Origin of the sequence: Streptomyces nodosus, assembly GCF_008704995.1 — a bacterium.
Classification (GTDB): Bacteria; Actinomycetota; Actinomycetes; order Streptomycetales; family Streptomycetaceae; genus Streptomyces; species Streptomyces nodosus.
In genome coordinates this window covers 570,154-627,824 of sequence record NZ_CP023747.1, presented here as the reverse complement: position 1 = coordinate 627,824, position 57,671 = coordinate 570,154, and the positions used below count along the sequence as shown (strand labels likewise).

At 73.3% G+C, this 57,671-nt stretch carries 18 protein-coding genes and 5 pseudogenes (2 of these 23 only partly in view); 18 read left to right on the top strand and 5 right to left on the bottom strand.

The window, feature by feature from the left end; all coding sequences use genetic code 11:
* From CP978_RS36050 to CP978_RS02970, 9 genes and pseudogenes are all read left to right on the top strand, one after another.
* A pseudogene (locus CP978_RS36050) lies at positions 1-3,879 on the top strand (type I polyketide synthase) (its annotated part extends 369 nt beyond the left edge of the window); the annotation flags it as partial.
* A 46-nt stretch (positions 3,880-3,925) separates the two neighbouring features.
* Positions 3,926-13,498, top strand: coding sequence for a type I polyketide synthase (locus tag CP978_RS35460; RefSeq protein ID WP_052453972.1), 9,573 nt, complete (start codon positions 3,926-3,928; stop codon positions 13,496-13,498).
* Positions 13,499-13,515: 17 nt separating this feature from the next.
* Positions 13,516-18,663: pseudogene (locus tag CP978_RS36345) on the top strand (type I polyketide synthase); the annotation flags it as partial.
* A 15-nt stretch (positions 18,664-18,678) separates the two neighbouring features.
* Positions 18,679-23,886, top strand: a pseudogene (locus tag CP978_RS36340) (type I polyketide synthase); the annotation flags it as partial.
* 15 nt (positions 23,887-23,901) lie between these two features.
* Positions 23,902-30,587 (top strand): annotated as a pseudogene (locus CP978_RS36335) (type I polyketide synthase); the annotation flags it as partial.
* Between the two features lie 98 nt (positions 30,588-30,685).
* Positions 30,686-30,901, top strand: a pseudogene (locus tag CP978_RS36040) (beta-ketoacyl synthase N-terminal-like domain-containing protein); the annotation flags it as partial.
* Positions 30,902-30,957: 56 nt separating this feature from the next.
* Positions 30,958-41,046, top strand: a complete 10,089-nt coding sequence (locus CP978_RS02980) for a type I polyketide synthase (protein ID WP_150478132.1) — start codon at positions 30,958-30,960, stop codon at positions 41,044-41,046.
* Between the two features lie 704 nt (positions 41,047-41,750).
* Positions 41,751-42,614, top strand: a complete 864-nt coding sequence (locus CP978_RS02975) for a thioesterase II family protein (RefSeq protein WP_079161979.1) — start codon at positions 41,751-41,753, stop codon at positions 42,612-42,614.
* A gap of 393 nt (positions 42,615-43,007) precedes the next feature.
* Positions 43,008-45,677 carry an AAA family ATPase gene (locus CP978_RS02970; protein WP_052453971.1) on the top strand — a complete coding sequence of 890 codons (2,670 nt, stop codon included), beginning with the start codon at positions 43,008-43,010 and terminating at the stop codon, positions 45,675-45,677.
* A gap of 80 nt (positions 45,678-45,757) precedes the next feature.
* Here the strand turns inward: CP978_RS02970 and CP978_RS02965 are convergent, their stop codons facing one another.
* Positions 45,758-47,251: an amino acid permease gene (locus CP978_RS02965; protein ID WP_079161977.1), complete on the bottom strand. Its 1,494-nt coding sequence runs from the start codon at positions 47,249-47,251 to the stop codon at positions 45,758-45,760.
* 472 nt (positions 47,252-47,723) lie between these two features.
* Here CP978_RS02965 and CP978_RS02960 point away from each other — a divergent pair, with 472 nt between their 5' ends.
* The gene (locus CP978_RS02960) at positions 47,724-49,079 is read left to right on the top strand and encodes a beta-1,3-glucanase family protein (protein ID WP_043437268.1); all 1,356 of its coding nucleotides are present in this window, start codon (positions 47,724-47,726) and stop codon (positions 49,077-49,079) included.
* A gap of 118 nt (positions 49,080-49,197) precedes the next feature.
* Here the strand turns inward: CP978_RS02960 and CP978_RS02955 are convergent, their stop codons facing one another.
* Complete coding sequence (locus tag CP978_RS02955; protein ID WP_043437267.1) at positions 49,198-49,611, bottom strand: organic hydroperoxide resistance protein; 414 nt, start codon at positions 49,609-49,611, stop codon at positions 49,198-49,200.
* A gap of 104 nt (positions 49,612-49,715) precedes the next feature.
* Between CP978_RS02955 and CP978_RS02950 the strand changes: the two genes are divergently transcribed.
* The gene (locus CP978_RS02950; protein ID WP_043437265.1) at positions 49,716-50,207 is read left to right on the top strand and encodes a MarR family winged helix-turn-helix transcriptional regulator; all 492 of its coding nucleotides are present in this window, start codon (positions 49,716-49,718) and stop codon (positions 50,205-50,207) included.
* 21 nt (positions 50,208-50,228) lie between these two features.
* Here CP978_RS02950 and CP978_RS02945 read toward each other — a convergent pair whose 3' ends face one another.
* Positions 50,229-50,606, bottom strand: a complete 378-nt coding sequence (locus CP978_RS02945; RefSeq protein WP_043437263.1) for a VOC family protein — start codon at positions 50,604-50,606, stop codon at positions 50,229-50,231.
* 317 nt (positions 50,607-50,923) lie between these two features.
* On the bottom strand, positions 50,924-51,772 hold the full coding sequence (locus CP978_RS02940; protein ID WP_043437262.1) for a helix-turn-helix transcriptional regulator: 849 nt from the start codon (positions 51,770-51,772) through the stop codon (positions 50,924-50,926).
* Positions 51,773-51,874: 102 nt separating this feature from the next.
* Between CP978_RS02940 and CP978_RS02935 the strand changes: the two genes are divergently transcribed.
* The 3 genes from CP978_RS02935 (at position 51,875) to CP978_RS02925 (ending at position 54,085) form a co-directional block, all read left to right on the top strand.
* A complete protein-coding gene (locus tag CP978_RS02935) occupies positions 51,875-52,588 on the top strand; it encodes an SDR family NAD(P)-dependent oxidoreductase (protein WP_150478131.1) in 714 nt (237 codons plus the stop codon).
* 384 nt (positions 52,589-52,972) lie between these two features.
* Positions 52,973-53,557 (top strand): hypothetical protein, encoded by a 585-nt coding sequence (locus CP978_RS02930; protein ID WP_043437260.1) that lies wholly within the window; start codon positions 52,973-52,975, stop codon positions 53,555-53,557.
* Positions 53,558-53,707: 150 nt separating this feature from the next.
* Complete coding sequence (locus tag CP978_RS02925) at positions 53,708-54,085, top strand: VOC family protein (RefSeq protein WP_043437258.1); 378 nt, start codon at positions 53,708-53,710, stop codon at positions 54,083-54,085.
* Positions 54,086-54,128: 43 nt separating this feature from the next.
* On the opposite strand, the gene CP978_RS02920 is transcribed toward CP978_RS02925, so the two are convergent.
* Positions 54,129-55,070, bottom strand: coding sequence for a LysR family transcriptional regulator (locus CP978_RS02920; protein WP_043437257.1), 942 nt, complete (start codon positions 55,068-55,070; stop codon positions 54,129-54,131).
* A gap of 137 nt (positions 55,071-55,207) precedes the next feature.
* Between CP978_RS02920 and CP978_RS02915 the strand changes: the two genes are divergently transcribed.
* The 4 genes from CP978_RS02915 to CP978_RS02900 form a co-directional block, all read left to right on the top strand.
* Positions 55,208-56,482 carry an MFS transporter gene (locus CP978_RS02915; protein ID WP_052453969.1) on the top strand — a complete coding sequence of 425 codons (1,275 nt, stop codon included), beginning with the start codon at positions 55,208-55,210 and terminating at the stop codon, positions 56,480-56,482.
* A gap of 66 nt (positions 56,483-56,548) precedes the next feature.
* The gene (locus CP978_RS02910; protein ID WP_043437256.1) at positions 56,549-56,992 is read left to right on the top strand and encodes a MarR family winged helix-turn-helix transcriptional regulator; all 444 of its coding nucleotides are present in this window, start codon (positions 56,549-56,551) and stop codon (positions 56,990-56,992) included.
* A gap of 98 nt (positions 56,993-57,090) precedes the next feature.
* A complete protein-coding gene (locus tag CP978_RS02905) occupies positions 57,091-57,657 on the top strand; it encodes a cysteine hydrolase family protein (RefSeq protein WP_043437254.1) in 567 nt (188 codons plus the stop codon).
* Positions 57,654-57,671, top strand: the start of a protein-coding gene (locus CP978_RS02900) for a YbhB/YbcL family Raf kinase inhibitor-like protein (RefSeq protein ID WP_043437252.1). It continues 555 nt past the right edge of the window; the window shows 18 of its 573 coding nt (coding positions 1-18); its start codon is at positions 57,654-57,656; its stop codon lies beyond the right edge, outside the window. Before CP978_RS02905 ends, CP978_RS02900 begins: the two co-directional genes overlap by 4 nt.

The window sequence follows — 57,671 nt, the reverse complement described above, 5'->3', positions numbered from 1 at the left end:
ACCGGCGTCTTCGTCGGCACCAACGGCCAGGACTACGCGACCGTCACCAACGCCTCCCGCGAGGACCTCACCGGGCACGCCCTCACCGGTCTGTCGCCGAGCATCGCCTCCGGGAGGCTCGCCTACTTCCTCGGCCTCGAAGGGCCCGCCGTCACCCTCGACACGGCGTCCTCCTCGTCCCTGGTCGCCCTCCACTACGCGCTGCGCTCGCTCAGGTCGGGGGAGTGCACCACCGCGCTGGCCGGCGGCGTCACCGTGATGTCCACACCGGTCGGGTTCATCGCCTACACCCGGCAGGGCGGACTCGCCGCCGACGGCCGCTGCAAGGTCTTCTCCGACGACGCCGACGGCACCACCTGGGCGGAGGGCGCCGGCATGATCGTGCTGGAGCGCCTGTCCACCGCCCGCGCCGCCGGGCACCGGGTGCTCGCCGTGCTGCGCGGCTCCGCCGTCAACCAGGACGGCGCCTCCGACGGTCTCACCGCCCCCAGCGGACCGGCCCAGGAACGACTCGTCCGCGAGGCCCTCGCCGACGCCGGACTCGGACCCGCCGACATCGACCTCGTCGAGGCCCACGGCACCGGCACCCGGCTCGGCGACCCCATCGAGGCCCGGGCCCTGCTCGCCACCTACGGCCAGGACCGCGACGGCGGACAGCCGCTGCGCCTCGGCTCCCTGAAGTCCAACATCGGGCACGCCCAGGCAGCCGCCGGCATCGGCGGACTCATCAAGGCCGTCCAGGCGCTGCGCCACGGCCTGATGCCGGAGACCCTGAACCTCTCCACGCCCACCCGGCACGTCGACTGGTCGGCCGGCGCCGTCGAACTCCTCACCGAGGCCCTGCCCTGGCCCGGCACCGGCCGCCCGCGCCGGGCCGCCGTCTCCTCCTTCGGCATCAGTGGCACCAACGCGCATGTCATCGTGGAGGAAGCCCCGACGACCGACCCCGCCGCCGCGGTCCCCGCCGGGCCCGCCCACCGGGACGTGGCCTCGGCCGCCGACTCCGCCGCGCGGCCCGCTGCCCTCGCCGGGGAGCCCGCCGACACCTCTGCTCCCGCCGCTGTCGACGCCGGCCCGGCCGACCGCCCGGTCACCCCCGCCGCTCGGCTCGCCGCCCTCGTGCCCGCGGCCGACGCCGTCGCGTGGCCGGTGTCCGGGGCCTCCCCGGAGGCTCTCGACGCGCAGGTCGAGCGGCTCACCTCCTTCGTCCGGGACCACCCCGGCGCCGATCCGCTGGACATCGGTCACTCGCTGGCCACCGGGCGGGCGGCGTTGCGGCACCGTGCGGTGCTGGTGCCGTCCGGTGACGGTGTCGTGGAGATCGCCCGCGGTGAGGCCGCCCCCCGCACCACCGCCGTCCTCTTCTCCGGACAGGGCTCCCAGCGGCTCGGCATGGGCCGTGAACTCGCCGCCCGCTTCCCGGTCTTCGCGAAGGCCCTGGACACCGTCCTGGCCGCCCTCGACCCCCAACTCGAGCGTCCGGTGCGGTCCGTGATGTGGGGCGAGGACCCCGCCGAACTCGACCGCACCGGGTGGACCCAGCCCGCGCTGTTCGCCTTCGAGGTCGCCCTGTACCGGCTCGCCGAGTCCTTCGGGCTGCGCCCCGACGCCGTCGGCGGCCACTCCGTCGGCGAGATCGCCGCCGCGCACATCGCCGGAGTGCTCTCGCTGGAGGACGCCGCGCGTCTGGTCGCCGCCCGCGCCACCCTGATGCAGGCCCTGCCCGAGGGCGGCGCCATGTCCGCCGTCGAGGCCTCCGAGGACGAGGTGCTCCCGCTGCTCGACGGCGATGTCTCGCTCGCCGCCGTCAACGGCCCCACCGCGGTCGTCGTCTCCGGCGCCGAGGACGCCGTGGAGCGCGTCTCCGCCCACTTCGCTGCCCAAGGCCGCCGCACCAGCCGCCTCGCGGTCTCGCACGCCTTCCACTCGCCGCTGATGGAGCCGATGCTCGACGCCTTCCGGGACGTCGTCGCCGGACTCACCTTCCATGAGCCGACGCTGCCGGTGATGTCCAACCTCACCGGTGAACTTGCCGGTGCCGAGATCGCCACCCCCGAGTACTGGGTGCGGCATGTGCGCGGTACCGTCCGCTTCGCCGACGGCGTGACGGCCCTGCGGGAACACGGCACCGACCTGCTGGTCGAACTGGGCCCCGGCAGCGTCCTGACCGCCCTCGCCCGCACCGTCCTCGGCCCGGACACCCCGGGCGCCCCTGTCGACGTGGTGCCCACCCTCCGCAAGGACCAGCCCGAGGAGAGGGCTCTCACCGCCGCGCTCGGCCGGCTCCATGTCCTCGGCGCGACCGTCGACTGGTCCGCCCTCTACACCGGCACCGGAGCCCGCCGCACCGACCTGCCGACGTACGCCTTCCAGCACGCGCGGTACTGGCCCGCCCCGGGCCGGCCCGGCACCGGTACCGCGGGCGGCGGGCATCCGCTGCTCGGCCCGGCCGTGGAACTCGCCGACGGCGGCACGGTGTCGGGCGCCACACTGTCCGTCGCCACCCACCCCTGGCTCGCCGACCATGTCGTCGCCGGGCGCGTCCTGCTGCCCGCCGCCGTGCTCGTGGAACTCGCCGTACGCGCGGGTGACGACACCGGATGCGACGTCCTGCACGAACTCGCCCTCGTCGAGGCGCCGGTCCTGGAGGCCGGCGACACCCTGGACCTCCAGGTCCGGGTCGGCTCCGCCGACGAGGCCGGCCGGCGCACCCTCACCGTCCACTCCCGTCCCGGCAACTCCCCCGCCGAGCCCTGGACCCAGCGGGCCGGCGGCCTGCTCGGCACCGCGCCCCGCACCGCGGCGGCCCCCGACACCTCCTTCGCCGTCGCCTGGCCCCCGCCGGGCGCCGAACCCCTCGACCTCGGGGACCACTACGAGCGGCTCGTCGACGACGGCTTCGACCTCGGCCCCGCCTTCCGCGGTCTGCGCACCGCCTGGCGCCACGACGGCGCGTTCCTCGCCGAGGTCGAACTCCCGGCCGGCACCACCGACGACCCCGGCGCCTACGGAGTGCACCCCGCGCTCCTCGACGCCGCCCGGCACGCCGCCCTCACCACCACCGGCACACTCCCGGTCGCCTGGCACGGGGTGCGGCTGCACGCCGTCGGCGCCACCGCCCTGCGGGTGCGGATCCACTCCGCCGACGACGGTGCCCTGACCCTGACCGCCGCCGATGTCACCGGCGCCCCGGTGTTCACCGCCGAGGCCGTCGTCGTACGGCAGCTCACCGAGCAGGAGCGCACCGCCCCCCGGCCGCTCACACGCGCCTGGCACCAGGACACCGCGACCCCGCGCCGCACCCGGCCCGTCGCCGCGGCCCCCGGCGCCGCCGCCGAGCCGTCCGCCTCCTCGGCGCCGGACAGCTTCGCCGCCGAGGCCGCGGCCCTGGCCCCCGCCGAGCGTGAACGCCGGCTCATCGGCCTGGTACGGACCCAGGCGGCGGCGGTCCTCGGCCATCAGGGCCCGGACGCGGTCGGACCCCGCGCGGTCTTCAAGGAGCTGGGCTTCGACTCGCTGGCCGGCGTGGAACTCAGTGACCGCCTCACCGCGCTCACCGGACTGCGGCTGCCGGCCACCCTCGTCTTCAACTTCCCCACCCCCGAGCTCGCCGCCCGGCGTATCGGGGAACTCCTCGTCGTATCCGGCTCCTCACCGCAGGGATCGTGCGACGACGAACTCACCAGGTTCGAGGCCGTCGTGCAGACCCTGTCGGCCGACGACCCCGGACGCCAGGCCGTCGCCGACCGCCTGGACGCACTCGTCGCCTCGCTCCGGCGGAATTCCGCCCCGCAGGAGAACTTCTCCGACGAGGACATCGAATCGGTGTCGGTCGACAGACTGCTCGACATCATCGATGAAGAGTTCGAAATCTCCTAGCGGATCTACAGCTTTCGTTCGCGACCCGATGACGAGGACGGACCCGATGCCGGAACCCCAGCAGAACCAGCAGGAAAAAGTTGTCGACTACCTTCGCCGGGTCACCAACGATCTGCGACGCGCCCGCCGCCGGATAGGCGAGCTGGAATCCCGCGACAACGAGCCCGTCGCGATCGTCGGAATGAGCTGCCGGCTGCCCGGCGGAGTGAGTTCCCCGGAATCCCTGTGGGAACTCGTGGAATCCGGCGGGGACGCCATCTCCGGATTTCCCGCCGACCGCGGCTGGGACATCGAGGCGCTCACCGGAAAGGGCGAGGGAAGCAGCTCCACCCACGAGGGCGGATTCCTCTACGAGGCCACCGACTTCGATGCCGGGTTCTTCGGCATATCGCCCCGCGAGGCGACCGCCATGGACCCGCAGCAGCGCCTGCTGCTCGAAGTCTCCTGGGAGGCCCTGGAGCGGGCCGGCATCGCCCCCACCTCCCTGCGCTCCAGCGCGACCGGCGTCTTCGTGGGCTCCTACCACTGGGGCGCACCCTCCGCGGACACCGCGACCGAACTCCACGGCCACGCCCTGACCGGCACGGCCGCCAGCGTGCTGTCCGGCCGGCTCTCCTATGTCTACGGTCTCGAGGGCCCGGCCGTCACCGTCGACACCGCGTGCTCCTCCTCCCTCGTCGCCCTGCACATGGCGGCCCAGTCGCTGCGCAACGGGGAGTCCTCGCTCGCCCTCGTCGGCGGTGTCACCATCCTCGCCGAGCCCTCCGTCTTCGTGGAGTTCAGCGCCCAGGGCGGCCTGGCCCCCGACGGCCGCTGCAAGGCGTTCTCCGACGACGCCGACGGCACCGGCTGGGGCGAGGGCGTCGGCGTCCTCGTCGTCGAGCGGCTCTCCGACGCCGTCCGCAACGGCCACCCGGTGCTCGCCGTGCTGCGCGGCTCCGCCGTCAACCAGGACGGCGCCTCCAACGGACTGACCGCCCCCAACGGCCGCGCCCAGGAACAGGTCATCCGCCAGGCCCTGAGCAACTCCGGCCTCACCGGGGCCGATGTCGACGCCGTCGAGGCGCACGGCACCGGCACCCGCCTCGGCGACCCCATCGAGGCGCAGGCCCTGCTCGCCACCTACGGCCAGGAGCACGGCTCCGAACAGCCCCTGTGGCTGGGCTCCCTGAAGTCCAACATCGGCCACACCCAGGCCGCCGCCGGTGTCGCGGGCGTCATCAAGATGGTCATGGCGCTCCGTCAGGGCGTGCTGCCCCCGACCCTGCACGCCGACTCGCCCTCCGCCCACGTCGACTGGGAGTCGGGCCATGTCCGTCTGCTGAACGAGCCCGTCGTCTGGCCGGAGACCGGCCGCCCGCGCCGCGCCGCCGTGTCCTCCTTCGGCATCAGCGGCACCAACGCCCACGCCGTCCTCGAGCAGGCCCCCGTGCCCGCCGAGGACGCCGAGGACGCCGGGACCGAGGACGCCCCGCAGCAGCCGGCCACCGTGCCGGGCGCCCTGCCGTGGCTGCTCTCCGCCCACTCCGGGCAGGCGCTTTGCGACCAGGCCGCCGCCCTCGTCACCCGCCTCGACGCCGACCCCGAGCCGCGCCCCCAGGACATCGGCCAGGGCCTGCTGACCTCCCGGGCCCTGCTGGAGCGCCGGGCCGTCGTCGTCGGCACCGGCCGCGACGAACTGCTCACCGGCAGCCGCGCGCTGGCCGAGGGCCAGTCCTGGAACGGACTCGCCGAGGGCACCGCCGACGTCGACGGCCGGACCGTCTTCGTCTTCCCCGGTCAGGGCTCCCAGTGGGTGGGCATGGGTGCCCGACTCCTGGACGAATCACCGGTGTTCGCGGAGCGCATCGCCGAGTGCGCCGCCGCGCTCGCCGAGTTCACCGACTGGGACCTGCTCGACGTCCTGCGGGGTGCCGAGGGTGCTCCGACGCTGGAGCGCGTCGATGTCGTCCAGCCCGCGTCGTTCGCGGTGATGGTGTCCCTGGCCGCCGTGTGGCGTGCGCAGGGTGTGGAGCCTGACGCGGTGGTCGGCCACTCGCAGGGTGAGATCGCCGCCGCGGTGGTCTCCGGCGCCCTGTCGCTGCGTGACGGTGCCCGGGTGGTGGCGCTGCGCAGCCAGGCCATCGGCCGGACGCTGGCCGGGCGGGGCGGGATGATGTCGGTGGCGCTGCCGGTCGCCGATGTGGAGGCCCGTCTTGAGGCGTTTGGCGGACGGGTGTCCGTCGCCGCCGAGAACGGCCCCCGCTCCTGTGTGGTCTCCGGCGAACCCGGCGCCCTGGACGAGCTGTCCGAACTGCTCACCGCCGAGGGCGTGCGGGTGCGCCGCGTCCCCGTGGACTACGCCTCGCACTCCCACCATGTCGAGGACCTGCACGACGAGATCCTCCAGCTGCTGGCCGAGGTCGCGCCCAAGGCGTCCGAGGTTCCGCTGTTCTCCACGGTCACCGGTGACTGGCTGGACACCACCGTCATGGACGCCGGCTACTGGTTCCGCAGCCTGCGCGGCCGGGTGCTGTTCGCGGACGCCATCCGCGGTCTGCTCGACACCGAGCACCGTGCCTTCATCGAGGTCAGCTCCCACCCGGTGCTCGCCATGTCCGTCCAGGACATGATCGACGACGCCGGAGTGGTCGGCGTGGCCTCCGGCACCCTGCGCCGTGACAACGGCGGCCTCGACCGCTTCCTGCTGTCCGCCGCCCAGGTGTTCGTGCGCGGCGTCCAGGTCGACTGGGCCCCGCTGTTCGAGGGCACCGGCGCGACCCGGGTCGACCTGCCCACCTACGCCTTCCAGCACGAGCGGTACTGGAACGACCGTGCCGTCGTGGACCGTTCGGCCTCCGCGCCGATGGACGCCGAGTTCTGGGCGGCCGTCGAGCAGGCGGACGTCTCCGCCCTCACCGAGGCGCTCGGCACCGACGAGGAGTCCGTCGCCGCGATCCTGCCCGGCCTCGCCTCCTGGCGCCGCACCCGCGGCGAGCGCTCCACCGTCGACTCCTGGCGCTACCGGGTCGTCTGGGAGCCGCTGGCCCAGATCCCCCGCGCCACCCTGGACGGCACCTGGCTGCTGGTGTCCGCAGGCGGCGTCGACGACGACGTCGCCGAGGTGCTGGAGGCGGGCGGCGCCGAGGTGCGCCGTCTCGTCCTCGACGAGACCTGCACCGACCCCGCCGTCCTGCGCGAGCACCTCACGGACACGGACGGCCTCACCGGCATCGTCTCCGTCCTCGCCGACGCCGAGGAGGGCTGCGTCCGCCACCCCGGACTCACCCTCGGACTCGCCCTGTCGGTGTCGCTGGCACAGGCACTCGGCGAGGCCGACGTCACCGCCCCGCTGTGGTTCCTGACCTGCGGCGCCTTCTCCACCGGCCCGTCCGACACCGTCACCCGGCCGCTCCAGAGCCAGATCGCCGGTCTCGGCTGGACCGTCGCCGTCGAACACCCCCACCGCTGGGGCGGCGGCGTCGACCTGCCCGAGGCGCTGGACGCCCGCGCCGCCCAGCGGCTCGTCGCCGCCCTCGCCGGCGCGCTCGGCGACGACGACCAGCTCGCCGTGCGGCCCGCCGGTGTCCTCGCCCGCCGTATCGTCCGCGCGAGCGGCGACACCCGCCGCAAGGCCCGCTCCTGGAAGCCGCGCGGCACCACCCTGGTCACCGGCGGCTCCGGCACCCTCGCCCCCGGACTCGCCCGCCACCTGGCCGCCCAGGGCGCCGAGCACCTGGTGCTGCTCAGCCGCCGTGGCGCCGACGCCCCCGGCGCGGCCGAACTCGCCGCCGAACTCCAGGCGGCGGGCACCGAGGTGCGGTTCGCGGCCTGCGACATCACCGACCCCGACGCGGTCGCCGCCCTGCTCGCCGACCTGAAGGCCGAGGGCCGCACCGTCCGCACGGTCGTGCACACCGCCGCCGTCATCGAGCTGGCCGCCCTCGCCGACACCACCGTCGACGCGTTCGCCGACGTGGTGCACGCCAAGGTGACCGGCGCCCGGATCCTCGACGAACTCCTCGACGACGAGGAGCTGGACGACTTCGTCCTGTACTCCTCCACCGCCGGCATGTGGGGCAGCGGCGTGCACGCCGCGTATGTCGCGGGCAACGCCTATCTGTCCGCGCTCGCCGAACAGCGCCGCGCCCGCGGCGCCCGCGCCACCTCCATCCACTGGGGCAAGTGGCCCGACGACCTCGAACGCGAGCTGGCCGACCCGCACCAGATCCGCCGCAGCGGCCTGGAGTACCTCGACCCGGAGCTGGCGATGACCGCCCTGACCCGGGTCATGGAGGACGACGAGACCGTCATCGGTCTGATGGACATCGACTGGGGCACGTACCACGACGTCTTCACCGCCGGACGGCCCTCGCACCTGTTCGACCGGATCCCCGAGGTGGCGCGGCTGCTGGCCGACCGGGCCGCGCCCGCCGCGACGGCCGTTGCCACCAGCGGCCTGGCCGCCCGCCTCCAGGGCGTGTCCGCCGCCGAGCAGGACCGGATCGTGCTCTCCGTGGTCCGCGAGGAGACCGCCGCAGTCCTCGGCCACGCCTCCGCCGAGACCGTCCCGGAACGCCGCGCCTTCCGCGACATCGGCTTCGACTCGGTGACCGCCGTCGACCTGCGCAACCGCCTGGTCGCCGCGACCGGGCTCACCCTGCCGTCCACCATGGTCTTCGACCACCCCAACGCCGTCGCGCTCGCCACGTTCCTGAAGGCCACCGCGCTCGGCACCACCGGCACGGCCGGCGACCGGCCCACCGCCGCGGTCACCGCGGGCGCCGACGACGACCTGATCGTCATCGTCGGCATGAGCTGCCGCTTCCCCGGCGGCGCGAACACCCCGGAGGAGCTGCTGCGGCTCGCCCTCGACGGCGCCGACGTCATCTCCGAGTTCCCCGCCGACCGCGGCTGGGACGCCCACGGCCTCTACGACCCGGACCCCGACCGGCAGGGCCGCACCTACTCCGTGCACGGTGGCTTCCTGCACGAGGCGGCCGGCTTCGACGCCGGGTTCTTCGGCATCTCGCCCCGCGAGGCGCTGGCCATGGACCCGCAGCAGCGGCTGCTCCTGGAGACCTCCTGGGAGGTCCTGGAGCGGGCCGGCATCGACCCCGAGTCGCTGCACTCCACCGCCACCGGCGCCTTCTTCGGCGCCAGCTACCAGGACTACTCCAGCAGCGTGCAGAACGGCACCGAGGGCGCCGAGGTGCACATGATGACCGGCACCGCGGCCAGCGTGCTGTCCGGCCGGATCTCCTATCTGCTGGGCCTCGAGGGCCCCGCGGTCACCGTCGACACCGCCTGCTCCTCCTCCCTGGTCGCGATGCACCTGGCCTGCCAGTCGCTGCGCAGCGGCGAGAGCAGCCTCGCGCTGGCCGGCGGCGCGGCCGTCATGGCCACCCCGCACGCGTTCATCGGGTTCAGCCGGCAGCGCGCACTGGCCGAGAACGGCCGCTGCAAGCCGTTCGCCGAGGGCGCCGACGGCATGACCCTCGCCGAGGGCGTCGGCGTCGTCCTGTTGGAGAAGCTCTCCGACGCCCGCCGCAACGGCCACCGCGTCCTCGCCGTCGTCCGGGGCTCCGCCCTCAACCAGGACGGCGCCTCCAACGGCCTGACCGCCCCCAACGGCCTCTCCCAGCAGCGCGTCATCCGTCAGGCCCTCGCCAACGCCGGACTCGGCACCGCCGACATCGACGTGGTCGAGGCGCACGGCACCGGCACCAAGCTCGGCGACCCCATCGAGGCCGGCGCCCTGCTCGCCACCTACGGCCAGGGCCGCGACGGCGGACAGCCGCTGCTGCTGGGCTCGGTGAAGTCCAACATCGGCCACACCCAGGCCGCCGCGGGCGTCGCCGGTGTCATCAAGATGGTGATGGCCATGCACGCCGGTGAACTGCCCGGCACCCTGCACATCGACGAGCCCTCCAGCCATGTCGACTGGACCTCCGGCGCCGTCACCCTGCTGCGCGAGCGCACCGAGTGGCCCGCCGTGGGGGACCGCCCCCGCCGGGCCGGCATCTCCTCCTTCGGCATCAGCGGCACCAACGCCCACCTCCTCCTGGAGCAGGCCCCGCCCGCCGAGGAGCCCGCCGAAGAACCCGCCGGTGACATCGAGGGCGCCCCGCTCGTCCCCTGGCTGCTGTCCGCCAGGTCCGCGCAGGCGCTGCGCGAGCAGGCGTCCCGGCTGCTGACCGCGACCACCGGCACCGACGTCACCGTCGAGCCCGCCCGCGTCGGACACGCCCTGGCCACCACCAGGACCGCCTTCGACCACCGCGCCGTCGTCCTCGGCAGCCGGCCCGAGGACTTCACCCGCGGCCTGGAGGCCGTGGTGTCCTCCGCGTCCGCCCCCGGCGTCGTCACCGGCACCGCCGGACCGGACTCCACGGGACCCGTCTTCGTGTACCCGGGCCAGGGCTCCCAGTGGTGGGGGATGGGCCGCGAACTCCTCGCCGGCTCCGAGGTGTTCCGCACCGCCGTCGACGACTGCGCCGCGGCGCTCGCCCCGTACACCGACTGGTCGCTGCACGAGGTGCTGGCCGGCGAGGGCGACCCGGAGCTCCTGGAGCGCGTGGACGTCGTCCAGCCCGCCCTGTTCTCGATGATGGTCGCGCTCACCGCGCTGTGGCGGTCGCACGGCGTCGAACCGGCCGCCGTCGTCGGCCACTCGCAGGGCGAGATCGCCGCCGCCCATGTCGCCGGGGCGCTCAGCCTGGAGGACGCCGCCCTCGTCGTGGCGCTGCGCAGCCAGGCCCTGCCCCAGCTGTCCGGGCTCGGCGGCATGATGTCCGTCTCCGCGCCCGCCGCACGCGTCACCGAACTCCTTCAGCCCTGGGGCGAGGCGCTGTCCATCGCCGCCGTCAACGGCCCCTCCTCGGTGATCGTCTCCGGCGACGCCGACGCCCTCGACGAACTCCTGGAGACCTGCCGCGAGCAGAACGTACGGGCCCGCAAGGTGTCCGTGGACTACGCCTCGCACGGCCGGCACGTCGAGGCCGTGCGCGACGAACTCGCCCGCGTCCTCGCCCCCGTCAGCCCCCGCACCCCCGAGGTGCCGTTCTACTCGACCGTCACCGGCGCCCGGCTCGACGAGGCGGCCTTCGACGGCACCTACTGGTACACCAACCTGCGGCAGACGGTGCTGATGGAGGACGCCACCCGCGCCCTCATCGCCTCCGGACACCGGGTGTTCGTGGAGATCAGCCCGCACCCGGTGCTGGCGGCCCCGATCCAGGAGACACAGGAGAGCGTTCAGGAGGAGCTGACCGAGACCGGCGCCGTCCTCGGCACGCTGCGCCGCGACGACGGCGACCGCCGCCGGTTCCTCACCTCGCTCGCCGAGGCGCACACCCATGGCATCGCCGTCGACTGGACCACCGCCTTCGACCGCCCCGCGTACGCGGCCGTCGACCTGCCGACCTACCCCTTCCAGCGGCAGGACTTCTGGCCCGAGCCGAAGACCGCCGCCCCCGCGGGCACCGCCGACGCCTCCGACGCCGCCTTCTGGGAACTGGTCCAGAACCAGGACCTCGACGCGCTCGCCGGTGAACTCGGCATCCCCGCCGACGACGGCGCCGCCCGGCTCGGCGACGTACTGCCCGCGCTGTCCGCCTGGCGCACCCGCTCCCTCACCCGCTCCCGGGCGGACGCCCTGCGCTACCACATCGAGTGGAACCGCGTCGCCGAACCCGGCACCGCCCGGCCCGCCGGCCGGCTGCTCGCGGTGATCTCGCCGGACCACGCGGGCGCCCCCTGGGTCACCGCCGTCCTCGACGCGCTCGGCCCGGACACCGTCCGCTTCGAGGCCAAGGGCACCGACCGGGCCGCCTGGGCCGCGCAGCTCGCCCAGCTCCGCGAGGACGAGGGGGAGTTCCACGCCGTGGTCTCGCTGCTCGCCGCCGCCGAGGCACTCCACACCGACCACGGTTCGGTGCCTCTCGGCCTCGCCCAGACCCTCCTCCTCGCCCAGGCCCTCGGCGACGCGGGACTCACCGCGCCCCTGTGGTGCCTGACCCGGGGCGGTGTCGCCGCCGGCCGCGGCGATGTCCTCAGCAGCCCCGTGCAGGGTGCGCTGTGGGGCCTCGGCCGGGTCATCGGCCTCGAACACCCCGACCGGTGGGGCGGTCTGATCGACCTGCCGGAGACGGTCGACACCCGGGCCGCCGCCCGGCTCACCGGACTGCTCGCCGACGCGGGCGGCGAGGACCAGCTCGCGATCCGCGGTTCGGGCGTGCTGGCCCGCCGCCTCGCCCACGCCGCCCCGGCCGTACCCGGCTCCGGGAAGCGCCCGCCGGTCCACGGCTCCGTCCTCGTCACCGGTGGCACCGGCGGCATCGGCGGCCGGGTCGCCCGCCGCCTCGCCGAACAGGGCGCCGCACACCTGGTGCTGACCAGCCGGCGCGGCGCCGACGCCCCGGGCGCCGCCGAACTCCGCGCCGAACTGGAGCAGCTGGGCGTCCGGGTGACCATCGCCGCCTGCGACGCCGCCGACCGGGAGGCGCTCGCCGCGCTCCTGGCCGAGCTGCCCGAGGACGCGCCGCTCACCGCGGTCTTCCACTCCGCCGGTGTGGCCCACGACGACGCCCCCGTCGCCGACCTGACGCTCGGTCAGCTCGACGCGCTCATGCGCGCCAAGCTGACCGCCGCCCGGCATCTGCACGAGCTGACCGCCGACCTCGACCTGGACGCGTTCGTGCTGTTCTCGTCCGGCGCCGCGGTCTGGGGCAGCGGTGGCCAGCCCGGCTACGCCGCCGCCAACGCCTACCTCGACGCCCTCGCCGAGCACCGCAGGTCCCTCGGCCTGACCGCCTCGTCGGTGGCCTGGGGCACCTGGGGCGAGGTCGGCATGGCGACCGACCCCGAGGTCCACGACCGGCTCGTCCGCCAGGGCGTGCTGGCCATGGAACCGGAACACGCCCTGGGCGCCCTCGACCAGATGCTCGAGAACGACGACACCGCGGCCGCCATCACCCTGATGGACTGGGAGATGTTCGCGCCCGCCTTCACCGCGAACCGGCCCAGCGCCCTGCTGAGCACCGTCCCGGAGGCCGTCTCGGCGCTCAGCGACGAGGGCCCGGCCGACGGTGGCGCCGACGCGGCCGTGCCGCCGCTGCGCGCCCGCCTGGACGGGCTGCCCACCGCCGAGCGCGCCCGTGCCCTCGTCGAGGCCGTCCGCGCCGAGGCGTCCGCGACCCTCGGCCACGACAGCCCCGACGCGGTGCCCGCCTCGCGCGCCTTCCGCGACGTCGGCTTCGACTCCGTCACCGCCGTCGAACTGCGCAACCGGCTCCGCGCCGCCCTCGGGCTGCCCCTGCCGGCCGCCCTGGTCTTCGACTACCCGACCCCCACGGCCCTCGCCCAGCACATCGGTTCGCTGCTCTACGGCACCGCACCCGATGAGGCGGACACCGGCCGCGCCGACGACCCCGATGCCCGTATCCGCGAGGCCCTCGCCACCGTCCCGATCGGACGGCTGCGCAAGGCGGGCCTCCTCGACATGGTTCTGAAACTCGCCGAGTCCGACGACACCGAGGACAGCGCCACCGCGACGGACGACGCGGCGGACGCCCTCGACCTCGACGACATGGACGCCGAAGCCCTGCTGCGGCTGGCCGCCGAGAACTCGGCGAACTGAAAGAGAGCTGGAACACGATGAGCACGTCCACCAACAAGTACGTCGAGGCGCTGCGGTCGTCCCTGAAGGAGATCGAGCGGCTGCGCAAGCAGAACGAGCAGCTGGTCGCGTCGGCGGCGGAGCCGATCGCGGTCGTCGGCATCGGCTGCCGTTTCCCCGGCGGCGTCGTCTCCCCCGAGGACCTGTGGGAGCTCGTCGCCGAGGGCCGCGACGTCATCGGTCCGTTCCCGACCGACCGCGGCTGGGACCTGGACCGGCTGGCGGGCGGCGGCGAGGGCAGCAGCCTCGCCCAGGTCGGCGGCTTCCTCGACGACGCCGCCGGCTTCGACCCCGGGTTCTTCGGCATCTCGCCCCGCGAGGCCGTCGCCATGGACCCGCAGCAGCGCATCCTCCTGGAGATCGCCTGGGAGGCACTGGAGCGGGCCGGCATCGACCCCTCCGCGCTGCGGGGCAGCCGCACGGGCGTGTTCATGGGCACCACGGGACAGGACTACGGAGAGGTCATCAAGGCGTCCGACGAGGACGCCGAGGTGTACTCCACCACCGGTCACGCCGCCAGCGTGATCTCCGGCCGGCTCTCCTACTTCCTGGGCGCCGAGGGCCCGGCCGTCACCGTCGACACCGGCTGCTCCTCCTCGCTGGTCTCCCTGCACCTGGCCGCGCAGGCGCTGCGCGGCGGCGAGTGCTCCCTGGCCCTGGCGGGCGGCGCGTCCGTGATGGCGACGCCGCACCCGTTCATCGCGTTCACCTCGCAGAGCGGACTGGCCGCCGACGGCCGCTGCAAGCCGTTCTCCGACGACGCCGACGGCACCGGCTGGGCCGAGGGCGCCGGCCTGTTCATCCTGATGCGGCTGTCCGACGCCCAGCGCGAGGGCCGCAAGGTCCTCGCGGTACTGCGCGGCTCCGCCCTCAACCAGGACGGCGCCTCCAACGGCCTCACCGCCCCCAACGGCCCGTCCCAGCAGCGCGTCATCCGCGCCGCCCTGGAGAACGCGCACCTGGCCGGCGCGGACGTCGACGCGGTCGAGGCGCACGGCACCGGCACCACCCTCGGCGACCCGATCGAGGCACAGGCCCTGCTGGCCACCTACGGCCAGAACCGCGAGCGGCCGCTGCTGCTCGGCTCCGTCAAGTCGAACATCGGCCACGCCCAGGCCGCCTCCGGCGCCGCCGGCGTGATCAAGATGATCATGGCGATCCAGCACGGCGTGCTGCCCCGCAGCCTGCACGCCGAGCGCCCGACCAGCAATGTCGACTGGACCGCAGGCGCCGTCGAACTCCTCGACCGGGCCGTCGACTGGCCCGAGACCGGCCGCGCCCGCCGGGCCGGTGTCTCCTCCTTCGGCATCAGCGGCACCAACGCCCACCTCATCCTGGAGCAGGCCCCCACCGCGCCCGAGCGCCCCGCCCCGGACCCCGCGGCCCGGCCCGCGCTCGTCCCCTGGACCCTGTCCGGCCGCACCGCCGCCGCGCTCGACGCCCAGCGCGAGCGCCTCGCCGCCCACCTCGAGAGCCACCCCGGCGCCGACCCGCTCGACATCGGCTTCGCGCTCGCCGACGGCCGCGCCACCTTCGAGCACCGGGCCGTGCTGCTCTGCGCCGGCACCGACGCCTCGGCCGCCACCGAGATCGCCCACGGCTCCGTCGACGACGGCGCCTCGGCCGTCCTGTTCTCCGGACAGGGCTCCCAGCGCCTCGGCATGGGCCGCGAACTGCACGCCCGCTTCCCGGTGTTCGCCGAGGCCTTCGACGAGATCGCCGCCCTGCTCGACCGCCACACCGACCGCCCGCTGCGCGAGGTCGTCTGGGGCTCCGACGCCGAACTCCTCAACGAGACCGGCTGGACCCAGCCCGCGCTGTTCGCCGTCGAGGTCGCCCTCTACCGCCTCGTCTCCTCCCTGGGCGTCACCCCCGACTACGTCGGCGGCCACTCCATCGGTGAGATCGCCGCCGCGCATGTCGCCGGGGTGCTGTCGCTGGAGGACGCGTGCGCGCTGGTCGCCGCCCGTGCCCGCCTGATGCAGGAGCTGCCGCGGGGCGGTGCGATGCTCGCGGTGCGCGCCACCGAGGAGGAGGTCGCCCCGCATCTGACGGAGCGGGTCTCCATCGCGTCGGTCAACGGCCCGTCCTCCGTGGTCGTCGCCGGTGACGAGGACGAAGTCGCCGCCATCGCCGCGCACTTCGAGGCGCAGGACCGCAAGACCACCCGGCTGCGGGTCAGCCATGCCTTCCACTCGCCGCTCATGGACCCGATGCTGGAGGAGTTCCGCCGCGTCGCCCGGGGCCTCACCTACCACGAGCCGCGCATCCCGGTCGTCTCCAACCTGACCGGCGCCATCGCCGACCCCGCCGACCTGTGCACCGCCGACTACTGGGTCCGCCACGTCCGCGAGGCCGTCCGCTTCGCCGACGGCGTCACCACCCTCGCCGGCCGCGGCGTCACCACCCTCCTCGAAGTCGGCCCCGACGGCGTGCTGTCCGCGATGGCGCAGGAGTCACTGCCCGAGGGCACCACCGCCGTCCCGCTGCTGCGCAAGGACCGCCCCGAGGAGGAGTCCGCCCTCACCGGACTCGCCCGGGTGCACGTCCGCGGCCTCACCGTCCGCTGGGCCCGCCTCTTCGACAGCGCCGGCGCCGGGCGCGCCGACCTGCCCACCTACCCCTTCCAGAACCAGCGGTTCTGGCCGGCCGCGGGCCGCTCCAGCCAGGACGTCACCGCCGCCGGACTGGGCTCCGCCGACCACCCGCTGCTCGGCGCCGCCGTCGAACTCGCCGACGGCGAAGGGTTCCTGTTCACCAGCAGGCTCTCCGTCCACTCCCACCCCTGGCTCGCCGACCACGGCGTCCAGGGCCGCGCCCTGCTGCCCGGCACCGCCTTCGTCGAACTCGCCATCCGCGCGGGCGACGAGGCGGGCTGCGACCGCGTCGAGGAACTCACCCTCGCCGCCCCGCTGGTGCTCCCCGAGCGCGGCGCCGTCCAGCTTCAGGTCCGGGTCGGCGCCCCCGACCCCGCGGGCCGCCGCACGCTCGGCATCTTCTCCCGCGTCGAGGACGGCTTCGACCTCCCCTGGTCGCAGCACGCCACCGGTGTCCTCACCACCGGCGCCGGCGCCCCGGACGCCGCCTTCGACGCCACCGTGTGGCCGCCCGCGGGCGCCGAACAGGTCGACCTCGACGGCTGCTATGAGCGCCTGGCCGGACTCGGCTTCGACTACGGGCCCGCCTTCCGCGCCCTGCGCGCCGCCTGGCGCCGCGGCACCGAGGTGTTCGCCGAGGTCGCCCTCTCCGAGAACGCCGGCACCGACCCCGCCGACTTCGGCCTGCACCCCGCGCTCCTGGACGCCGCCCAGCACGCCGCCGCCTACAACGACCTCGGCGCCATCAGCCGGGGCGGCCTGCCGTTCGCCTGGGAGGGCGTGCACCTCGCCGCGTCCGGCGCCACCACCGTCCGCGCCCGGATCACCTCCGTGGGCGAGGACACCGTCTCCATCGCCGTGTACGACACCGCGGGCGGCACCGTCCTCTCCGTGGACTCCCTGGTCTCCCGCGCCGTCCCCAAGGACATCCCCGGCACCGCCCGGGCCGTCCACCGCGACTCCCTCTTCCAGGTCGACTGGACCCCGCTGCGGAGCCAGTCCGGGCAGCTCCCGGAGACCGTCGCCCTCGTCGGCGCCGACCCGGCCGGACTCGCCGACACGCTGCGCACCGGCGGCGTCCAGGTCACCGTCCACCCCGACCTGGCCGCACTGGCCGCGGACCCCGCCCCGGTGCCCGGGACCGTGCTCACCGCCCTGCCCGGCGACCAGGACACCCCGGCCGCCGACGCCGCCCACACCACCGCAGCCGCCGTACTCGGCCTGGCACAGCACTGGCTGACCGAGGACCGGTTCGCCGACGCCCGGCTCGTCCTCGTCACCCGCGACGCCACCGCGGGCGGTGACCTGGCGGCCGCCGCGGCCGGCGGTCTGATCCGCACCGCCCGCACCGAGAACCCCGGCCGCTTCGTCCTCCTCGACCTCGCCACCGGCACCCCCGCCGCGCCCGCGGCCCTGGTGGCGGCCCTGGCCGCCGCGTACGACGAACCCGACCTCGCCGTACGCGGCTCCGACGTACTGACCGCCCGGCTCGCCCGGGTGCCCGCACCCGACGCCGGCGCCGACTGGAACCCGGACGGCACCGTCCTGATCACCGGCGGCACCGGCGGACTCGGCGGCGTCCTCGCCCGCCACCTCGTCACCGAACGCGGCGTCCGCCGGCTGCTGCTCGCCAGCCGCCGCGGCCCGGCCGCCGACGGCGCCCCCGCCCTCGTCGACGAACTCACCGCACTCGGCGCCTCGGTCGACGTCGCCGCCTGCGACGTCACCGACCGGGAGGCGCTCGCCGCCCTCCTCGCCCGGGTGCCCGCCGCGCACCCGCTGAGCGCGGTCGTGCACACCGCCGGCGTGGTCGACGACGGCGTCATCGGCTCCCTCACCGCCGAGCGCCTCGACACCGTGCTGCGGCCCAAGGCCGACGCCGCCTGGCATCTGCACGAGCTCACCCGGGACCTGGACCTGGACGCGTTCGTGCTCTTCTCGTCCGTCGCCGCCACCCTCGGCAGCCCCGGACAGGGCAACTACGCGGCCGGCAACGCCTTCCTGGACGCCCTCGCCGCCCACCGCCACGCCCTCGGCCTGCCCGCCACCTCCCTCGCCTGGGGCCCCTGGACCCAGAGCGTCGGCATGACCGGCACCCTCTCCGACATCGACGTCGAGCGCATCGCCCGCTCCGGCATGCCCCCGCTCACCGTCGAGCAGGGCGTCGCCCTCTTCGACGCGGCCCTCGCCACCGGCGGCCCCGCCCTCCTGCCGGTCCGCCTCGACCTGGCCGTGCTGCGCACCCAGGGCGAGATCGCGCCGCTGCTGCGCGGACTGATCCGCACCACCGTGCGCCGCGCCGCCGCCCAGGTGTCGGTGACCGCCGACGGCCTCGCCCAGCAACTGGCCGGACTGGACGCCGCCGCCCGCCGCGAGGCCCTCCTCGGCCTGGTCCGCACCCAGATCGCCCAGGTCCTCGGCCACGCCGACGCCGGCCAGGTGGAGGCGGCCCGCCAGTTCCAGGACCTCGGCTTCGACTCGCTCACCGCGGTCGAACTGCGCAACGGCCTCAACTCCGCCACCGGTCTGCGACTGCCCGCGACCATGGTGTTCGACTACCCGACCCCGAACGCGCTCGCCGACCACCTGAGCGACGAACTCCTCGGCACCGGCGACGACATACCCCTGCCCACCCCCGCGGGCGCCCTCCCGGCCACCACCGACGACCCGATCGTCATCGTCGGCATGGCCTGCCGCTACCCGGGCGGCGTCACCTCGCCCGAGGACCTGTGGCGCCTGGTCAGCGAGGGCGCCGACGCCACCGGACCGTTCCCCGTCAACCGCGGCTGGGACGTCGACAACCTCTACGACCCGGACCCCGACCGCCCCGGGCACACCTATGTGCGCGCCGGCGGGTTCCTGCACGACGCCGGCTCCTTCGACGCCGACTTCTTCGGCATGAGCCCGCGCGAGGCGCTCTCCACCGACTCCCAGCAGCGCCTGCTGCTCGAACTGTCCTGGGAGGCCGTCGAGCGGGCCGGCATCGACCCGCACAGCCTGCGCGGCAGCCGCACCGGCGTCTTCGCCGGCGTCATGTACAACGACTACGGCACCATCCTCACCGGCGAGGAGTACGAGGCCTTCCGCGGCAACGGCAGCGCCCCCAGCGTCGCCTCCGGCCGCGTCTCCTACACCCTGGGCCTGGAGGGCCCCGCGGTCACCGTCGACACCGCCTGCTCCTCCTCCCTCGTCGGCATGCACCTCGCCGCCCAGGCGCTGCGCACGGGGGAGTGCACGCTCGCCCTGGCCGGCGGTGTCACCGTGATGTCGACCCCCAGCACCTTCGTCGACTTCTCCCGCCAGCGGGGCCTGGCCGCCGACGGCCGCTCCAAGGCGTTCGCCGAGGCCGCCGACGGCGTCGCCTGGTCCGAGGGCGTCGGCATGCTCCTCCTGGAGCGCCGGTCCGACGCGATCCGCAACGGGCACGAGATCCTCGCCGTGCTGCGCGGCTCCGCCGTCAACCAGGACGGCGCCTCCAACGGCCTCACCGCCCCCAACGGCCCCTCCCAACAGCGGGTCATCCGCCAGGCCCTCGCCAGCGGCGGACTGTCCCCCGAGGACGTCGACGTCGTCGAGGCGCACGGCACCGGCACCACCCTGGGCGACCCCATCGAGGCCCAGGCGCTGATCGCCACCTACGGCCGTGACCGTGACCCGGAGCGGCCCCTGTGGCTCGGCTCCGTGAAGTCCAACATCGGCCACACCCAGGCCGCCGCGGGCGTCGCAGGCGTCATCAAGATGATCATGTCGATGCGGCACGGGCTGCTCCCGCAGACCCTGCATGTGGACGCCCCGTCCTCGCACGTCGACTGGGACGCCGGAGCCGTCGAACTGCTCACCGAGCAGACCGAGTGGCCCGAGAACGACCGGGTGCGCCGCGCCGCCGTCTCCTCCTTCGGCATCAGCGGCACCAACGCCCACGTCATCATCGAGCAGCCGGCCGCCGGCCCGGCCCCGGCCGCCCCGAGCGGCCCCGCGGAGGAACTTCCGGCCGCCCCCTGGCCGCTGTCCGCGAAGACCCCCGAGGCCCTGCGCGACCAGGCCGCCCGACTGCTCGCCCATGTCGAGGCCCACCCCGAGACGCGCCCCGCCGACATCGCGTACTCGCTGCTCACCAGCCGCTCCGTCTTCGACCACCGCGCCGCCGTCCTCGGCGCCGACCGCACCGAGGCGCTCCGCGCCCTCGCGGCCCTTGCCGCAGGTACCGACGACAGCGCGCTGCTGACCGGCACCGCCCGCGGCGGCCGCACCGCGTTCCTGTTCTCCGGCCAGGGCTCCCAGCGCCTCGGCATGGGCCGTGAGCTGTACGGCAGGGTCCCCGTGTTCACCGAGGCCCTGGACGCCGTACTCGCCGTCCTGGACGGCGAGTTGGAGGGTTCGCTGCGGGAGGTGATGTGGGGTGAGGACGCCGACCTGCTGAACGAGACCGGATGGACCCAGCCCGCACTGTTCGCCGTCGAGGTGGCGCTCTACCGACTGGTGGAGTCCTGGGGTGTGAAGCCGGACTTCGTGGCCGGCCACTCCATCGGTGAGATCGCCGCCGCGCACATCGCCGGGGTGCTCACCCTGGCGGACGCCTGCCGTCTCGTCGCCGCCCGCGCGGCCCTGATGCAGGCGCTGCCCGAGGGCGGCGCCATGATCGCCGTCGAGGCCACCGAGGACGAGGTCCTCCCGCTCCTCACCGGCGACGTCTCCATCGCCGCCGTCAACGGACCGTCGTCCGTGGTCGTCTCCGGCGCCGAGGCCGCCGCCCTCGCGGTCGCCGGGCACTTCACCGAGCAGGGACGGCGCACCAGCCGGCTGCGCGTCAGCCACGCCTTCCACTCGCCGCTGATGGACCCGATGCTGGACGAGTTCCGGTCGGTGGCCGAGGGGCTCTCGTACTCCGCCCCGGCGATCCCGGTCGTCTCCAACCTCACCGGCACCCTCGCCGACCCCGCCGACCTGTGCTCCGCCGACTACTGGGTGCGTCATGTCCGCGACGCCGTCCGGTTCGCCGACTGCGTCGGCACCCTCGGCGAACACGGTGTCACCACCTTCGTCGAACTCGGCCCCGACGGTGTGCTGTCCGCCATGGCGCAGCAGTCCGTCACCGAGGGCGCCGTCACCGTGCCCGTGCTCCGCAAGGACCGGAGCGAGGAGCAGGCCCTCGTCACCGCCCTGTGCCGGCTGTACGTCCTCGGCATCGACGCCGACTGGACCTCCGCGCTCACCGTCGGCGGGGCCGCCCGCGTCGACCTGCCCACCTACGCCTTCCAGCACCGCTGGTTCTGGCCCGCCGCCCGAGCGGCACATCCGCACGACATGCGCGCCGCCGGACTCGGCTCCGCATCCCACCCCCTGCTCGGCGCCGCCGTGGAACTCCCCGGCGGGGAAGGCGTGCTGCTCACCGGTCGCCTCTCCCTCCAGTCCCACCCCTGGCTCGCCGACCACGCCGTGCACGGGACCGTCCTGCTGCCCGGCACCGCCCTCCTCGACCTCGCGATCCGCGCGGGCGACGAGGCCGGCTGCGGTCACCTCGAGGACCTCACCCTCGCCGCGCCGCTGACCCTGCCGCAGGACGGCGCCGTGCTGCTCCAGGTCCGGGTGGGAGCCGCCGACGACGCCGGCCGACGCACCGTCACCGTGCACGCCCGCCCCGAGGACGCCACCGACGGCGTCTGGACCCTGCACGCCACCGGCACCCTGTCCGACACCGCCGCCACCGGCACGGCCCTCGACACCACCGTCTGGCCGCCGGCCGGCGCTCAGGCCCTCGACACCGAGGGCTGCTACCAGCGCTTCGCCGCCCACGGCTTCGCCTACGGTCCGCTCTTCCAGGGCCTCACCGCCGCCTGGAAGGCCGGCGAGGCGCTGTACGCCGAGATCGCGCTGCCCGAGGAGGGCCACGACGACGCGGCCGGCTTCGCCGTGCACCCCGCACTGCTCGACGCCGCTCTGCACCCCGCGCTGCTCACCGACGACGACGGTGGCCTGCCGTTCTCCTGGGAGAACGTCAGTCTGCACGCCTCCGGCGCCACCGCGCTGCGCGTCCGCCTCGCCCCGGCGGGTGCGAACGCGCTGTCCGTGACCGCCGCCGACCCGGCCGGCCGGCCCGTGGTCTCCATCGCCCGGCTGCTCGCCCGCCCGGTCGAGGCCGACCAGCTGACCGGCGACGCCGGACACCTGCGGGACGCGCTCTTCCGGCTGGAGTGGACCCCGGTCCCGCTGCCCGACGGCACGCCCACCGAGAGCCTCGCCCTGCTCGGCCCGGACACCGACGACCTGGCCGAGGCCCTCGGAGAGGGCGCCGTCCGGTATGCCACCCTTGCCGATCTGCTCGCGGCCGACGCGCCGGTCCCCGGTGCCGTACTGGTTCCGCTCACGGCCGGCTCCGACACCGATGACACGCCGGGCGCCGTGCACACTCGCACCGCCGCCGCCCTGACCCTCCTTCAGGAGTGGCTGGCGGAAGACCGGTTCAACGGTTCTCGTCTGGTCCTCGTCACCCGCGGCGCCGTCGCCACCGACGACGCGCCGGTGACCGACCTCGCCGCTGCCGCGCTGGTGGGCCTGGTGCGCTCTGCGCAGACCGAGAATCCCGGTGTCTTCGGGTTCATGGATCTGGACGCCGACGGCGCCTCCGACTCCGCCCTTACCCGTGCCCTCGGCCTCGATGAGCCGCAGCTCGCGCTGCGCGGAGGCCGTGCCCTCGCCGCCCGTCTGACCCGCGCCACCGCCGACTCCACCGCCCGCGTCGCCTGGTCGTCCGAGGGGACGGTGCTGGTGACGGGTGGTACCGGTGGTCTGGGTGGTCTGGTGGCCCGTCATCTGGTCATGGAGCGTGGGGTGCGGCGTCTGCTGCTGACCAGCCGCTCCGGTCTCGGTGCCGCGGGCGCCGGTGACCTGGTGGCGGAGCTGGAGGGGCTGGGTGCCGAGGTGTCGGTGGCGGCCTGCGACGTCGCCGACCGGGACGCGGTGACCGCGCTGGTCGCGGCGGTTCCGGCGGAGCACCCGCTGGTCGCGGTCGTCCACACGGCCGGTGTACTCGACGACGGTGTGCTCGACTCGCTCACCGAGGAGCGCCTTGCCACGGTGCTGCGGCCCAAGGTGGACGGCGCCTGGAACCTCCACGAGGCGACGCGTCACCTGGACCTGGACGCGTTCGTGGTGTTCTCCTCCGTCGCCGGTGTCTTCGGCGGCGCGGGTCAGGCCAACTACGCGGCCGCCAACGCCTTCCTGGACGCCCTCACCGCCCACCGCCACGCCCTCGGACTGCCCGCCGTCTCCCTCGCCTGGGGCCCCTGGCAGCAGGGCGCGGGCATGACGGCCGGGCTCGACGAGCGGGACATCCGCCGGGCCGCAGAGTCCGGGATGCCGCTGATCACCGTCGAGCAGGGCCTGGCCCTCTTCGACGCCGCCCTCACCACCGATGAGGCCGCTCTCGTCACCAGCCGTCTGGACCTCGCCGCCTTCCGCGGCCGGCCCGAGATCCCGGCCCTGCTGCGCGGACTGATCCGCACCCCCGTGCGCCGCGCCGCCGCGACCGGGGCCGCCGACGGTGCCGACGCCGGACTCGTCCAGCGGCTCGCCGGGCTCGACCGCGAGCAGCGCCACGAGGTCCTGCTCGACCTCGTCCGTACGAGCGCCGCCCTGGTCCTCGGCCACGCCGCCGGCTCCGACATCGACGCCGACCGCGCCTTCCGCGACCTCGGCTTCGACTCCCTCACCGCGGTCGAACTCCGCAACCGCCTGCGCACCGCCACCGGTCTGCGCCTGTCGGCCACCATGGTCTTCGACCATCCCACCCTGTCCGCGCTCGCCGACCACCTGCTCACCGAGCTGTTCGGCGCCGAGGCCGAGACCCTCACCCCCGTCACGCTGCTGCCGCCGACCGACGACGACCCGATCGTGATCGTCGGCATGGCCTGCCGCTTCCCGGGCGACGTCACCTCGCCCGAGGACCTGTGGCGCCTGGTCAGCGAGGGCACCGACGCCATCTCCGACTTCCCGGCCAACCGCGGCTGGGACGTGGACAGCCTCTACCACCCGGACCCCGAGCACTCCGGTACCTCGTACACCCGCTCCGGCGGATTCCTCCACGACGCGGGCGACTTCGACCCCGACTTCTTCGGGATGAGCCCCCGCGAGGCGCTCGCGACGGACTCCCAGCAGCGACTGCTGCTCGAGACCTCCTGGGAGGCCATCGAGCGGGCCGGCATCGACCCGCTCAGCCTCCGCGACAGCCGCACCGGTGTCTTCGCCGGTGTCATGTACCACGACTACGGCAGCCTGCTGGGCGGCAAGGAGTTCGAGGGCTTCCAGGGCCAGGGCAGCGCGGGCAGCGTCGCCTCCGGCCGGGTCTCGTACACCTTCGGCTTCGAAGGCCCCGCGGTCACCGTCGACACCGCCTGCTCGTCCTCCCTGGTCGCCCTGCACTGGGCCGCCCAGGCACTGCGGTCGGGCGAGTGCTCGCTCGCCCTGGCCGGCGGCGTGACCGTGATGTCCACCCCCAGCACCTTCATCGAGTTCTCCCGCCAGCAGGGTCTCTCCGCCGACGGCCGCTCCAAGGCGTTCGCCGAGTCGGCGGACGGTGTCGGCTGGTCCGAGGGCGTCGGCATGCTCCTCCTGGAGCGGCAGTCCGACGCGATCCGCAACGGCCATGAGATCCTCGCGGTCGTCCGCGGCTCCGCGGTCAACCAGGACGGCGCCTCCAACGGCCTCACGGCCCCCAACGGCCCGTCCCAGCAGCGGGTGATCCGCCAGGCCCTGGCCAGCGGCGGACTCTCGACCGGCGACGTGGACGCCGTCGAGGCGCACGGCACGGGCACGACCCTCGGCGACCCCATCGAGGCCCAGGCGCTCATCGCCACCTACGGCCAGAACCGCACCGACGAGCAACCGCTGTGGCTCGGTTCGCTGAAGTCGAACATCGGTCACACCCAGGCCGCGGCCGGTGTCGCCGGTGTCATCAAGATGGTCATGTCGATGCGGCACGGTGTGCTCCCGTGCACCCTGCACGTCGACGCCCCGTCGTCCCACGTCGACTGGACCGAAGGGGCCGTCGAACTGCTCACCGAGCAGACCGAGTGGCCCGAGACGGACCGGGTGCGCCGCGCCGCTGTCTCCTCCTTCGGCATCAGCGGTACCAACGCCCATGTCATCCTGGAGCAGCCGGTCGTCGCACCGGCACCGGCGACGGCCGATGTGGACGGCGCCGAACCCGCCGTCGTCCCGCTGATCCTCTCCGGCAAGTCACCCGAGGCGCTGCGCGATCAGGCCGCCCGCCTGCTCGACACCGTCCGCGAGCACACGGCGCTGCGCCCGCTCGACCTGGGCCACTCGCTGGCGACCAGCCGTTCCGCGTTCGACCATCGGGCCGTCGTCCTGGCCACCGGCCGGGAGGACGCCCTCCGCGCCCTGACCGCCCTCGCCGACGACGAGGCGAACTCCGCCGCCGTCACCGGCCGCACCCGGTCGGGCCGTCGTGCGGCGTTGTTCTCGGGTCAGGGTTCGCAGCGGCTCGGGATGGGTCGTGAGCTGTATGGCCGTTTCCCGGTGTTCGCGGAGGCCCTGGATGCCGTACTCGCTGTCCTGGACGGCGAGTTGGAGGGTTCTCTGCGGGAGGTGATGTGGGGTGAGGATGCCGGTCTGCTGAATGAGACCGGGTGGACTCAGCCCGCCCTCTTCGCGGTCGAGGTCGCTCTCTATCGGCTGGTGGAGTCGTGGGGTGTGAGGCCGGACTTCGTGGCCGGTCACTCCATCGGTGAGATCGCTGCCGCGCACATTGCCGGGGTGTTCTCGCTGGAGGATGCGGCGCGTCTGGTGGCTGCTCGTGGTCGTCTGATGCAGGCGCTCCCGGCCGGCGGCGCGATGGTGGCCGTCCAGGCCACCGAGGACGAGGTCATCCCGTACCTGTCCGACGAGGTGTCGATCGCCGCACTCAACGGACCCGCGTCCGTGGTGGTGTCGGGGGCCGAAGGTGCCGTGCTGGAGGTTGCGGCGCGGTTCGAGGCGGAGGGCCGTAAGGCGACGATGCTGCGCGTGTCGCACGCCTTCCACTCGCCGCTGATGGACCTGATGCTGGACGAGTTCCGGGCGGTGGCCGAGACGCTGTCGTTCGCGGCCCCGGTGATCCCGGTGGTGTCGAACCTGACGGGTTCGCTGGCCACGGCGGAGGAGCTGTGCTCGCCCGAGTACTGGGTCCGTCACGTCCGTGAGGCGGTCCGTTTCGCCGACGGGGTGAGCGCCCTTGAGGCGCAGGGCGTGACCACGTTCCTGGAGCTGGGCCCCGACGGAGTCCTCTCCGCGATGGCCCAGGAGTCGCTGACCGGCGACGAGGCCGTCACCGTCGCGCTGCTGCGCAAGGATCGCGACGAGGAGACGGCCGCCCTGACCGCCCTCGCCGCCCTGCACACGGCGGGCGTGCGGCTCGACTGGAACGCCTTCTTCGCCGGCACCGGCGCCACCCGCGTCGACCTGCCGACCTATGCGTTCCAGCACACCACCTACTGGCCCAGCGGCACCCACTCCGCCGCGGACGCCGCCGCCGTAGGCCTCACCGCCGCCGGACACCCGCTGCTCAACGGCTCGGTGCAGCTCGCCGAGGGCGAGGGCGTGCTGTTCACCGGCCGTCTCTCCCTCCAGTCCCACCCCTGGCTCGCCGACCACGCCGTGCACGGGACCGTCCTGCTGCCCGGCACCGCCCTCCTCGACCTCGCCTTCCGCGCGGGCGACGAGGTTGGCTGCGACCGCGTCGAGGAACTCACCCTCGCCGCCCCGCTGGTGCTGCCGGAGCGCGGCGCCGTCCAGACCCAGGTCAGGGTCGGCGTCGCCGACGACACCGGCCGACGCACCGTCACCGTCCACTCGCGCCCCGAGGACGCGACGGACGTGTCGTGGACGCAGCACGCCACCGGCACCCTGATGCCGGGCGGCACCGCCCGCGACACCGGCTTCGACGCCACCGTGTGGCCGCCGACCGGCGCCGAGGCTCTCGACACCGAGGGCTGCTACGAGCGTTTCACCGCCCTCGGCTTCGGCTACGGCCCGGTCTTCCAGGGGCTGAAGGCCGCCTGGCGCAGCGGAGACGTCCTCTACGCGGAGGTCGTCCTCCAGGAGGCCGGCGCCGCCGACGACGAGGCCGGCTTCGGTCTGCACCCCGCGCTGCTCGACGCCGCCCTGCACGCCTCGCTCGTCGCCCACGAGGGCGAGGAGGGCAACGGCGGGCTTCCGTTCGCCTGGGAGGGCGCGGTGCTGCACGCCACCGGCGCCACCGCGCTGCGGGTCCGGCTGACCCCGACCGACGAGGCCCGGCAGTCCGTGGCGATCGCGGTCTGCGACACCGCCGGTCAGCCGGTCGCCTCCATCGACCGGCTCCTGGTCAGGGCCGTCACCGGCGACCAGCTGAACGAGGCCGCCGGCATCGCCCGCGACGCCCTGTTCGCCCTCGGCTGGACCCCGCTCCCGCAGGACGGCGACATCCCGGCAGCCGTCGCGCTCGTCGGCCCGGACACCACCGGGCTCGCCGCGGACCTGACCGCAGCCGGCGCCGCCGTCACGGCCCACCAGGACCTCGCCGCCCTCGCGGCGGACGGCACCGACATCCCCGGCACCGTCGTCGTCACCGTCGACGGCACCGCCGCACCGGTCGCCGAGGCCGCGCACACCGTGGCCGCCGAGGCCCTCGCTCTCGCCCAGCGGTGGACCGCCGAGGACCGGTTCGCCGGGGCCCGGCTGGTGTTCGCGACCTGCGGCGCCGTCGAGGCGGGCGGCTCCCAGGTCACCGACGTCGCCGCCGCCGCGGTCTGGGGCCTGGTGCGCTCCGCCCAGTCCGAGAGCCCGGACACCTTTGTACTCGTCGACCGGGAGGCGGCCGACGCCGCCGGCGACGCCGCCGAACGCGGGAGCCTGTTCCTGGCGGCGCTCGGCAGCGGCGAACCGCAGCTCGCGCTCCGCGACGACGTGGTTCTGGCCGGCCGCCTCGCCCGCTTCGATGCCGCCGGCGCCATGACGCTGCCGGCCGAGCGGGCCTGGCACCTCGACAGCACCACGCCCGGCAGCATCAACGGCCTCGCCCTCACCCCGCACCCGGAGGCCCTGGAGCCGCTCACCGGACACCAGGCCCGTATCGAGGTCCGCGCCGCGGGCCTCAACTTCCGCGACGTCCTCAAGGCCCTCGGCATGTATCCCGGCGACGCCGGGCGATACGGCCACGAGGCCGCCGGCGTGGTCGTCGAGGTCGGCCCGGACGTCACGCACATCGCCCCCGGTGACCGCGTCATGGGCATGGTCTCCGGTAGCTTCGCCTCGTTCGCCGTGACCGACGCCCGCCGTCTCACCCACCTCCCGGAGCAGTGCACCTGGGAGATCGGTGCCTCCCTGCCGCTGGTGTTCCTCACCGCCTACCACGCGCTGAAGGAACTCGGCGGGCTGACCGCGGGGGAGAAGGTCCTCATCCACGCCGGTGCCGGTGGTGTCGGCATGGCGGCGATCCAGATCGCCCGCCACTTCGGCGCGGAGGTCTTCGCGACGGCCAGCGAGGCCAAGATGGACGTGCTGCGCTCCCTCGGAGTCGCCGACGACCACATCGCCTCCTCCCGCACCCTCGACTTCGAGGCGGCCTTCGCCGCCGTCGCGGGCGAGAACGGTCTCGACGTCGTACTGAACTCCCTGGCCGGGGAGTTCGTCGACGCCTCGATGCGGCTGCTCGGCACGGGCGGCCGGTTCCTGGAGATGGGCAAGACCGACATCCGCGAGGACGACTCGGTCCCGGACGGCATCACCTATCAGTCCTTCGACCTCGCCTTTGTGGACCCCGAGGTGATCGGCGCCATGGGCCGCGAGCTGACGGAGCTGTTCGCCGCCGGAGACCTCCACCCGCTCCCGGTCCGTGCCTGGGACATCCGGCACGCCACGGACGCCTTCCGCCATATGAGCATGGCCCGGCACATCGGCAAGATCGTGCTGACCGTGCCCCGCGCCTGGTCGTCCGAGGGGACGGTGCTGGTGACGGGTGGTACCGGTGGTCTGGGTGGTCTGGTGGCCCGTCATCTGGTCATGGAGCGTGGGGTACGGCGTCTGCTGCTGACCAGCCGCTCCGGTCTGGACGCCGCGGGCGCCCGTGAGCTGGTGGCGGAACTGGAGAACCTGGGTGCCGAGGTCTCGGTGGCGGCCTGTGACGTCGCCGACCGGGACGCGGTGGACACGCTGATCGCGGGCATCCCGGCGGAGCATCCGCTCCGCGCGGTGGTGCACACGGCCGGTGTGCTGGACGACGGTGTGCTCGGCTCCCTCACCGAGGAGCGCCTTGCCACGGTGCTGCGGCCCAAGGTGGACGGCGCCTGGAACCTCCATGAGGCGACGCGCCGTCTGGACCTGGACGCGTTCGTGGTGTTCTCGTCCGTCGCCGGTGTCTTCGGCGGCGCGGGTCAGGCCAACTACGCGGCCGGCAACGCCTTCCTGGACGCACTCACCGCCCACCGCCAGTCCCTCGGACTGCCGGGCCTCTCGCTCGCCTGGGGCGCCTGGGCGCAGGGCGCGGGCATGACGGCCGGGCTCGACGAGCGGGACATCCGCCGGGCCGCAGAGTCCGGGATGCCGCTGATCACGGTCGAGCAGGGCCTCGCCCTCCTCGACACCGCACTCACCACCGGCAGCGCCGCCCTCGTCCCGGTCCGCCTGGACCTCGCCGTGCTGCGCGCCCGGGGAACCGTCGCACCGCTGATGCGCGGTCTCGTCCGCGCCCCCGCCCGGCGCGCGGCGGCCACCGCCGCCACGGGCGACACCGCGCTCGTCGACCGGCTCACCCGGCTGCAGCGCACCGAACGGCGCGACGCCCTGCTCACCCTGGTCCGCGAACAGGCCGCGCTGGTGCTCGGCCACTCCGGCGGCGGTGGCATCGACCCGTCCCGCGCCTTCCGCGACCTCGGCTTCGACTCGCTCACCGCGGTCGAGCTCCGCAACCGGCTCGGTGCCGCGACCGGTGTCCGGCTGTCCGCCACTGCGGTCTTCGACTACCCGACCGTCGTCGCCCTCGTCGACCACCTGCTCACCGAACTCCTGGGCCCCGACGCCGAGTCGGACGCCGAGGAGGCCGCGCCGGCCGAGGCGCTCCTGGACGACGACCCGATCGTGATCGTCGGCATGGCCTGCCGCTTCCCCGGCGGAATCACCTCACCCGAGGACCTGTGGCGACTGCTCGGCGAAGGCTCCGACGTCATCTCGGACTTCCCCGTCAACCGCGGCTGGGACGTCGACTCGCTGTACGACCCGGACCCGGCCCACACCGGCACGTCGTACACCCGCTCCGGCGGCTTCCTGCACAAGCGGCGGACTTCGACCCCGACTTCTTCGGCATGAGCCCGCGTGAGGCGCTCTCCACCGACTCCCAGCAGCGTCTGCTGCTCGAGACCTCCATGGGAAGCGATCGAGCGGGCCGGTATCGACCCCGGTCCGGTCTGCGCGGCAGTGCGACCGGTGTGTTCGCCGGTGTGATGTACAGCGGACTACAGGCCGCGATGCTGGCGAGCCCGAGTTCGAGGGCTTCCAGGGCAGCGGCAGTTCCCCGAGCGTGGCTTCCGGCCGGGTCTCGTACACCTTCGGCTTCGAGGGTCCGGCAGTCACGGTGGACACCGCGTGCTCGTCGTCGCTGGTGGCGATGCACTGGGCGATGCAGGCCCTGCGCTCGGGTGAGATCTCGCTCGCCCTGGCAGGCGGTGTGACCGTGATGTCGACACCGGGAGTCTTCGTGGACTTCGCGCGGCAGCGGGGTCTGTCGCCGGACGGACGGTGCAAGCGTTCTCCGGACTCGGCGGACGGTGTCGGCTGGTCCGAGGGGTCGGCATGCTGGTCCTGGAGCGGCAGTCCGACGCGATCCGCAACGGCCATGAGATCCTCGCGGTCGTCCGCGGCTCCGCGGTCAACCAGGACGGCGCCTCCAACGGCCTCACGGCCCCCAACGGCCCGTCCCAGCAGCGCGTCATCCGCCAGGCCCTCGCCAGCGGTGGACTCTCCGCCCAGGAGATCGACGTGGTCGAGGCGCACGGTACGGGTACGACGCTGGGTGACCCGATCGAGGCGCAGGCGCTGCTTGCGACCTACGGCCGGGACCGTGACCCGGAGCAGCCGCTGTGGCTCGGCTCCGTGAAGTCGAACATCGGTCACACGCAGGCCGCGGCGGGTGTCGCGGGTGTGATCAAGATGGTCATGTCGATGCGGCACGGTGTGCTCCCGCGCACCCTGCATGTCGATGCCCCGTCCTCGCACGTCGACTGGACCGAAGGGGCCGTGGAACTGCTCACCGAGCAGACGGAGTGGCCCGAGACGGAGCATGTGCGTCGTGCGGGTGTCTCCTCCTTCGGTATCAGCGGTACCAACGCCCACGTCATCCTGGAGCAGCCCGCAAAGGTGATCCAGGGCACCGTGATCGGTGGTTCGACACCCGAGTCGGGCGTGGTGGAGCCCTCGGTGGTTCCGTGGGTGCTGTCCGGCAAGACGCCGGAGGCGCTGCGCAGCCAGGCGGCGAAGCTGCTCGCCTCGGTCGAGGCGGAGCTCGACCGTCCGCTGGTGGACGTCGGTTCCTCCCTGGTCGCCGCCCGGTCGCTGTTCGAGCACCGTGCGGTCGTCCTCGCCACCGACGCGGACACCGCGGCCCGCGCCCTGGCGGCCCTCGCGGTGGGCGAGCCCGACCCCGCGGCCGTATCGGGCCCGGCCCGCACCGGTCGCTCGGCGGCGCTGTTCTCGGGTCAGGGTTCGCAGCGGCTCGGTATGGGTCGTGAGCTGTACGGCCGGTTCCCCGTGTTTGCCGAGGCCCTGGATGCCGTACTCGCTGTCCTGGACGGCGAGTTGGACGGTTCTCTGCGGGAGGTGATGTGGGGTGAGGATGCCGGTCTGCTGAACGAGACCGGGTGGACTCAGCCCGCGCTGTTCGCGGTCGAGGTCGCTCTCCACCGCCTCGTGGAGTCCTTCGGAGTCACTCCGGACTTCGTGGCCGGCCACTCGATCGGTGAGATCGCTGCCGCGCACATTGCCGGGGTGTTCTCGCTGGAGGATGCGGCGCGTCTGGTGGCCGCCCGTGGTCGTCTGATGCAGGCGCTCCCGGCCGGCGGCGCGATGGTGGCCGTCCAGGCCACCGAGGACGAGGTCATCCCGTACCTGTCCGACGAGGTGTCGATCGCCGCACTCAACGGACCCGCGTCCGTGGTGGTGTCGGGGGCCGAAGGTGCCGTGCTGGAGGTTGCGGCGCGGTTCGAGGCGGAGGGCCGTAAGGCGACGATGCTGCGCGTGTCGCACGCCTTCCACTCGCCGCTGATGGACCCGATGCTGGACGAGTTCCGGGCGGTGGCCGAGGGGCTGTCGTTCGCGGCCCCGGTGATCCCGGTGGTGTCGAACCTGACGGGTTCCCTGGCCACGGCCGAGGAGCTGTGCTCGCCCGAGTACTGGGTGCGCCATGTCCGTGAGGCGGTCCGCTTCGCCGACGGGGTCACCACGCTCGAAGAACAGGGCGTGACCACCTTCCTGGAGCTGGGTCCGGACGGAGTTCTCTCCGCCATGGCCCAGGAGTCGCTGACCGGCGACGAGGCCGTCACCGTCCCGCTGCTGCGGAAGAACACGGCCGAGGAGGCCGCGACGGTCGCCGCGCTCGCCCGACTGCACATCGGCGGACTGCGGATCGACTGGTCCGCCCTGTTCGCCGGTACCGGCGCACGCCGCGTGGAACTGCCGACGTACGCCTTCCAGCACCAGTGGTTCTGGCCCGCGGCCCCGCTCGGCGGCGGCGATGTCCGCGCCGCCGGTCTCGGCTCCGCCGAGCACCCCCTGCTGGGCGCCGCCGTCGAACTCGCCGCAGGCGAGGGCGTGCTGTTCACCGGCCGCCTCGCACTGCACTCTCACCCCTGGCTGGCCGACCACACCGTCGACGGCACCGTCCTGCTGCCGGGCACGGCCCTGCTGGAGCTGGCGATCCGCGCCGGCGACGAGGTCGGCAGCGACCAGGTCGAGGAACTGACCATCACCGCACCGCTGGTCCTGCCCGAGCGGGGCGCCGTCCAGGTCCAGGTCGCCGTCGAGGCACCCGATGCCGCCGGCCGCCGCGTCGTGGGCGTGTACGCACGCCCCGAAGGCACCGGCGACACCGCCTGGTCGCAGCATGCCGCCGGTGTGCTGGCCCCCGCCGGCAGCCGGCCGGCCCCCGCCGCCTTCGACACCGCCGTATGGCCGCCCGAGGGCGCCCAGGCCGTCGACGCCGACGGATGCTACGAGGAGTTCGCCGCGGCCGGCTTCGGCTACGGACCGCTCTTCCAGGGGCTGCGCGCGGCCTGGCGGCGCGGCGACGAATGGTTCGCCGAGGTGGCTCTGCCGGAGGGCACCGAGAACACGGCCGCCGGCTTCGGTCTGCACCCGGCCCTGTTCGACTCCGCGCTGCACGCCCTACTGCTGACCCCGGCCGCCGACGGCGGCACGGCCGGACTGCCGTTCTCCTGGACGGACGTCTCGCTGCACGCCTCCGGAGCCACCGTGCTCCGTGTCCGGCTGACGCCGACCGGCGACCGTACGCTGTCGCTGAGCGCCGTGGACCCGTCCGGTACGCCGGTCGTCTCGGTGGGCTCCCTGGTCACCCGGAGCGTCGACGGACTCGGCACCACGGGAACCGAGGCGCTGCTGCGTGACGCGTTCTTCGGCGTCGAGTGGACCCCCGCCCAGGGATCCGAGGCGGCCCCCGCGACCGTCGCGCTCCTCGGGACCGACGGCGACCCGCTCGGGCTCGCCGCCGCGCTCACCGGCGCCGGCACCACCGTGCGGACCTACCCGGACGTGGCCGCCCTGGTGGCCGCCACGGTCGCCGCGGACGGGCCCGTGCCGGAGGTGGTCGTGCACGGCGTCGCCTCGCACGACGGCGAACCGGCCTCCGACGCGGCACACCGGCTCACCGCCGACGCGCTGGACACCGTCCAGAGCCGGCTGTCCGAAGACCGGCTCGCCGGCGCCCGCCTCGTCTTCGTGACGCGCGGCGCGGTCGACACCCGGGACCTCGGCGCGGCGGCCGTCCAGGGTCTGGTCCGTTCGGCCCAGACCGAGAACCCGGGCGCCCTCGGCCTCGTCGACCTGGACGGGACGCCCGAGTCCGCCGCCGCCCTCGCAGCGGCCCTCGGCTCCGCCGAACCGCAGCTCGCGCTGCGCGACGGCCGGCCGCACGCCGCCCGGCTCGCCCGGCTGGCCCGTCCCGCCGACACCGCCGCGCCCACCGCGTGGCAGTCGGACGGCACGGTCCTGGTCACCGGCGGCACCGGTGGCCTCGGCGCCCAGTTCGCCCGGCACCTCGTCGACGCCTACGGGGTCCGCAACCTGCTGCTGGTCAGCAGGCGCGGCGGTGACGCCCCCGGCACCACGGAACTCGTCGCCGAACTCATCGCGCATGGTGCGGAGGTGACGGTCCAGGCCTGCGATGTCGCCGACCCGGACGCCGTGACCGCCCTGGTCGCCGGGATCCCCGCGGAACACCCGCTCACCGCGGTCGTGCACACCGCGGGCGTCCTCGACGACGGTGTCATCGGCTCCCTCACCGGGGAGCGGCTCGCCCGGGTACTGCGCCCGAAGGCGGACGCGGCCTGGAACCTGCACCAGGCCACCCGCGGTCTGGACCTGGACGCGTTCATCGTGTTCTCGTCCGTGGCGGGAGTCTTCGGCGGCGCGGGTCAGGCCAACTACGCGGCGGGCAACGCCTTCCTGGACGCGCTCATGGAGCACCGCCGGGCGGCCGGCCTGCCGGGCCTGTCGCTGGCCTGGGGCCCCTGGGACCAGGCGGGCGGCATGACGGAAACCCTCTCGGACGCCGAGGCCGAACGGCTGGCGCGTGCCGGGATGCCGCCGCTCGCGGCCGAGCAGGGCTTCGCCCTCTTCGACGCGGCGCTCGCGGCCGGCAACGGCACCGGCACCGGCTCTGAGGACACCACCGGCACCGCCCTGGTCGTCCCGGTCCGGCTCGACCTGGCGGCGCTCGCCGCGCAGGGCGAGGTGCCCGCGGTGCTCCGCGGTCTCGTCCGCACCCGCACCCGGCGCACTGTCGCGGGCGGAACCGTCACCGCCGACGGGCTCGTGGCACGCCTGACCGCGCTCACGGCCGAAGAACGCCGGGAGGCGCTCCTCGGCCTGGTCCGCACCCAGGCGGCGCTGGTCCTCGGACACGCCGACGCCGCGTCGGTGGACGCCGCGGCCCAGTTCCGGGACGTCGGCTTCGACTCGCTCACCGCGGTCGAGCTGCGCAACCGGCTGAGCGCGGCCACCGGACTGCGCCTGACCGCGACGCTGGTGTTCGACTACCCGAACGCGGCCACGCTCGCGAGCCATCTGCACGACGAACTCTTCGGAGCCGAGACCGAGTCGGCGCTCGCGCTCCCGGTGAAGCAACTGCCCGCCACGACCGACGACCCGATCGTCATCGTGGGCATGGCCTGCCGCTACCCGGGCGGGGTCGCCTCGCCCGAGGACCTGTGGCGACTGCTCCTGGAGGGCACCGACGCCATCACCGAGTTCCCCGTCAATCGCGGCTGGGACATCGAGTCGGTCTACCACCCGGACCCCGAGCACCTCGGCACCTCGTACACCCGTTCCGGTGGCTTCCTGCACGAGGCGGGGGAGTTCGACCCCGGCTTCTTCGGGATGAGCCCGCGTGAGGCGCTGGCGACGGACTCCCAGCAGCGTCTGCTCCTCGAGTCGTCGTGGGAGGCGATCGAGCGGGCAGGTATCGATCCGGTCGGTCTGCGGGGCAGTGCGACCGGTGTGTTCGCCGGTGTGATGTACAGCGACTACGGCTCCATCCTCGGCGGCAAGGAGTTCGAAGGCCTCCAGGGCCAGGGCAGCGCGGGCAGCGTGGCCTCCGGCCGGGTCTCCTACACCTTCGGCTTCGAGGGTCCGGCGGTCACCGTCGACACCGCGTGCTCCTCGTCCCTGGTGGCGATGCACCTCGCGGCGCAGGCACTGCGGACCGGCGAGTGCTCGCTCGCCCTGGCCGGTGGTGTGACGGTCATCTCCACCCCGGGCACCTTCGTCGAGTTCTCCCGCCAGCGGGGTCTGTCGCCCGACGGACGGTGCAAGGCGTTCTCGGACTCGGCGGACGGTGTCGGCTGGTCCGAGGGCGTGGGCATGCTGGTCCTGGAGCGGCAGTCGGACGCGATCCGCAACGGCCACGAGATCCTCGCCGTGCTGCGCGGCTCCGCCATCAACCAGGACGGCGCCTCCAACGGCCTCACCGCCCCCAACGGTCCCTCGCAGCAGCGGGTGATCCGTCAGGCGCTGGCCAGTGGCGGACTGTCGACGGGTGATGTGGATGTCGTCGAGGCGCACGGTACGGGTACGACGTTGGGTGACCCGATCGAGGCGCAGGCGCTGCTTGCGACCTACGGCCGGGACCGTGACCCGGAGCAGCCGCTGCTGCTGGGTTCGGTGAAGTCGAACATCGGTCACACGCAGGCCGCGGCGGGTGTCGCGGGTGTGATCAAGATGGTCATGTCGATGCGGCACGGTGTGCTCCCGCGCACCCTGCATGTCGATGCCCCGTCCTCGCACGTCGACTGGACCGAAGGGGCCGTGGAACTGCTCACCGAGCAGACGGAGTGGCCCGAGACGGAGCATGTGCGTCGTGCGGGTGTCTCCTCCTTCGGTATCAGCGGTACCAACGCCCACGTCATCCTGGAGCAGCCGGCGAAGGTGATCCAGGGCACGGTGGTGGCTGCCTCGGCGGCACCGGAGTCGGACGTGGTGGAGCCCTCGGTGGTTCCGTGGGTGTTGTCCGCCAAGACGCCGGAGGCGCTGCGCGACCAGGCCGCCCGCCTGCTCGCCGCGGTCACCGAGGAGCCGGCACCGCGTCCGGCCGACGTGGCCCACTCCCTGCTCGTCACCCGCTCGCTGTTCGCCCACCGCGCGGTGGTGCTGGCAGGTGAGCACCAGGAGACGGTCCGCGCCCTCACCGTACTGGCGGCGGGCGCGACCGACCCGACGGCGGTGTCGGGCACGGTGGCCTCCGGTCGCTCGGCGGCGTTGTTCTCGGGTCAGGGTTCGCAGCGGCTCGGTATGGGTCGTGAGCTGTACGGCCGGTTCCCGGTGTTCGCCGAGGTCCTGGATGCCGTGCTCGCTGTTCTTGACGGGGAGTTGGGTGGTTCGCTGCGGGAGGTGATGTGGGGTGAGGATGCCGGCCTGCTGAACGAGACCGGGTGGACTCAGCCCGCCCTCTTCGCGGTCGAGGTCGCTCTCTATCGGCTGGTGGAGTCGTGGGGTGTGAGGCCGGACTTTGTGGCCGGTCACTCCATCGGTGAGATCGCTGCCGCGCACATTGCCGGGGTGTTCTCGCTGGAGGATGCCGCCCGCCTCGTGGCCGCTCGTGGCCGTCTGATGCAGGCGCTCCCGGCCGGCGGCGCGATGGTCGCCGTCCAGGCCACCGAGGACGAGGTCGTCCCGCATCTGTCCGACGGGGTGTCGATCGCCGCGCTCAACGGGCCGACGTCCGTGGTGCTGTCGGGCGTTGAAAGCGCCGTACTGGAGCTGGCCGCGCGGTTCGAGGCGGAGGGTCGTAAGACCACCCGGCTCCGCGTGTCCCACGCCTTCCACTCGCCGCTGATGGACCCGATGCTGGACGAGTTCCGGGCGGTGGCCGAGGGACTCTCCTACGCCGCTCCGGTGATCCCGGTGGTGTCGAACCTGACGGGTTCCCTGGCCACGGCCGAGGAGCTGTGCTCGCCCGAGTACTGGGTCCGTCACGTCCGTGAGGCGGTCCGCTTCGCCGACGGGGTGGCCGTCCTTGAGGCGCAGGGCGTGACCACGTTCCTGGAGCTGGGCCCCGACGGAGTTCTCTCCGCCATGGCCCAGGAGTCGCTGACCGGCGACGAGACCGTCACGATCCCGCTGCTGCGCAAGGACCGCGACGAGGAGACGACCGCCCTGCTGGCCCGCGCCGGGCTGTACACACGGGGGATCGGGGGAGGCTGGCAGGACCTGTTGGCCGGTACCGGTGCCCGCCGGGTGAACCTGCCGACGTACGCCTTCCAGCACCAGTGGTTCTGGCCGACCGGCCGGGCCGCCGCCGGCGGTGACGTCCGTGCCGCCGGTCTCGGCTCCGCCGAGCACCCGCTGCTGGGCGCCGCCGTCGAACTCGCCGCGGGCGAGGGGGTGCTGTTCACCGGCCGCCTGTCGCTGAGCTCGCACCCGTGGCTGGCCGACCATGTCGTCATGGGCACCGTCCTGCTGCCGGGCACGGCCCTGCTGGAGATGGCGGTCCGCGCGGGTGACGAGGTCGGCTGCGGCCGGGTCGAGGAACTCACCCTCGCCGCGCCGCTGGTCCTGCCCGAGCGGGGCGCGCTCCAGGTGCAGGTCGCCGTCGCCGCCCCGGACGACTCCGGCCGGCGCACGGTCGGGGTGTACTCGCGCCTCGAAGGCGCCGACGAGTCGGTGTGGGCCCAGCACGCGGCCGGTGTCCTGGCGCCCGGCGCCGGCGCCCCGGAGACGGGCCTGGGCACCGAGGTGTGGCCGCCGCGGGACGCCGAGTCGCTCGACACCGAGGACTGCTACCAGGCGTTCGCCGAGGCCGGATTCGCGTACGGACCGCTCTTCCAGGGGCTGCGCGCGGTGTGGCGTCGCGGTGAGGAACTCTTCGCCGAGGTGGCGCTGCCCGAGGAAGGCACCGGTGAGGCGGCCGAGTTCGGTCTGCACCCCGCGCTGCTCGACTCCGCGCTGCACGCCACCATGCTGGCCGCCACCGGCGGCGAGGAGGGCGACGGGGGAGGTGCCCTGCCGTTCTCGTGGGAGGGCGTCGCGCTGCACGCCTCAGGCGCCTCGGCGCTGCGGGTGCGGCTGGCCCCCGCCGGCGACAACGCGCTGTCGGTGCACGCGGTGGACCCGGCCGGTGCGCCGGTGGTCACCGTCGGTCGGCTCCTCACCCGCACGGTCACCGGTGACCAGCTGAAGGCCGCCGGTGAGGACCAGAACACGCTGTTCGGCGTCGACTGGACGCCGGTCGCCGACACCCGGGCCGCACGGCCCGCGTCGGTCGCGATCGTCGGAGCCGACCCGTTCGGCCTGGCCGACGCGTTCGCCGGCGCCGGTCTCACGGCCGTCACGGCGGCCGACCTCACCGCGCTGACGGCCTCCTCCGAGGCCGCCGTACCGGACACGGTGCTCGTCCCGGTCGCCGGAGCCCCGGCCGACGGGGCGGACCTGCCCGGCGCGGTCCGTGAGGTCACCGGGCGGGTGCTCGCACTGCTGCAGCAGTGGCCCGTCGAGGAGGCGCTCGCGGCCTCGCGGCTGGTGTTCGTCACCCGTGGCGCGGTCGCCGTGGACGACGGCGGGACCGCGGACCTCGCGGCCTCCGCGGTCTGGGGCCTGGTGCGGTCGGCGCAGACGGAGAACCCCGGCTGCTTCGGCCTGCTCGACCTCGACCCGGCCGCGGCGGTCCCGTCCGCACGGCTCGTCGAGGCCCTGACGGCCGGCGCCGAGGAACCGCAGCTCGCGCTGCGCGGCATCGAGGTCGTGGCCGCCCGCCTCGCCCGGTACGACGCCGCACAGCCGGAGCCCGCCTCCGGCGCCATGGCGGACGGCACGTCCGGCACGTTCCGGACCACCGGGACCGTCCTGGTCACCGGCGGCACCGGCGGCCTCGGCCGGCTCCTCGCCCGGCACCTGGTGACCACGCACGGCGTGCGGAGCCTGCTCCTCGCCAGCCGCAGGGGTCTCCAGGCGGACGGCGCGGGCAAGCTCGTCGCCGAACTGGAGGAGATGGGCGCCGAGGTCACCGTGCGGGCGTGCGACGTCGCCGACCCGGAGGCCGTGGCCGCCCTGGTCGCGGCGGCACCGAAGGGCCGTCCGCTGTCGGCGGTCGTCCACACGGCCGGTGTGCTCGACGACGGTGTGGTCGGCTCGTTGACGCCGGAGCGCCTCGACACGGTGCTGCGGCCCAAGGCGGACGCGGTGTGGCATCTGCACCGGGCGACCCGCGGCCTGGACCTGGACGCGTTCGTCGTCTACTCGTCCGTGGCCGGTGTGTTCGGCGGTGCGGGGCAGGCCAACTACGCGGCGGCCAACACGTTCCTGGACGCCCTGATGGCGCGGCGCCGCGCCGACGGACTGCCCGGCGTGTCCCTCGCGTGGGGTCCCTGGGAGCAGGACAGCGGCATGACGGGCACTCTCACGGACGCCGAGGCCGAACGGCTGGCGCGTTCCGGGATGCCGCCGCTGACGGTCGAGCAGGGCCACGCCCTGTTCGACGCGGTGGTCGCGGGCGAACGTGCGCTGGCGCTGCCGGTCCGGCTGGACCTCGCCGTACTGCGTGCCGGTGGTGAGGTGCCCGCGCTGCTGCGCGGACTGATCCGGGTGCCCGCGCGGCGGGCCGCGGCCCAGAGCGCGGTGCCGTCCGCGGACACGCTCACCCGGCAGCTCGCCGGACTGGGCGCCCAGGAGCAGGAGGAGGCGCTGCTCACCCTGGTGCGCGGACAGGCGGCGACGGTGCTCGGCCACCGGGACGGCTCGGCGATCGGCAGGGAGCGCCAGTTCCAGGAACTGGGCTTCGACTCGCTGACCGCGGTCGAGTTCCGCAACCGGCTCAACACGGCCACCGGACTGCGGCTGCCCGCCACGCTGCTGTTCGACTACCCGACGCCGGCCGACGTCGTCCGCTATCTGCGCGGACAGCTCGTCACCGACGATCCGTCGGGCGCCGGTTCGGTGCTCGCGGCGCTCGAAGGGCTGGAGAAGGCGATCGCCGCACTCAGCCTCGACGACGCGGAGGAGCACCGGCGGGTGGCCGGCCGGATCGAGGTCCTCAGGACCAAGTGGGCCGCGCTGGGCCGTACGGACACGGCCGACGAGGACGCCTCGTCGGACGACCTGGACGGCGCGTCCGACGAGGACATGTTCGCGCTCCTCGACGACGAGCTCGGCCTGAGCTGACCCGTTCCGCGGGCCGCCACGGCGGCCCGCGGGACCCGCCGGGGCCCGGGTGCCCGGCTGACCGAAAACACTGGTGGTTTTCCCACTCTTCTCTCTGTGGAATGGACATCGCGCCCCGACGGCCGTCGGGGCGCGATGTCATGTGGCTCACCTGGTGCCGCGCGACAGGCCTCGTTGCCGGCCGCGGCACCAGTGAGTCGCACCGCAAGCGCAGACGGACAGGTGAAGGCATCCGGCGTGACCGCTCCCGCGGGCCGCGTCGGCCGACCGTCCGCAGGAGCGCGCCGTCCGGTCCGTCCCAAGGAGAACCCCCAGGTGCGACACGAAGCCGCTGCACCCGAGCGGACGGCCCGGGGCGTTCTTCCCGGACGCTCCACCACGAGCCGGCCAGCCGGGCGGTCTCCGGGCGATCCGCCGACGCGGCAGCCTGCCGTCACCCGTCTCCCGGACGACGATCGCGTCCGCCGCACGCCGGAACGGATCCGCCCGTCGTGCGGACGTCCGCCGATCCCAGGTGCCGCACACGAGCGGGACGACCCCGGGCAAGGGGCCGTCCGGTCCTCGGCATCGCTGAAGCCCCTGCACGGGCACCATGTCGTCCGCCGGCGGGACGGCGGATCGGGCGAGCGCGGCAGTCCTCGCCCCGCACACGCCGCATGTCACCGCCGGCACCGTGCCGGCGCTCACGAAAGGGCCGAGAAAGCATGACCGTCCACAGCAGCCCGAGGAGTCCGCTCGAGCCGGGCGCGGGAACGACCCGCACATCCGGTTCCGAGGGGGCCGGAGCTCGGCAAGGTACTCCGGCCACGCCCCGGACGCCGTCCGCCGAGGAGAGTCTGTGGGCCCGGTGCTTCCACCCGGCCCCTTCCCGCTCCACCCAGCTCTACTGCTTCCCGCACGCGGGCGGCTCGGCGTCCTTCTACTTCCCGGTGTCCGCACAGCTGTCCTCGGTGGCCGAGGTATTCGCGGTGCAGTACCCGGGACGGCAGGACCGGCGCAAGGAAGTGTCGCCCCGGGACATCGCCACCCTCGCCGACCAGCTCTACGACGCCCTCGGCCCCGCCCTCAGGGCGCGGCCGACCACGTTCTTCGGGCACAGCATGGGCGCCACCCTGGCCTTCGAGGTGGCCCGCCGGCTGGAGGCCGACGGCGGTGAACTCGTCCGGTTGTTCGCGTCCGGTCGGCGCGCGCCGTCGACCGTCCGCGACGAGAAGGTGCACCGCCTCTCCGACGAGGGCATCGTGCGGGAGCTGAAGCTCCTTGCAGGCACCGACACCGCGCTGCTCGGCGACGAGGAGATCCTGCGCATGATCCTGCCCGCCATCCGCAGCGACTACGAGGCGATCGAGACCTATCGGTGCGCCCCCGACGTCACCGTCCGCACCCCGATCACCGTCCTCACCGGCGACAGCGACCCCAAGACCTCGATGGCCGAGGCCGAGGCGTGGCGCGGCCACACCACCGGCGACTTCGACCTCCAGGTCTACCCCGGAGGCCACTTCTACCTGACGGCGGAGGCCCCCGCGGTCATCGCCTTGCTCCGGAAGCACCTCACCGGGCAGGGCTAGCGCCCCGACAGGCAACGTTCGCCCCGTCGCGACGCCCGGCACGCCTTCTTGCCGCACCGGCCGCAAGCCCGAGTACGTCCAGTACGAGGGCTTCCGGCCGGCACACCGAGAGCATGCACCGGCCACCGCTCCCTCACGGGCAGACGTTGCCTGCCGCGGTACCGGCGTCTGCCGTTCCGCCCCTCGTCAGGCCACGGACGGCGGGCGGAACGGACGGCCTCCAGCGGGGCGGGCAGATGCCGGAGGAGTCCCGTGCCGGTGTGCCGCACGGCCGAGTCGCGTGTGCGGCTCAGTCCTGCGGTCCACCGGACCGCCCGACGCGGAGGGCCGGTGTGTCGAGGGCGGCGGGGGCTGTGTGCGCAACCAAGGGAAAACGAACCAGGGGAAGTTTTCGTGCAGCACGACGCGGCATACGGCCGCGACAACGAACTGACCGCTCTCCTCGCCCGGGCGGCCGCCGCATCCCGCGGTGAGACGGGGTCCGTGGTTCTGACCGCACCGTCCGGCTACGGCAAGAGCGTTCTCCTCGACACCCTGCTGCGTGCCCCCGCCTGCCGGGGCATGAGGGTACTGCGGGGCCGCTGCCGAGAGGCGGCGACGGGCGCCTACACCGGACTGCGGGCGTTGTTCGCACCGGCGAGAGCACCGGCTCCGGACCACCCGGAAGCGACGGCGGGCACGGACGGCCCGGCCGTGTTCCTGCCCGACCCTGGGGACGGCCGGAGATTCACCCCCGCCTCCGCCTACCCGGTGTTCCGCCGGCTCAGCGAGCACGTGGTCCGGCTGACGGCCGACCGGCCGCTGCTGCTGGTGCTCGACGACGCCCACCACTGCGACGAACACTCCCTGCGCTGGCTGGACTTCCTGCTGCGGCAGGGAGCAGGACGCCCGCTGCTGGTGCTCCTCGCCCGGCGCTCCGGGGCCGGCCTGCGCGCTCCCCACGCCTGGACGACCGTCCTCGCCCACCCGGTCGTGTCCGTGATGCCCCTCGGTCCGCTCCCCACCGACGCCGTCGGCGGCCTCGCCGAACAGGTCTACGGCAGACCGGTGCACCATCGGCTCCCCGAATGCGTGGCCGCGGTCACCGGCGGCAACCCACGGAACGTCGTACGACTGCTGCGTGAGCTGCGACGGCGGGGCGCCGCCCCGGACGAGGCCGGTGCACACTGGGCGATGGAGCTCGGCGGCGGCATGGCGGCCAGGTCGGTGCCACGGCTGCTGGAGCGCGAGTCCCCCGAGGTCCACAGCGTCGCCACGGCGATCGCACTGCTCGGGAGCGTGCAGCCGCTGGACCATGTGGCGGTCCTGGCGGATGTGGACCGCGTGCGAACCGAGGAGGCGATCGCGGCTCTGCGCCATGCGGGAGCCCTCACCCCGGACGGCACCGACATCGTGCACGAAGCCGTACGCACCGCGCTGCTCGAACCGCTCGGCACCGAGCGGACGGCCGAACTGCGCGCCCGCGCCGCGCTGTTGCTCAGCGATGTCGGCCGGCCCGCGGAAGAGGCGGCCCGGCATCTGATGCGGCTGCCCGATGCCCGGGAACCGTGGATGACCGCGGTGCTGCGCGCCGCCGCCGCCCGGGCGGAACAGCGGGGCGCCTTCGCCGAGGCGGCCGGCTATCTGCGCCGGGTCCTGGACGCGGAGCCCGACGACACCGACGTACTGCTGCGGCTCGCGCTCGCCACGGCCCCCGACGACCCGCCGAGCGCCGTTCCGCTGTTCCGCGCGGCACTCGCCGGCACGACCGACACCCTCGCGCGCGCCGGTATCGCGGTCCAGTACGCCATGGCCTGCCTGTCCCTGCCGCTCCCCGCCGTCTGCCGGGCGGAGATCCAGGGGGCCCTGGAGGACGCCCGGGACGTCCTCGCGTCCGGCGCCGAGACCGACACACGACTGCGCGACCAGGTGGCGTCCGTCTTGCTGCTGACGGGCCGACGGGAGACCGGCGCCGTGGTGCGGGAACACCGCGCCACGGCGACGGCACCGTACCGGCCGCGCACCGACCGGCTCCAGACGGAGGGCCTCGCCGCCCTGCGCACCGCGCTGACCGGCCACTCCAGGCCGGCCGCCCTGGAAGGCGCCCGGCGTGTGCTGGCGGCGTCCGCCCCCCAGCAGCCGCTGTGGCTGCTGTTCACCGCCGCCGTCACCCTGGGCCTCGCGGACGAGACCACGGAAGCGCACCGGGCGCTGGACACCATGGTGCGGCGCACCAGCGACAGCCAGACGGCCCGGGGCCGGCTGCTCGCCGGGTCCCTGCGGTCCTATCTGTTGCACCGGGACGGCTCGGTGCGCGACGCCGCCGCGGAAGCCCGGTCGGTGTTCCGCACGGAGTGTCAGAACCCCGGTGACGCACGGCTGGTGGCGGCACGAGCGGTGCTGGCGTCGGTGCTCGTGGACCGCGGCGAGCCGCGCCAGGCCGAACGGCTGCTGTCCCGGACGGGCCGCGTCGAGCCGCACCGCTCCGCCCTCGTCTCCCTGCTGTCTCTGCACGCCCTTGCCCGGGCCCGCTGGGCGGCGGGCAGTCCCGTGCAGGCGCTGCGGCTGCTGCGCGAGTGCGGCTGGGCGCAGGAGAGTGCCGGTGTACTGAACCCGGTGGTCACCCCGTGGTGGGCGGACACCTGTCTGATCCTGGCGGGCCTGCGCCGATCCGTGGAGGGCAGGGAACTGGCCGAACAGGGCGCCGAACGCGCCCGGCGCTGGGGAACACCCCGGGCCCTCGGGCTCGCCGCGCTCGCGGAGGGCGTCCTCACCCCCGGCCGGGCCGGCCTCGACCTGCTCACCGAGTCGGCCCACCAGCTTTCCGGGTCGCCCGCGGTCATCGAGTACGCCCGCGCCGAACACGTACTGGGCCAGGCCCTCTTACGCTACGGCGACGAGGCCGGGGCCCGGGAGCGGCTGCGCAGGGCGGCCGGCATCGCGGGCGGCTGCGGGGCGCTCGCCCTCGCGAAGTCGGCCCGTCGCCTGCTGGTCTCCGCCGGGGCCGCATGGGCCATGCCGTCCGGGTACCGGCCGGAGGTCTGCTCGCCGTCACCGAGCCGAAGGTGGCCGAACCGGCGGTGACCGGTCCCTGCCGCCCGTACGGAAGGCCTCCACGGCCTTCCGTACGAACAGGCGCCGCACGGGGTGCCGGCCTGGGGCCGTCAGCCGGCCGAGACCTTCTCCGCCTCGGCGGCGGCGGGCTCCGTGGCCTTCGCCCGGCCGCCCTCGACCCTCTGCTTGATGAAGGCGACCGCCAGCACGATCACCGCGACCAGCATCGACAGCAGCACGGTCTCGCGGCCGTCGTGTTCGGTGTCGGTCAGCATGTAGCCGAACACGAGAATGATCAGAAACGCCGCCGCCCAGGTCAGATACGGGTACAGCCACATCTTCACGATCAGCTTCTCCGGCGCCTCCGACTGGATGATCCTGCGCAGGCGCAGCTGCGAGAAGCAGATCACCAGCCACACGAACAGGGCGACCGCGCCCGAGGAGTTGACCAGGAAGAGGAAGACGGAGTCCGGGAACCGGTAGTTGAAGAAGACGGCCACGAAGCCGAACACGACGGACGACAGGATCGCGGCCATCGGCACACCACGGCTGTTGGTCCGCGCGAACGCCTTCGGCGCGTCCCCGCGCTCGCCGAGCGAGAAGGCCATCCGGGAGGCGGTGTAGAGACCGGAGTTGAGACAGGACAGCACCGAGGTCAGCACGATGAATTTCATGATCTCACCGGCGTGCGCGATACCGAGGGAGTCCAGGGCGGCGACATAGGAGCCCTTCTCGGCGATCGCCTTGTCGTTCCAGGGGAGCAGGGTGACGACCACGAAGACCGAGCCGAGGTAGAAGACGCCGATGCGCCAGATGATGCTGTTGGTCGCCTTGGTGACGGCGCGCTGAGGGTCCTCCGACTCGCCGGCGGCCAGCGTCGCGATCTCACTGCCCATGAAGGAGAAGACGACGAGCAGCACACCGGTGAAGATCGCGCTGAGCCCGTGCGGCAGGAAGCCGCCGTGGTCGGTGAGGTTGCCGAGCCCGGCCTTGTCGGCGTGCACACCGGGCAGCACCCCGAAGACGGCCAGCAGACCGATGACGATGAAGATGCTGATCGCCACGACCTTGATTCCGGCGAACCAGAACTCGAACTCGCCGTAGGAGCCGACGGAGATCAGGTTGGTGGCGGTCAGCACGATCATGACGATCAGGGCCCAGCCCCACTGGGGCACGGCGGGTACCCAGCTGGAGAGGATCGCGGCGCCGGCGGTCGCCTCCACCGCCAGCACGACGACCCAGAAGAACCAGTACAGCCAGCCGATGGAGAACCCGGCCCAGCTGCCGAGGGCGCGGTCGGCGTGCGCCGAGAAGGAGCCGGAGGTGGGGTTGGCGGCGGACATCTCGCCGAGCATGCGCATCACGAGGACGACGAGCGTGCCGACGAGGGCGTACGACAGCAGGATGCCGGGGCCGGCCGTGGCGATGCCGGAGCTGGAGCCGACGAACAGTCCCGCGCCGATCACACCGCCGATGGCGATCATCGACAGATGACGGTTCTTCAGGCCCGCCTGAAGCCCTGAACCATGTTCTGCGGGGCTTGTCGGGCCGGTTCGGCCTGCCTGGCCGTTGTCAGCCTTCGGCGGGGGCGGCTGGGGGGTCATGGGGGGAGTCCTTAGTGCCGGGTCAGCGATCTCCCGTACGGAGAGCGCACGAGCTGGACCAGTGAATCCGAGGCAATGGGATCCGTGAACCTTAGAAATCAAATTGTTACTTGAGGTTTCTTTGAGCTTTGCAGATCTTAGCTGTATTCATGGGTTGGATGTGATATAGGACTTCGTTCGCGATGGTTGCTCCCGATTCGATCCTCCGCGCGGTGGAACCGGCGCCGGATCGCATCAAGTAGTGAATGCGGGAGCCGTCCACGGTGACCTGAACATCCCGAATGCGCCGCATCCATACCGGTGCACCACCGCGCCCGCCGGGGCCCTCTCGCCTTCGACCCCATGAACTCCCTTGATTTCGGCTTCAGTTGTTGACGCCGGACGGCAGCGGGGATACAACCCGGAGAGAGCGCTCTCACCCCTGCTGCTGCTCCACCCCCACACACGCCGAACCGGCTTGAGGAGACCCTGTATGCAGCCCTCGCTCAGCGCACTCACCCGCAGACCGGCGACCGTCGCCCTGCGTTCCCGTACGGCTCTCGGTCTGGTCGTCGTCCTGATAGCCGCCTGCTTCGCCGCTCTGGCACCGTCGCCCGCGCGCGCCGCGGACCAGTTGCTGTCCCAGGGGCGGCCCGCCGTCGCGTCCTCGGCCGAGAGCGACGCCTTCCCGGCCGGTGCGGCGGTCGACGGCAACACCGGCACCCGCTGGTCCTCCGCCTTCTCCGACCCCCAGTGGCTCCGGGTGGACCTCGGGTCCGTCCAGCAACTGACCCGTGTCACGCTGAACTGGGAGGCCGCCTACGCCAAGGCCTACCAGATCCAGACCTCCACCGACGCGAACACCTGGACCACCGTCTACTCCACCAGCACCTCCACCGGCGGCGTCCAGAATCTCGCCGTCTCGGGCAGCGGCCGCTATGTGCGGGTCCTCGGCACCGAGCGAGCCACCCCCTACGGCTACTCCCTGTGGGAGTTCCAGGTCTACGGATCCGGCGGCACCACCCCGCCGGACGACTTCTGGGGCAACACGGCGGACATACCCGCCGCACACAATGTCGTCGAGGTGAAGATCCTCAACCGCACCAACGGCAAGTACCCGGACAGCCAGGTGTACTGGAGCTTCAACGGGCAGGTCCACTCCATCGCCGAGCAGCCCTACCTCGACATGCTGGCCAACTCCGCGGGCCGTATGTACTTCTACCTCGGCTCGCCCAGCAGCCCCTACTACGACTTCATCGAGTTCACCGTCGGTGACAACGTCTTCAACGGCAACACCACCCGGGTCGACGCCTTCGGCCTCAAGCTCGCCATGCGTCTGCACACCAAGGACGGCTACGACGTCGAGGTCGGCGAGAACCGGGGCACCTTCGCCGAGGACCGCGCCACCACCTTCCAGCGCTTCACCAACGCCGTCCCCGACCAGTTCAAGGTCCTGGCCCAGACCCAGGCGCCGTACCGGATCATCGCCCCCGGCAGCGACCCCAGCTTCCGCGCCGGCGGCGTGAACGCCGGCTACTTCACCTCCTATGCCCAGTCCGTCGGCGTCGGCGAAGCCACCTCCGACATCTTCGGCTGCGCCGCCTCCCTGGCCGGCAATCCCGACATGTGCGCCGCACTGAACCGGCATGTCGCCACGCTGCCGGCCTCCCAGCGGTCCGACCCGGCTCAGTACTACAAGGGGGCGCCCGCGAACTACTACGCCAAGTTCTGGCACGACAACGCGATCAACCAGCTCGCCTACGGCTTCCCCTACGACGACGTGGCGGGCCAGTCCTCCTTCGTCTCCCACGGCAACCCGCAGTGGCTGCTGGTCGCCGTCGGCTGGTAGACGGCCCGGCGGTGCTCCGGCGGGCCCGACCCGACCGCCCGGGCCCTTGACCGACCGGCTCCGGCCGCCCGGTGTCACACCGGGCGGCCGGAGCTCTGTGCGGCGCGCCGCCGCCGGGTCACTCGACGACGAGGTCCACCGGGATGTTGCCGCGGGTGGCGTTGGAGTACGGGCAGACCTGGTGGGCCTGCTCGACCAGCTTGCGGCCTGTGGCCTTGTCGATGCTGTCGGGCAGTTCCACACGGAGGGTGACGGCGAGCGCGAAGCCCTCGCCCTGCTTGCCGATGCCGACCTCGCCGGTGACCGCGGCATCGCTGACATCCACCTTCGCCTGCCGGCCGACCACCCCGAGGGCGCTGGCGAAGCAGGCCGCATAGCCCGCGGCGAAGAGCTGCTCGGGGTTGGTGCCCTGCCCGTTGCCGCCCATCTCCACCGGGAAGGCCAGCTGCAGATCGAGCTTGCCGTCGGAGCTGACGGCGCGGCCCTCGCGGCCGTGGGTGGCGGTGGCGACGGCGGTGTAGAGCGCGTCCATGGAAGACCATCCCTCTCAAGGAGACAGGAGTATCGGTTGCAGGCATAAGTAGAGCACACAATTAAATTGCGCACAATCAAATGGCGTCCGGCTACCCTGGCCCCATGACGACCGAGGTTCCGCCCAGCACGCCACCGGACGAGGAGTGGCTCCATCTGGACCGCCAGATCTGCTTCTCGCTGCACGCCGCCTCGCGCGCCTTCAACGGCGTCTACCGGGTGCTCCTCAAGGAGCTCGGGCTGACCTACCCGCAGTACCTGGTGATGCTGGTGCTCTGGGAACACGGCGAGACGCCCGTGAAGCGGCTCGGTGAGCATCTGCGGCTGGACTCCGGCACCCTGTCCCCGCTGCTCAAGCGGCTGGAGGCGGCCGGCCTGGTGCGCCGGGAGCGCAGCGTGCGCGACGAGCGGTCGGTCGAGGTGCGGCTCACCGAGGAGGGCACGGCACTGCGCGAGCGCGCGCTCCGGGTGCCGCAGCGGATCGCCTCGGCGACCGGCTTCACCCTCGAAGAGATCCGCACCCTCCGCACCCACCTCGACCGCCTCACCACAGCCCTCGACGCCGCGGCCCTGGAGGAAACCCCGGACTGCGGCTGACGGGGCCCCGGGCGCCGGCCGTCAGTCCCGGACGAGACAGAACGGGTGCCCTGCCGGATCCGCGAAGATGCGCCAACCCCGTTGTCCGTCACCCGCGTCGAGCAGCGCGGCGCCCCGGTCCAGGACGTCTTCCTGGGCCCGGTCCAGATCCTCGACCGCCAGGTCGAGATGGAACTGCTGCGGGCGAGCGGGGTCCGGCCACTGCGGCGGCCGGTGGTCCTCCACGCGCTGGAAGGCCAGCACGAGCCCACCGTCGGTGTGGAGCGTCGCCCAGTCGTCGCCGAGCGACCACCGGGGATCCGGCCGGTTCACCACGCCGCCGAGAAGCGACTGGTAGAACCGGGACAACTCGACGACATCGGGGCAGTCCAGCACCACGCACTGCAGTTGGGCAATCATGAGGCGCAGCGTCTCACGACGGCCTCATGGCCGCCGCCGAAAGCTCGCTCGTTCCGCACCGACGGTGTGCCACACCGGCCCGCCGGGGCGGTGAGCCCAGCTCGCCACGATCGCCGACGGCCCGACCACGGCAGACGGAGCCACCTGCGCCGCTTCGCCCTGACCGCACTCACACGAGTGGTGACCGATCCGCACGTCCCGGCTCCGGCTCCACCGTGGAGGAGACAGGTCACGAAGACCGGTCACGCACCGCGTCGTGTCGGCGGAGGACACGGACGATGCCGGGGAGGGCGGCGAAAGGCCGCAGGGCGGGTGCCTCAGCCGGCGGGGCCGACCAGGTCCTGGGTGCCGAGGACGGTCAGGAGGGCGAGGCGTTCGGCGTCCTCGGTGCCGGGTTCGGCCGTGTAGACCATGATCCTCAGATCGCTGCCCGCCACGGTGAGGATGTCGCAGTCCAGCGTGACCGGCCCGACCTGGGGATGGTCGATCGTCTTGCGCGAGGCCTCATGGCGGCCGACGGCGCCCGCGTCCCACAACTCGGCGAACCGCTCGCTGCCCTCGCGCAGTTCGGCGATCAGCCGTTGCAGCCGCCGGTCGGCCGGGTAGCTTTCGGCGGCCACGCGCAGGTCGGCGACGAGCGCGGCCTCGTGATCGCGCTGCCCCTGCGGAGTGCGCAGCACCCCGGGCCCCGGTCCGAGGAAGTGGCGCCAGGCACCGTTGCGCTCATGGCCGCGCCGGCCGGACGGGTCGCCCATCAGGGCCGCATAGGGCGCATTGGCCATCAGCAGGGTCCAGGACGCGTCGAAGACCGCCACCGGCGTCCCCGTCAGCCGGTCCAGCAGCCGCTGAACACTCGGAGTGATGTACGCCGGCACCGTCTCGGGGCCGGGCGGGGCGAGCCCGGCCAGCCGGAACAGGTGCGCGCGCTCCTCCTCCGACAGCCGCAGCGCCCGCGCCAGGGCCTCGACGACCTGGGCCGAGGGGTGGGTGGCACGGCCCTGCTCGAGCCGGGTGACATAGTCGACGGAGATCCCGGCCAGCATGGCCAGCTCCTCGCGCCGCAGCCCGGTCGCGCGCCGCTGCCCGCCGGACGGCAGCCCCGCCGCCTCGGGCGGGACCCGGTCGCGCCAGCGGCGCACCGCCTTGCCGAAGTCCGCCGTCGCCATGGCCACCAGTGTGCCGCGCCGGTCGCGCGGCTGCCTGGTACCGCTGGTCCCAGGAAGGCGGGACGCCTGGCTGCGCGGGCGGACGCGGCGGATCGTGGAGCCATGACGACAACACTGATCACCGGAGCGAACAAGGGTCTCGGCCAGGAGACCGCCCGCCGCCTGATCGCCGCGGGCCACACCGTCTACATCGGCAGCAGGGACGCGGACCGGGGCCGCCGTGCGGCCGAGCGGTTGGGCGAGGGGGCCCGCGCCGTACAGCTCGACGTCACCGACGACGCGTCCGTCGCGGCCGCGGTGAAGGTGATCGAGGGCGGCGGCGGCCTCGACGTACTGGTCAACAACGCCGGCATCGAGGCGCGCGGTCCGGACAACGAGGTGGCCGGCGCGGCGGACGTCACCGCCGACATGATGCGGGAGGTCTTCGAGACCAATGTGTTCGGCACGGTACGCGTCACCCATGCGTTCCTGCCGTTGCTGCGGCGGTCCACGTCGCCGGTCGTGGTCAACGTCAGCAGCGGGCTGGCCTCGCTCACACACCTGGCCGACCCGGGCCACCCCGCGGCCTTCTACCCGGGGGTCGCGTACCCGGCGTCGAAGACCGCGGTCAACATGATCACCGTGCAGTACGCGAAGGCGTTCCCGGCCATGCGGATCAACGCGGTGGAGCCCGGCTTCACCAAGACGGATCTCAACGGGAACACCGGGACCCAGACGGTCGAGGAGGGCGCCGAGATCATCGTCCGCATGGCACAGCTGGGCCCGGACGACCCCAGCGGAGGGTACTTCGACGCGGCGGGGCCCCTGCCCTGGTGAGCCTCCAGAACGCCGGCGGACATGCTCGACCGTGAGCGCCCGGAAGGAGGTTGACGCCGTCGGCGTACCGGCCCGTCATGCCGACGGCCACCGGGGCGGTACTAGGCCGCCCGCCAGATCGTCAGGTCGGCCAGGACGAAGCTGACCCCGCTCTTCGGCAGCGCGTCCGACTACACCTCAGCCGCATCCGCGTCGTTCATCGGCCGTCGTCCCCCTGATCCCCAGACCCCGTGATCCGATGCGTCGACCAACAATCAGCACCCTAAGGCGTGTTGCAGGTCCGTGATCACGCGACCCGAGGAAGGGAGCGGCCCCCGGGCAGCCTTCGATCACCACTGATAATGCTGCGGCGAGAGACGGCACAGACCTGGAGGAGCGCCGCGAGTGAGGGCTGCCGAGAAAACGAAGTCGCTGCTGGACCGCGTCGGTCTGGTGCTGATTTTTCTGACCCTGGGGGTGCTGTTCGCCGGCATCGGGGCGGGCGGAGCAGCACATTTCGCCGACGGCCTGAAGTACTCCACGCGCCTTTCAGGCACCCCGGGACTGCTCGAGATATCCGAATGCGTCACCTCGGACACCGGCAAACGGCGCCACACCGACTGCTTCGGGGACTTCCGGTCCGACGACCACCGCGTCAAGGGCGTGTACGTGTCCATCAGCCGTTCCTACAAGAAGGGAACGGTGCTTCCGGTCCAGTGGGACGAGCGCTACCACTGCTACGCGGTCGGTGTGGCCCCGACGGCCGGGCGGCTGGCCGCGATCTGCGCCTGCGCGCTGGCAGTCATGGCCGGACTGGCCCTCTTGTGCGGTTCGTTCGCCGTTGCGATGCCTCGGTCGGGCAGCCGGATCCGTGCCGCGTTGTGGTCACCGGGGCTCGCCCGGACGGTTGTCGGACTGTGCAAGGCGCTCGGGATCGGTATCGCCGTCTTCGGCGCGGTCGGCTTGGCCGCAGCGCTGGCCATGCCCTGACGGCCCACGGACCGTCCCCGCTCGGCGGCCCGGGGCGGCCGCGCCCCGGCCCGGCGGGCCCAGGCAGGTGCGAGAGCCCGAAATCCCTCGCAGCTGCCCGACCCGCCCGGTACCGTCGCGGAGTGTCCACGCGGAGAGCAGGTGTCGCCCATGGCATGCCGTATCAGTGAGCTTGTGCTCGACTGCCACGACCCCGAGGCACTGGCGCGGTTCTGGTGCGAGGTCCTGGACTTCGTCGTGCTCGATCGGGAGGAGGACGCCATCGAGATCGGGCCCCGCGAAGGGTTCGGCGGCCCGCAGCCGACGATCATCCTCAGCCGCACCGACGAGCCGAAGAGCGGAAAACTCCGGCTGCACATCGACGTCAACGCCACCGACCGCGATCAGGACGCCGAGCTCGAACGCCTCCTGGCGGCCGGGGCCGAACCCGTCGACATCGATCAGACCGGGGAGGAGTCCTGGCACGTCCTCGCCGACCCCGAGGGCAATGAGTTCTGCCTGCTCAAGGCCCGCCTCGCCCCGCTCTGACGGCCCCCTCCACCACACGGGCCCGCGGTGTGCGTCCCGCTTGTCACCTCGGGGCCGCCCGTTCCCATGTCGGTGTCCAGACGTCGGTGTCGGGGGAGTCCCTTCGCCCGGAGCCGAGGAAGTCGCGAAGGGCCGCGAGCGCGGGATGGGGGTTGTCGTCGCGCCAGATCAGAGACATCGGGTAGACCGGTGCCGGGTCACGGATCGGTATGCGCCGCAGGTCGTAGCTGTCCGGCCACAGATACCGGGAGCCTTCACCGACCAGGGTCGCCAGATCCGAGGAGTCGGCGATCTCGGCCAGCAACGCCTCGTTCCCGAAGACGGGTCCCACCACGTCGATGGTGATGCCGAAGGCGGTGGCGAGCTCGTCGTAGTAGACGGCCACCTCGCCGCGGGCGTCCAGGCCGGGCATCCAGACGCGGTGCCCGGCGAGTTGCCCCGGAGTGATGGCACGGGCGTTGGCGAGCGGATGGCGCGGTCCGACGAGCGCCTCGTGCGGCTCGTCGATCACTCGCGCGGTGCTGATCGCGTCCGGCAGGTGCTGCTGCGGGGGAACCGCGTGGAACGTGGCGTCGATCGTCCCGGCTTCGACGGCGGCGACGGCGCCGTCGACATCGGCGTCCAGGGTCACCACATCCAGTTCGATCCCGGGGTGCATGCGGTAGAAGTCCTGGAGCAGCCCCGCCGTCACGATCCGCCGGTTGACGACGTCGACGCGCAGCGCACGTCGGCCGGGACGGACCGACGCATCGGCCCGCGCCGCCACCCGGAGAAGTTCACGGGCGTGGGGCAGGAACGCCTGGCCGTCGATGGTGAGCCGGGCGCCGCGGGCGGTGCGGGTGAAAAGGCGCACATCCAGGTCTTTCTCCAGCGCGGCGATGCGCTTGGAGACGGCCTGCTGGGTGATCGACAGGTCGGCGGCCGCTTCCTGGAACTGGCCCGCGTCCGCGACCGCGACAAAGGTACGTACGGCTTCGAGGTCCACGTCGATCCACCTTAGAGAACAACGGATGGTTGTGCGTCGTCGGCAGGACAGTTGTTTGACCTGCTGTTGTGCCGCTCGCTTAGCTCTCGCTGGTCAACGTGGGTTTGTTCGGGTGAGAGATCAAGGGGGCGCCGCGCATGACGGGCCGGAGACCGTTGGGCCGGCAGTTCGGCTGGCTGTGGGCGGCATATGCCGTGAGCGCCTATGGGTCCGGGCTGGGGTTCGGGGCCTTGCCGCTGATCGCCGTACTGGCGTTGCACGCCGGCCCCGCCGAGGTGTCCGCGCTGTCCGCGATGGGGCCCGCGGTGGGCGCGCTGATCGCGGTGCCGCTCGCGCCATGGGTGGAGTTCCGGCGCAAACGCCCGGTCATGATCACGATGGACCTCACCCGGTTCGCGGTCATGGCGACGATCCCGGTCGCCTACGCCTTCGGCCGGCTCAGCTTCGTCCAGCTGCTGGTGGTCTCGGCCGTGGTCGCCGCGGCCAAGATCGCCTTCAACGCGGCGAGCGGTGCCTACCTCAAGGCCCTCGTTCCGCCGGACGACCTGCTCGTGGCCAATGCGCGGTTCGAGTCCACCAACTGGAGCTCCATCGCGGTCGGGCCACCGTTGGGCGGAGCGGCGATCGGCCTGTTCGGACCGGTCACCACCGTGCTGGCCGACGCGCTCAGCTATCTGCTCTCCGCACTGGGCATCACCGCGATCCGCGGCCGAGAAGAAGCACCGCAGCCAACCGGCAAGAGCCCGGTCCGGGCGGGCGCACTGCTCGACGGCTGGCGGCACATCATGGGGGATCCCGGTCTGCGGGCGCTCTACCTCAACAACATGCTCGTCTCCGGTCTGATCATGGCCACCGAGCCGCTGCTGGCCGTGCTCCTGCTGCGCCAACTCGGTTTCGCGCCCTGGCAGTACGGCCTCGCCTTCGCCGCCCCCTGTCTCGGCGGGCTCATCGGCTCCCGGCTGGCCCGCCGTGTCGTGGCCCGCTACGGCCGGCACACGGTCTTCCGGACCGTCGGCACCCTGCGGGCCGTCTGGCTGATAGGCCTGGCCTTCGTCCGTCCCGGCGTCGTCGGCCTCGTCACCGTGATGGCCGTCGAACTGGCGATCATCATCAACATGAGCCTGTACACACCGGTGCTCGCCACCTACCGGCTCGAACACACCCCCAAGCATCTTGTCGCCCGCACCCTGACGGCCTGGTCGATCGGCCAGCAGGCGTCCATCGCCGTCCTCACCGCGCTCGCCGGGCTGCTCGCCGACGTCACCAGCCCCCGCACCGCCCTCACGGCCGCGGGACTGCTCATCCTGACCACACCGTTCCTGCTTCCCCGACGCACCCACACGCCACAGCACGAGCCGGAACCGACGCCCTGCAACGGCCCCGCGGAACAACCGAACAGCGGTTCGCGCTAAGGGATTGATCTTGCCGAAGAGCGGAGAGCCGGATACTAAGGCTAGTTGATAAGGTAGCCTTAGTATGTGAACGACGATGACCTGGACCCCGACGAAGTCGCCTCGGCCCTGCTGGCCGGTATCAGCGCGCTGGTACGACGGGTGCGCCAAGTACCCGTCGAGGGCGGACTCACCATGCCCGAGCGGACCGCGCTGTCGCACCTGGATCGCTCAGGCCCCACCACCTCCTCGGCGTTGGCCCGCCAGGCGCAGATCACAGCGCAGGCCATGGGGGCGACACTCGGTGCGCTGCGGGCCCGTGGTCTGGTCGAACGCCACCCGGATCCGAACGACGGCAGACGCATGGTGCTGTCCGTGACCGACGCCGGTCTGCAGGCGCTGAAGGACAAGCGCAACGCGCGGGCCGAACTCATCGCCCGGTCCCTGACCGGCGGCGCATTCACCCCCGCTGAGCTGGAACAACTCGCATCGGCCGCGCCGCTGCTGGAGCGGCTGGCCCGGAACATCTGACCCCGGCGGAAACAGGGAAGCACCCCGATGACGGCTCCTCCCGAGACGCCCGCCCCGCGCCGCCCGGCGACCAGCAGATATCCACAGGAGAAACACCCATGGCGCTGACAACCATCGATCCCACGCCCGCGCTCGTCGTGATCGACCTGCAGAAGGGCATTGTCGCGGCCCACACCGACAGCCAGACGGCTGCCGCCGTCAAGCAGGCGACGCACCTGACGACCGAGTTCCGTCGGCACGGCCTGCCCGTGGTCCTGGTCAACGTCACCGGCCGCGCGCCGGGACGCACCGAGACCCAGCGCTTCGGGAGCATCGCCGCGCTGCCCTCCGGCTGGGCCGACCTCATCGATGAACTCGACGTCCGGCCGACCGACCACCTGATCACCAAACGACGGCGCAGCGCATTCCACGACACCGGGCTCGACACCCTCCTGCGGGACTCGGGCGTCACCCAGATCGTGCTCGCCGGAATCGCGACCAGCTCAGGCGTGGAGTCGACCGCACGCTCGGCCTCCGACTACGGCTACCACGTCGTCCTGGCCACCGACGCCATGAGCGACCCTGATGCCGATGCCCACCGCCACAGCACCGAACGCGTCTTCCCGAAACTCGGCGAGACCGCCACCGTCACTGACATCATCGACATGATCGAGGCAACACGATGACCCTGCTGGGCCGC

Bases quoted from the DNA above. Each gene is read 5' to 3' on its own strand.
- CP978_RS02965 (WP_079161977.1), bottom strand. From the start codon at position 47,251: ATGACCCCCCAGCCGCCCCCGCCGAAGGCTGACAACGGCCAGGCAGGC.
- CP978_RS02975 (WP_079161979.1), top strand. From the start codon at position 41,751: ATGACCGTCCACAGCAGCCCGAGGAGTCCGCTCGAGCCGGGCGCGGGA.
- CP978_RS02925 (WP_043437258.1), top strand. From the start codon at position 53,708: ATGGCATGCCGTATCAGTGAGCTTGTGCTCGACTGCCACGACCCCGAG.
- CP978_RS02945 (WP_043437263.1), bottom strand. From the start codon at position 50,606: ATGATTGCCCAACTGCAGTGCGTGGTGCTGGACTGCCCCGATGTCGTC.
- CP978_RS02905 (WP_043437254.1), top strand. From the start codon at position 57,091: ATGGCGCTGACAACCATCGATCCCACGCCCGCGCTCGTCGTGATCGAC.
- CP978_RS35460 (WP_052453972.1), top strand. From the start codon at position 3,926: ATGCCGGAACCCCAGCAGAACCAGCAGGAAAAAGTTGTCGACTACCTT.
- CP978_RS02960 (WP_043437268.1), top strand. From the start codon at position 47,724: ATGCAGCCCTCGCTCAGCGCACTCACCCGCAGACCGGCGACCGTCGCC.
- CP978_RS02935 (WP_150478131.1), top strand. From the start codon at position 51,875: ATGACGACAACACTGATCACCGGAGCGAACAAGGGTCTCGGCCAGGAG.
- CP978_RS02950 (WP_043437265.1), top strand. From the start codon at position 49,716: ATGACGACCGAGGTTCCGCCCAGCACGCCACCGGACGAGGAGTGGCTC.
- CP978_RS02915 (WP_052453969.1), top strand. From the start codon at position 55,208: ATGACGGGCCGGAGACCGTTGGGCCGGCAGTTCGGCTGGCTGTGGGCG.
- CP978_RS02940 (WP_043437262.1), bottom strand. From the start codon at position 51,772: ATGGCGACGGCGGACTTCGGCAAGGCGGTGCGCCGCTGGCGCGACCGG.
- CP978_RS02955 (WP_043437267.1), bottom strand. From the start codon at position 49,611: ATGGACGCGCTCTACACCGCCGTCGCCACCGCCACCCACGGCCGCGAG.
- CP978_RS02980 (WP_150478132.1), top strand. From the start codon at position 30,958: ATGCTGGTCCTGGAGCGGCAGTCCGACGCGATCCGCAACGGCCATGAG.